Origin of the sequence: Nocardiopsis sediminis (genome assembly GCF_042650565.1) — a bacterium.
In the GTDB taxonomy this organism is placed as follows: Bacteria; Actinomycetota; Actinomycetes; order Streptosporangiales; family Streptosporangiaceae; genus Nocardiopsis_B; species Nocardiopsis_B sediminis.
The window spans coordinates 1,023,979-1,078,602 of the sequence record NZ_JBHSBH010000015.1; the positions used below are offsets into that span (position 1 = coordinate 1,023,979).

The 54,624-nt window shown below is 72.6% G+C and carries 56 protein-coding genes and 1 riboswitch (1 of these 57 only partly in view); of the genes, 29 read left to right on the plus strand and 27 right to left on the minus strand.

All coding sequences use genetic code 11. The features are described from left to right. Positions 1 to 19: 19 nt before the first annotated feature. Entirely contained in the window at positions 20 to 466 is a 447-nt protein-coding gene (locus tag ACFOVU_RS27035) for an ATP-binding protein (RefSeq protein WP_378538234.1), read from the minus strand. A 317-nt stretch (positions 467 to 783) separates the two neighbouring features. On the opposite strand from ACFOVU_RS27035, the gene ACFOVU_RS27040 reads away from it, so the two are divergent. Together ACFOVU_RS27040 and ACFOVU_RS27045 are read left to right on the plus strand one after the other, a co-directional pair. Next, complete coding sequence (locus ACFOVU_RS27040) at positions 784 to 1,626, plus strand: helix-turn-helix domain-containing protein (RefSeq protein ID WP_378538088.1); 843 nt, start codon at positions 784 to 786, stop codon at positions 1,624 to 1,626. Between the two features lie 10 nt (positions 1,627 to 1,636). Next, a complete protein-coding gene (locus tag ACFOVU_RS27045) occupies positions 1,637 to 1,828 on the plus strand; it encodes a DUF397 domain-containing protein (RefSeq protein WP_378538090.1) in 192 nt (63 codons plus the stop codon). A 94-nt stretch (positions 1,829 to 1,922) separates the two neighbouring features. On the opposite strand, the gene ACFOVU_RS27050 is transcribed toward ACFOVU_RS27045, so the two are convergent. The 5 genes from ACFOVU_RS27050 to ACFOVU_RS27070 form a co-directional block, all read right to left on the minus strand. Next, positions 1,923 to 2,483 (minus strand): peptidoglycan-binding domain-containing protein, encoded by a 561-nt coding sequence (locus tag ACFOVU_RS27050; protein WP_378538091.1) that lies wholly within the window; start codon positions 2,481 to 2,483, stop codon positions 1,923 to 1,925. Between the two features lie 347 nt (positions 2,484 to 2,830). After that, entirely contained in the window at positions 2,831 to 3,766 is a 936-nt protein-coding gene (locus ACFOVU_RS27055; protein ID WP_378538092.1) for a U32 family peptidase, read from the minus strand. Positions 3,767 to 3,836: 70 nt separating this feature from the next. After that, positions 3,837 to 4,274: a MaoC/PaaZ C-terminal domain-containing protein gene (locus ACFOVU_RS27060; RefSeq protein WP_378538093.1), complete on the minus strand. Its 438-nt coding sequence runs from the start codon at positions 4,272 to 4,274 to the stop codon at positions 3,837 to 3,839. Positions 4,275 to 4,313: 39 nt separating this feature from the next. Then, positions 4,314 to 4,763: an FAS1-like dehydratase domain-containing protein gene (locus ACFOVU_RS27065; protein ID WP_378538095.1), complete on the minus strand. Its 450-nt coding sequence runs from the start codon at positions 4,761 to 4,763 to the stop codon at positions 4,314 to 4,316. Then, complete coding sequence (locus ACFOVU_RS27070) at positions 4,760 to 5,548, minus strand: GntR family transcriptional regulator (protein ID WP_378538096.1); 789 nt, start codon at positions 5,546 to 5,548, stop codon at positions 4,760 to 4,762. Before ACFOVU_RS27070 ends, ACFOVU_RS27065 begins: the two co-directional genes overlap by 4 nt. Positions 5,549 to 5,723: 175 nt before the next feature. Between ACFOVU_RS27070 and ACFOVU_RS27075 the strand changes: the two genes are divergently transcribed. The 6 genes from ACFOVU_RS27075 to ACFOVU_RS27100 all read left to right on the plus strand — a co-directional run bounded on the left by ACFOVU_RS27075 (position 5,724) and on the right by ACFOVU_RS27100 (position 11,358). After that, positions 5,724 to 6,980: a CaiB/BaiF CoA transferase family protein gene (locus ACFOVU_RS27075; RefSeq protein WP_378538097.1), complete on the plus strand. Its 1,257-nt coding sequence runs from the start codon at positions 5,724 to 5,726 to the stop codon at positions 6,978 to 6,980. An 86-nt stretch (positions 6,981 to 7,066) separates the two neighbouring features. Continuing rightward, positions 7,067 to 7,462, plus strand: coding sequence for a thioesterase family protein (locus ACFOVU_RS27080; protein ID WP_378538098.1), 396 nt, complete (start codon positions 7,067 to 7,069; stop codon positions 7,460 to 7,462). 28 nt (positions 7,463 to 7,490) lie between these two features. After that, positions 7,491 to 8,459 carry a tripartite tricarboxylate transporter substrate binding protein gene (locus tag ACFOVU_RS27085; protein ID WP_378538100.1) on the plus strand — a complete coding sequence of 323 codons (969 nt, stop codon included), beginning with the start codon at positions 7,491 to 7,493 and terminating at the stop codon, positions 8,457 to 8,459. Further along, positions 8,456 to 9,016, plus strand: a complete 561-nt coding sequence (locus tag ACFOVU_RS27090) for a tripartite tricarboxylate transporter TctB family protein (protein ID WP_378538101.1) — start codon at positions 8,456 to 8,458, stop codon at positions 9,014 to 9,016. Before ACFOVU_RS27085 ends, ACFOVU_RS27090 begins: the two co-directional genes overlap by 4 nt. Then, entirely contained in the window at positions 9,013 to 10,572 is a 1,560-nt protein-coding gene (locus ACFOVU_RS27095) for a tripartite tricarboxylate transporter permease (RefSeq protein ID WP_378538103.1), read from the plus strand. Before ACFOVU_RS27090 ends, ACFOVU_RS27095 begins: the two co-directional genes overlap by 4 nt. Further along, positions 10,573 to 11,358: an enoyl-CoA hydratase/isomerase family protein gene (locus ACFOVU_RS27100; RefSeq protein WP_378538105.1), complete on the plus strand. Its 786-nt coding sequence runs from the start codon at positions 10,573 to 10,575 to the stop codon at positions 11,356 to 11,358. A 79-nt stretch (positions 11,359 to 11,437) separates the two neighbouring features. Here the strand turns inward: ACFOVU_RS27100 and ACFOVU_RS27105 are convergent, their stop codons facing one another. Further along, entirely contained in the window at positions 11,438 to 12,205 is a 768-nt protein-coding gene (locus ACFOVU_RS27105) for a MerR family transcriptional regulator (RefSeq protein ID WP_378538106.1), read from the minus strand. A 269-nt stretch (positions 12,206 to 12,474) separates the two neighbouring features. Between ACFOVU_RS27105 and ACFOVU_RS27110 the strand changes: the two genes are divergently transcribed. After that, positions 12,475 to 12,960 (plus strand): hypothetical protein, encoded by a 486-nt coding sequence (locus ACFOVU_RS27110; RefSeq protein ID WP_378538108.1) that lies wholly within the window; start codon positions 12,475 to 12,477, stop codon positions 12,958 to 12,960. Next, a complete protein-coding gene (locus ACFOVU_RS27115; RefSeq protein WP_378538109.1) occupies positions 12,957 to 14,537 on the plus strand; it encodes a multicopper oxidase family protein in 1,581 nt (526 codons plus the stop codon). The genes ACFOVU_RS27110 and ACFOVU_RS27115 overlap by 4 nt, the downstream gene beginning before the upstream one ends. Before the next feature lie 44 nt (positions 14,538 to 14,581). On the opposite strand, the gene ACFOVU_RS27120 is transcribed toward ACFOVU_RS27115, so the two are convergent. From ACFOVU_RS27120 to lon, 5 genes are all read right to left on the minus strand, one after another. Further along, positions 14,582 to 15,790, minus strand: coding sequence for an adenosine deaminase (locus ACFOVU_RS27120; protein ID WP_378538110.1), 1,209 nt, complete (start codon positions 15,788 to 15,790; stop codon positions 14,582 to 14,584). 92 nt (positions 15,791 to 15,882) lie between these two features. Continuing rightward, positions 15,883 to 17,238: a four-carbon acid sugar kinase family protein gene (locus tag ACFOVU_RS27125; RefSeq protein ID WP_378538111.1), complete on the minus strand. Its 1,356-nt coding sequence runs from the start codon at positions 17,236 to 17,238 to the stop codon at positions 15,883 to 15,885. Positions 17,239 to 17,371: 133 nt separating this feature from the next. Then, on the minus strand, positions 17,372 to 18,601 hold the full coding sequence (locus tag ACFOVU_RS27130) for an MFS transporter (RefSeq protein WP_378538113.1): 1,230 nt from the start codon (positions 18,599 to 18,601) through the stop codon (positions 17,372 to 17,374). Positions 18,602 to 18,753: 152 nt separating this feature from the next. Next, positions 18,754 to 19,824 carry a Gfo/Idh/MocA family oxidoreductase gene (locus ACFOVU_RS27135; protein ID WP_378538114.1) on the minus strand — a complete coding sequence of 357 codons (1,071 nt, stop codon included), beginning with the start codon at positions 19,822 to 19,824 and terminating at the stop codon, positions 18,754 to 18,756. A gap of 184 nt (positions 19,825 to 20,008) precedes the next feature. Beyond that, positions 20,009 to 22,420 carry an endopeptidase La gene (gene lon / locus ACFOVU_RS27140; RefSeq protein WP_378538115.1) on the minus strand — a complete coding sequence of 804 codons (2,412 nt, stop codon included), beginning with the start codon at positions 22,418 to 22,420 and terminating at the stop codon, positions 20,009 to 20,011. A gap of 232 nt (positions 22,421 to 22,652) precedes the next feature. On the opposite strand from lon, the gene ACFOVU_RS27145 reads away from it, so the two are divergent. The 3 genes from ACFOVU_RS27145 to ACFOVU_RS27155 are packed head-to-tail and all read left to right on the plus strand — an operon-like array spanning position 22,653 to position 25,890. Next, a complete protein-coding gene (locus tag ACFOVU_RS27145; RefSeq protein WP_378538116.1) occupies positions 22,653 to 23,996 on the plus strand; it encodes an ABC transporter substrate-binding protein in 1,344 nt (447 codons plus the stop codon). Beyond that, positions 23,996 to 24,973, plus strand: coding sequence for a carbohydrate ABC transporter permease (locus ACFOVU_RS27150; protein ID WP_378538235.1), 978 nt, complete (start codon positions 23,996 to 23,998; stop codon positions 24,971 to 24,973). The genes ACFOVU_RS27145 and ACFOVU_RS27150 overlap by 1 nt, the downstream gene beginning before the upstream one ends. Further along, a complete protein-coding gene (locus ACFOVU_RS27155; protein WP_378538117.1) occupies positions 24,970 to 25,890 on the plus strand; it encodes a carbohydrate ABC transporter permease in 921 nt (306 codons plus the stop codon). The genes ACFOVU_RS27150 and ACFOVU_RS27155 overlap by 4 nt, the downstream gene beginning before the upstream one ends. A 55-nt stretch (positions 25,891 to 25,945) precedes the next feature. On the opposite strand, the gene ACFOVU_RS27160 is transcribed toward ACFOVU_RS27155, so the two are convergent. Beyond that, positions 25,946 to 26,602 carry a response regulator gene (locus ACFOVU_RS27160; RefSeq protein ID WP_378538119.1) on the minus strand — a complete coding sequence of 219 codons (657 nt, stop codon included), beginning with the start codon at positions 26,600 to 26,602 and terminating at the stop codon, positions 25,946 to 25,948. Then, on the minus strand, positions 26,599 to 27,810 hold the full coding sequence (locus tag ACFOVU_RS27165; protein ID WP_378538120.1) for a sensor histidine kinase: 1,212 nt from the start codon (positions 27,808 to 27,810) through the stop codon (positions 26,599 to 26,601). The genes ACFOVU_RS27160 and ACFOVU_RS27165 overlap by 4 nt, the downstream gene beginning before the upstream one ends. Positions 27,811 to 27,944: 134 nt before the next feature. Here ACFOVU_RS27165 and ACFOVU_RS27170 point away from each other — a divergent pair, with 134 nt between their 5' ends. Both ACFOVU_RS27170 and ACFOVU_RS27175 read left to right on the plus strand, forming a co-directional pair. Then, positions 27,945 to 28,280 carry an SHOCT domain-containing protein gene (locus tag ACFOVU_RS27170; protein ID WP_378538121.1) on the plus strand — a complete coding sequence of 112 codons (336 nt, stop codon included), beginning with the start codon at positions 27,945 to 27,947 and terminating at the stop codon, positions 28,278 to 28,280. Next, positions 28,277 to 28,843, plus strand: a complete 567-nt coding sequence (locus tag ACFOVU_RS27175) for a hypothetical protein (protein WP_378538122.1) — start codon at positions 28,277 to 28,279, stop codon at positions 28,841 to 28,843. The genes ACFOVU_RS27170 and ACFOVU_RS27175 overlap by 4 nt, the downstream gene beginning before the upstream one ends. A 21-nt stretch (positions 28,844 to 28,864) precedes the next feature. Here the strand turns inward: ACFOVU_RS27175 and ACFOVU_RS27180 are convergent, their stop codons facing one another. The 5 genes from ACFOVU_RS27180 to ACFOVU_RS27200 form a co-directional block, all read right to left on the minus strand. After that, on the minus strand, positions 28,865 to 29,677 hold the full coding sequence (locus tag ACFOVU_RS27180; protein ID WP_378538237.1) for a fructosamine kinase family protein: 813 nt from the start codon (positions 29,675 to 29,677) through the stop codon (positions 28,865 to 28,867). 84 nt (positions 29,678 to 29,761) lie between these two features. Continuing rightward, positions 29,762 to 30,286 (minus strand): low molecular weight protein-tyrosine-phosphatase, encoded by a 525-nt coding sequence (locus ACFOVU_RS27185; RefSeq protein ID WP_378538123.1) that lies wholly within the window; start codon positions 30,284 to 30,286, stop codon positions 29,762 to 29,764. 190 nt (positions 30,287 to 30,476) lie between these two features. Beyond that, entirely contained in the window at positions 30,477 to 30,890 is a 414-nt protein-coding gene (locus ACFOVU_RS27190) for a response regulator (RefSeq protein ID WP_378538238.1), read from the minus strand. Between the two features lie 41 nt (positions 30,891 to 30,931). Then, on the minus strand, positions 30,932 to 32,542 hold the full coding sequence (locus ACFOVU_RS27195; RefSeq protein ID WP_378538125.1) for a sensor histidine kinase: 1,611 nt from the start codon (positions 32,540 to 32,542) through the stop codon (positions 30,932 to 30,934). Then, complete coding sequence (locus tag ACFOVU_RS27200; RefSeq protein WP_378538126.1) at positions 32,539 to 33,780, minus strand: PP2C family protein-serine/threonine phosphatase; 1,242 nt, start codon at positions 33,778 to 33,780, stop codon at positions 32,539 to 32,541. The genes ACFOVU_RS27195 and ACFOVU_RS27200 overlap by 4 nt, the downstream gene beginning before the upstream one ends. A gap of 368 nt (positions 33,781 to 34,148) precedes the next feature. On the opposite strand from ACFOVU_RS27200, the gene ACFOVU_RS27205 reads away from it, so the two are divergent. The 3 genes from ACFOVU_RS27205 to ACFOVU_RS27215 all read left to right on the plus strand — a co-directional run bounded on the left by ACFOVU_RS27205 (position 34,149) and on the right by ACFOVU_RS27215 (position 35,833). Beyond that, positions 34,149 to 34,829: a biliverdin-producing heme oxygenase gene (locus ACFOVU_RS27205; protein ID WP_378538128.1), complete on the plus strand. Its 681-nt coding sequence runs from the start codon at positions 34,149 to 34,151 to the stop codon at positions 34,827 to 34,829. Positions 34,830 to 34,853: 24 nt separating this feature from the next. Next, positions 34,854 to 35,453 carry a TetR/AcrR family transcriptional regulator gene (locus tag ACFOVU_RS27210; protein ID WP_378538129.1) on the plus strand — a complete coding sequence of 200 codons (600 nt, stop codon included), beginning with the start codon at positions 34,854 to 34,856 and terminating at the stop codon, positions 35,451 to 35,453. Positions 35,454 to 35,629: 176 nt separating this feature from the next. After that, positions 35,630 to 35,833, plus strand: coding sequence for a hypothetical protein (locus ACFOVU_RS27215; RefSeq protein WP_378538130.1), 204 nt, complete (start codon positions 35,630 to 35,632; stop codon positions 35,831 to 35,833). Positions 35,834 to 35,859: 26 nt separating this feature from the next. Here the strand turns inward: ACFOVU_RS27215 and ACFOVU_RS27220 are convergent, their stop codons facing one another. Continuing rightward, complete coding sequence (locus ACFOVU_RS27220) at positions 35,860 to 36,756, minus strand: 3'-5' exonuclease (RefSeq protein WP_378538239.1); 897 nt, start codon at positions 36,754 to 36,756, stop codon at positions 35,860 to 35,862. A 346-nt stretch (positions 36,757 to 37,102) separates the two neighbouring features. Between ACFOVU_RS27220 and ACFOVU_RS27225 the strand changes: the two genes are divergently transcribed. After that, positions 37,103 to 38,083, plus strand: a complete 981-nt coding sequence (locus tag ACFOVU_RS27225; RefSeq protein WP_378538131.1) for an asparaginase — start codon at positions 37,103 to 37,105, stop codon at positions 38,081 to 38,083. A 66-nt stretch (positions 38,084 to 38,149) separates the two neighbouring features. After that, positions 38,150 to 39,364 carry an NAD(P)/FAD-dependent oxidoreductase gene (locus ACFOVU_RS27230; protein WP_378538132.1) on the plus strand — a complete coding sequence of 405 codons (1,215 nt, stop codon included), beginning with the start codon at positions 38,150 to 38,152 and terminating at the stop codon, positions 39,362 to 39,364. On the opposite strand, the gene ACFOVU_RS27235 is transcribed toward ACFOVU_RS27230, so the two are convergent. Both ACFOVU_RS27235 and pip read right to left on the minus strand, forming a co-directional pair. Next, positions 39,348 to 39,539 carry a ferredoxin gene (locus tag ACFOVU_RS27235; RefSeq protein WP_378538133.1) on the minus strand — a complete coding sequence of 64 codons (192 nt, stop codon included), beginning with the start codon at positions 39,537 to 39,539 and terminating at the stop codon, positions 39,348 to 39,350. The genes ACFOVU_RS27230 and ACFOVU_RS27235 overlap by 17 nt on opposite strands. Before the next feature lie 73 nt (positions 39,540 to 39,612). Further along, the gene (gene pip, locus ACFOVU_RS27240; protein WP_378538135.1) at positions 39,613 to 40,572 is read right to left on the minus strand and encodes a prolyl aminopeptidase; all 960 of its coding nucleotides are present in this window, start codon (positions 40,570 to 40,572) and stop codon (positions 39,613 to 39,615) included. Positions 40,573 to 40,825: 253 nt separating this feature from the next. Between pip and ACFOVU_RS27245 the strand changes: the two genes are divergently transcribed. The 6 genes from ACFOVU_RS27245 to ACFOVU_RS27270 all read left to right on the plus strand — a co-directional run bounded on the left by ACFOVU_RS27245 (position 40,826) and on the right by ACFOVU_RS27270 (position 48,499). Further along, positions 40,826 to 42,535 carry an AMP-binding protein gene (locus tag ACFOVU_RS27245; RefSeq protein ID WP_378538137.1) on the plus strand — a complete coding sequence of 570 codons (1,710 nt, stop codon included), beginning with the start codon at positions 40,826 to 40,828 and terminating at the stop codon, positions 42,533 to 42,535. 85 nt (positions 42,536 to 42,620) lie between these two features. Further along, a complete protein-coding gene (locus ACFOVU_RS27250; RefSeq protein ID WP_378538138.1) occupies positions 42,621 to 43,676 on the plus strand; it encodes a 3-deoxy-7-phosphoheptulonate synthase in 1,056 nt (351 codons plus the stop codon). A 169-nt stretch (positions 43,677 to 43,845) separates the two neighbouring features. Continuing rightward, a riboswitch (glycine riboswitch) is annotated at positions 43,846 to 43,952 on the plus strand. 55 nt (positions 43,953 to 44,007) lie between these two features. After that, entirely contained in the window at positions 44,008 to 45,132 is a 1,125-nt protein-coding gene (gcvT, locus tag ACFOVU_RS27255) for a glycine cleavage system aminomethyltransferase GcvT (protein ID WP_378538140.1), read from the plus strand. Between the two features lie 165 nt (positions 45,133 to 45,297). Beyond that, the gene (gcvH, locus tag ACFOVU_RS27260) at positions 45,298 to 45,678 is read left to right on the plus strand and encodes a glycine cleavage system protein GcvH (protein WP_378538142.1); all 381 of its coding nucleotides are present in this window, start codon (positions 45,298 to 45,300) and stop codon (positions 45,676 to 45,678) included. Between the two features lie 4 nt (positions 45,679 to 45,682). Beyond that, positions 45,683 to 46,954: a serine hydroxymethyltransferase gene (glyA, locus tag ACFOVU_RS27265; RefSeq protein ID WP_378538143.1), complete on the plus strand. Its 1,272-nt coding sequence runs from the start codon at positions 45,683 to 45,685 to the stop codon at positions 46,952 to 46,954. 135 nt (positions 46,955 to 47,089) lie between these two features. Then, positions 47,090 to 48,499 carry an L-serine ammonia-lyase gene (locus ACFOVU_RS27270; RefSeq protein ID WP_378538145.1) on the plus strand — a complete coding sequence of 470 codons (1,410 nt, stop codon included), beginning with the start codon at positions 47,090 to 47,092 and terminating at the stop codon, positions 48,497 to 48,499. Here the strand turns inward: ACFOVU_RS27270 and ACFOVU_RS27275 are convergent. Next, complete coding sequence (locus ACFOVU_RS27275) at positions 48,486 to 48,653, minus strand: hypothetical protein (protein WP_378538146.1); 168 nt, start codon at positions 48,651 to 48,653, stop codon at positions 48,486 to 48,488. The genes ACFOVU_RS27270 and ACFOVU_RS27275 overlap by 14 nt on opposite strands. Before the next feature lie 204 nt (positions 48,654 to 48,857). Between ACFOVU_RS27275 and ACFOVU_RS27280 the strand changes: the two genes are divergently transcribed. Then, a complete protein-coding gene (locus ACFOVU_RS27280) occupies positions 48,858 to 49,454 on the plus strand; it encodes a hypothetical protein (protein WP_378538148.1) in 597 nt (198 codons plus the stop codon). Positions 49,455 to 49,504: 50 nt separating this feature from the next. Here the strand turns inward: ACFOVU_RS27280 and ACFOVU_RS27285 are convergent, their stop codons facing one another. Next, entirely contained in the window at positions 49,505 to 49,909 is a 405-nt protein-coding gene (locus ACFOVU_RS27285) for a VOC family protein (protein ID WP_378538149.1), read from the minus strand. 261 nt (positions 49,910 to 50,170) lie between these two features. Between ACFOVU_RS27285 and ACFOVU_RS27290 the strand changes: the two genes are divergently transcribed. Continuing rightward, positions 50,171 to 50,863, plus strand: coding sequence for an HAD family hydrolase (locus ACFOVU_RS27290; protein ID WP_378538150.1), 693 nt, complete (start codon positions 50,171 to 50,173; stop codon positions 50,861 to 50,863). 133 nt (positions 50,864 to 50,996) lie between these two features. Here ACFOVU_RS27290 and ACFOVU_RS27295 read toward each other — a convergent pair whose 3' ends face one another. From ACFOVU_RS27295 to purU, 3 genes are all read right to left on the minus strand, one after another. Continuing rightward, positions 50,997 to 51,722 carry a hypothetical protein gene (locus tag ACFOVU_RS27295; RefSeq protein WP_378538151.1) on the minus strand — a complete coding sequence of 242 codons (726 nt, stop codon included), beginning with the start codon at positions 51,720 to 51,722 and terminating at the stop codon, positions 50,997 to 50,999. After that, the gene (gene amaP, locus ACFOVU_RS27300) at positions 51,709 to 52,338 is read right to left on the minus strand and encodes an alkaline shock response membrane anchor protein AmaP (protein WP_378538152.1); all 630 of its coding nucleotides are present in this window, start codon (positions 52,336 to 52,338) and stop codon (positions 51,709 to 51,711) included. Before amaP ends, ACFOVU_RS27295 begins: the two co-directional genes overlap by 14 nt. A 548-nt stretch (positions 52,339 to 52,886) precedes the next feature. Further along, positions 52,887 to 53,768, minus strand: coding sequence for a formyltetrahydrofolate deformylase (gene purU / locus ACFOVU_RS27305; RefSeq protein ID WP_378538153.1), 882 nt, complete (start codon positions 53,766 to 53,768; stop codon positions 52,887 to 52,889). 138 nt (positions 53,769 to 53,906) lie between these two features. Here purU and ACFOVU_RS27310 point away from each other — a divergent pair, with 138 nt between their 5' ends. Then, on the plus strand, positions 53,907 to 54,624 hold the 5' portion of the coding sequence (locus ACFOVU_RS27310; RefSeq protein ID WP_378538155.1) for an amino acid deaminase/aldolase. Its footprint extends 485 nt past the window's final position; only the first 718 of its 1,203 coding nucleotides appear in the window; its start codon is at positions 53,907 to 53,909; the stop codon falls past the right edge of the window.

Consider the following 54,624-nt stretch of genomic DNA (forward strand, 5'->3'; position numbering starts at 1 on the left):
AGCCGTCCACAGGACCGGATCAGGCCGCTCGCCAGCGGGCCCAGACGGTCGTGTAACCGTTGGGGTTGCGACGGGTCCCCCACGCATCGGCGAACGCCCCGACGAGCGCGAGTCCCCGCCCGCCCTCGCCGCCGTGATCAGGGCGCCTGACGACAGGACGACTCGGCCGGTGCAGGAGCGGCCCGTTATCGATGACCTCGACGCGCGCCGCCCCGCCCTCCATCGCCTCGATGTAGAGCCCGATCTCCCCACCCCACAGCCCACTGCGCGAGTGCCGGGCCGCATTCGTGACCAGCTCCGACGCCACGAGCTGCGCGTTGTACAGATACGGATGCCGCGGCCCAAGCCCGTACACGAGCAGCCGTCGAGCCTCAGCAGCACTCTCCGGCCGTCCGGGAATAACGTGCAGTTGCCCGTGGTGATCGGTCTTCCTCCACGGAGCCATGTCCCTCCGCGCCCGCAGCATCACCAGGCCACCCCCATCGCTGCTGCGATCCGCCTCACCCGGTTGGCAGCCGCCAGGGCACGAGAGGTGGTCATCGCATAGCGCCTGACCGGGGCCGCACGCCACCGCGTGGCCAGGGAGCGACGTGTGAAGTCATGCATGGGAACCCCCGAGGGGTCTAGTCGCCCGGAACAGGGCGACGGGGAACGAGTACAGCTCCATAATGAATCCTAGAAATCTAAGATTCAAGCGCTATTCCTTAGATTGCTATATGTCCGATTTCTCGCTTGGAGGCTACGATCAGCGACGAGAAGCACCAGCGCATGAGGGGGAAGCGAGTGGCCGCGAGCCCGACCATCAGACGGCGTCAGCTCTCAGCGATCCTCCGGCGCATGCGCAAGGAGGCAGGGCTGAGCCTCGATGAGACCGCGAAGCGGCTGGAGTGGTCACGGGCGAAGCTCGGCCATATCGAGACCGGCGAACGCAAGAAGCCCTCGGTGGTCGAGATCAAGGCGCTCCTGCGCGAATACTCTGTGGAGGAGGGACACCCGCACTATGACGCGGTTCTCGCCCTCGTTCGCCAGGCTCAGCAGCGCGGCTGGTGGACGCGCTACGACGACATCCTCACCGGTTCATACGTCGAGCTCGAAGCCGAGGCCACCGGCATCGCGAACTATGAGGCGTTCGGTGTACCCGGCCTGTTGCAGACTCCGGGCTACGCACGGATCATTCAGCGGGCCCGGCTCTGGCGCGACCCCGATGACATACAGCGAGCGGTCGATGCGCGGATGCGCCGCCAGCAGATCCTGACCGCTGAAAATCCGCCGGACGTGTGGGCGGTCATCGAAGAACACGCCTTGCAACGCTTGGCCGACGCACCTGAGGTCATGCGCGAACAGATCGACCACCTCGTGGATCTGGCGGACTCATCCAGCAGCGTCACCATCCAGGTGCTCCCGACGAGCGCGGGAGTCCATGCCGGGGCCATGGGCCCGTTCGTCATCATGGACTTCCCTGACCCCGCGTCACCAGTGGTCTACCTGGAGACGTTCACCGACGGCCTCTACCTTGAGCGGCCAGACGAGATCAGCACGTACCGCAAGCTGTGGGACCACGTGCGCAGCTCCGCGCTCGACGAAGAGCGGACGATCCCGTATCTGAAACAGATGCTGAGCCGATAGAAAGACCGACATGCACCCCTTCCCCCACGACGCCAGATGGCGCACGTCCACCTACACCCAGCAGCAGAACTGCGTCGAAGTCGCCGATACCCCCGGGCAGTCGGCACTACGCGACACGAAGAACCGCGATGCAGCGACGCTCGTCTTCCCCGGGGCGGAGTGGCGATCCTTCATCCGCGCCGTCAAGAACGACGCGCTCTGACCTGAAGACGACCGCCCCAGCCGCCAAAGCGGCTGGGGCGGTCGTTCATGAGCCCGCCTTCAATATTCGAGCCGGTCCAATCAGCTGGTCCGGATCAGGAGGCGTCTTCGGCCCCTTCGGCGTACATCGCGCGGAAGGTGATGGGGCCGATGATCCCGTCGACGCCGATCCCCTGGTCCTCCTGGAACGCCCGGACCGCGGCAGCGAGGTCCCCGTCGTACTCTCCGTCGACGTCGTAGCCCAGGTGGGTCAGGGACTGCTCCAGCAGGTCGGTATAGGCGTTGCGGGGGTCGTCGCCGTCCACGGTCCCGACGTCGTCGGAGAGCGCCTCCCAAGTGGCGTCGCCCACCACACCGTCGACCGAGAGCTCGCTGTCGGACTGGTACTCCTCGACGGCGGCGGTGAGATCGGCGTCGAAGGTGTCAGTCGGCTCCTTGTCGAGGTATTCCCTCACGTTCAGGATCGCGCCCACCGCGAGCACGCGGTAATCCTGGTCGCCCTCCTGAAGCTGGACCCACGGCTGCGCCTCGATGGCGGCGGTGACCTGCGGCGGCGTGTCGGGGCCATCCGCGAGAGCCGCGGGGGCGGCCACCCCGCCCAGCGTGATGGCGATCCCGGCGGCGGCCACGATCGCGGCGATCCGGTTCTTCTTCATACCCATGGCTTCCCTTCAAGTGAGACAGGTATTCACGTGGGGGATATGGGGTGGGATGCGACCTACGGTGCTGCGGTTCGCAGCGGACCGTATATTCCGCCGTTAACTGTTTCGGCGTCGTTCACCACTACTTCACGACGGGCGATGAACGAGGGCGGGTGTTCCGCAAGGCGTGGATCGCCGGGGTCACTGCGTATTGCCCTGGTGAGCCGAAGCCCGGGTATATCGCTCCGTGGGAGGTTGCAGCGGAAGACGGACTCCGACATCTTCGAGCGCATCGAGAAGGACGCTTCACCTGAGCGCCTCGCTGAGGGGCCGACCGTGTCGGCCCCTCCTCAGGTACTCGATCAGACCACCGGGATCCGCAGGTCGGTCGGCGGGGTGTCCGACTTGGGGCGCTCGGCCAGGTCAGGGGCCAGGTCGGCGAGCAGTGTGAGGACCAGTTCGGCGCGGCGGACGCGTTCGCGGCCCAATGCGGTGGCGACGGTGGCGAGGTGGTGGCCGCTCGGGTAGATGTTGGGGGCGTTGCGGACGCCCAGTTTCACGTAGACCGGCGCGGCCGAGCGGATCAGCGCGGCGACGTCGTAGAAGCGGACCGCGCCGCCCTGGTCGTCGGGGACCTCCACGTAGACGTCCACCGCGGCCGAGGTCGCGGCGCGGATCTCGGCGATGTCGCGGACCGGCAGGTCGGTGGAGACGTTGAGGCTGGTCGCCCCCAGCCGCTCGTAGACCGCCCCCGTCGGGGCGTTGGCCAGCGGCATCAGCACCGACGTCTTCAGCGCCAGTTCGGCCGGCAGGACGCCCTCCGCCTTCATCCGGCCCAGGACCTCCAGCACCCCCACGTCGCCGACGAGCAGGCTGCGGATCCCCAGGTCGACCGCTCGCAGCGCCTCGTTCACGCAGGCGGCGAGGGTCGTGTTGCCGCGGGCGGCGCCGCCCGCTGCGGCCGTGGCCTTGGCCTGCCCACCGATGTCCCAGGCGCCGCGCGGGCCGATGAACAGGTTGACCTCGACCCCCGCGTCCGCGCCCATGGCCGCCATACGGCGAATCTCGGCGTCGGTCAGCATCATGACGCCGCTGCCCTGTGACACCCGGTCGATCCGCACGTCGCGCGCCTGGGCCTCCTCCAGGACCGCGGCGAAGACGTCGGGCCCCTCGCAGCTGGGGATCTCGATGCGGAAGCGGGCCCCGTCGGCGAAGGTCGCCGACGACGCGGGCAGCGAGCCGTCGAGAACGGGGTGGCCGAACCGGTCGGCGAGGTCGAGTAGTGCCGAGTGCTCCATGATGGGGTCCGTTCCTGTCCGGGAGATAGGGAGGCGATGGGGAGATCGCGGGCCCATTCGGCCGGGCCCCTCAGCCCTGGGGCTCGGGCGTGAGCGTGACGACGGCGGTGCCGACGGTCGTCGCCTCGCCGTCGGCGTTCTCGGTGCGGATGCTGAGCTCCACGCGTCCGCCCTCCGTGGATTCGACGCGTGCGGCGCAGGTCAGTTCGCGGTCGCGGAAGTCCATCCCGCGGTAGCGCACGCTGAGGGAGGTCAGGCGGCCTTCATCGCCGGCCCATTCGGACACGAGGCGGCCGAGCAGCGCCGCCTTGTACAGGCCGTGCAGGGACAGTTCCGGGTGCCCGAGCCGGCGGGCGAAGTCCAGGTCGTAGTGCATCTCGTAGAAGTCGCCGGCCGCCCCCGCGTAGCGGACGATGTCGCGCAGGGTCGGGGTGAGGCGGAGGGGAGGGGGTTCGGATCCCGCCGATGCACCCCGTGGGGTGACCGCGCTGCTTTCTTCCAGGCTCATCGGGTCCTCTCAAGGGGTTGCGGCGCCCGCCTTGCCGCCTCAGCGGCGCAGGCGGATACCCGTGTGGCGGACCAGGAGCCCGCCGTTCTCGTCGCGGAAGTCGGTGACGAAGGTGAGCAGGGCGAAGGCGCCGGAGCGCCCGTGCTTCTCGGTCACCTCGGTGAGCAGCGGGGCCGAGCGCAGGACCGTGCCGGTGCGAACCGTGCCGTGGCCGTCGAAGGTGTCCTCCCCGTTCAGCCAGCCGGTCCCGTAGGCGAGGGCCGCCGGGCAGTCGGGGGGTTCGTTGAGGAAGCACGCGACGAAGGTCAGCGGTGCTTCGTCGGACCGGGGCGCGCCGATGGCGTCCTGGTAGGCGTGCAGGTGCCGCCGTTCGACGGCGTCGGTCCGGGCCGCGCCCCGCCAGCCGACGGCGGCGCGCAGCGTCGCCAGGCCGCCGCTCGGTGCCACCGCTCCCGCGGTGGTGCCCTCGTTCCCCTTGTCGTCGCTCATTCCCGCTCCGCCCGCTCGTCCGTCCCCTCGTCCGTCCCCTCGGCGCGCAGCCGGTCGAGCCAGGCCCGTGCCTGGGGGCTGCCGTCCTCCAGCGAGTCGGCGACGTCGGCGATGAACGTGCGGTCGCCGTGGCGTTCGAGCTCGGCCAGCACGGGCGCGGGGTCGCCCGCCTCGATCAGCTCCAGGAGCCGGCGGTGGCGCTGCACGTCCTGGGCCGGGGTCTCGGCCCGCTGGGCACGGGCCCGGCGGTTGAGCACCATGCACAGCAGCATCTGGAGGTAGAGGGACCGGTAGGTGTCCTCCAGGCGGTCGTGCCCGGACAGCCCGATCACCGACAGGTGGAACGCGAACGCCGCCTCGGGCAGCGCCGCCGGATCGTCGTCCGTCGCGGCCAGCTCCATCGCCTCCAGCGCCGACCGGCAGCGCGCCAGCCGCGCGCCGTCGGTGACGGGCAGCGCGAGGTCGATGGCCATGCGCTCCAGCACGCGGCGCAGGGTGACGATCTCGTAGACGTCGTGCAGGGTCAGCGGCGTGACGATGGCCCCCTTGTGGGAGACCTGCTTGATGAGCCCTTCGCGCTCCAGGACCCGCAGCGCCTCCCGGAGCGGCGGCCGGCTGATGCCGAGCTCCTTGGTGAGCTGGTTCTCGACGACCCGGTCGCCGGGGAGGAGGTCGCCGCCGATGATCATCCGGCGCAGCGACTGAGCGGCGAGCTGCACCATGCTCGGCGGCCGCTCGATCTGCGCCGCGCCCTTGCGAGCCGTGGTCGACTCGATGGTCGTCATGCCTGTCCCCGTCCCGTTCGCCCGAGCCGGCACCGGTGAACCGGCTCACCCGGCAGTGTGGCGCAGACCTTGCGGTTTGTCTATTGACTGTTGTAGACAATAGTCCACCCGACGAAATGTGGCCCCCATCACCACCCACGGTGGCCGGGGACACGCCCGCGTGGAGAGGACCGCCATGCCACCCCAGCCCGACCCCGATCCGCACGAAACGGCGAGGCCGCCCCTGAGCGGCATCAAGGTCGTGGAGGTCGGCGCCTACATGGCGGCCCCCTTCGCGACCATGCAGCTCGCCGACCTCGGGGCCGACGTCGTGAAGATCGAGAACCCCGACGGCGGCGACGCCGTCCGCGACATCGGGCCGTTCATCGACGGCCGCAGCTCCCCGTTCCTCCGGCTGAACCGCAACAAGCGCTCCGTCGCGATCGACCTCAAGGCGCCCGACGGCGTCGCGGTCCTGCGCCGGCTGCTCGACGACGCCGACGTCCTGGTGCAGAACCTGCGCCCCGGCGCCATGGACCGCCTCGGCCTCGGCTACGGCAACCTCGCCGAGAGCCACCCCGCCCTGATCTACGCGTCGGCGTCCGGGTGGGGCGAGGACGGCCCGCTCGCCCACCTCCCCGGCCTCGACATCATGGCGCAGGCCCGTTCCGGGCTGATGAGCATCACCGGCATGCCCGACGGCGACCCCGTCAAGCTCGGCGTGCCGATGTGCGACCTGACCTGCGGCCTCTACGTCGCCATGGGGGTCCTCGCCGCTCTGGAGGCGCGGCGCACCACCGGGCGCGGCCAGCACGTCGACGTCTCGCTGTTCGAGTCCGGGGTCTCCTTCACCATCTGGGAGGCGTCGAAGTACTGGGCGACCGGCGCCGTCGGCCGCCCCAACGGCTCCGCCCACCAGAGCACCGCCCCCTACCAGGCGCTGCGGACCTCCGACGGCTGGATCACCGCCGGCGCCGTCAGCCCCAAGACCTGGCAGGGCCTGTGCACGGCGCTCGACCTGCCCGACCTCCTCGCCGACCCCCGCTACGCCGACGCCCACGACCGCCACGGGCTGCGCCACGAGCTGATCCCCGCCATCGAATCGGTCACCCTGCGCCGGACGACCGACGACCTCATCGCGGCCCTGGACGCCGCCGGGGTGCCCTGCGCCCCGATCAACACGACCGACCAGACCTACAACGACGCCCATTTGGCGCAGCGCGGCTTCTTCTGGGAGGCCGAGCACCCCGAGGTGGGCCCGATCCGCCAGATCGGGTCGCCGATGCGGCTGTCGGCCACCCCCGTGCGCCGCGGACCCGCCGGCCCGGAACTGGGCACCGACACCGGGCCCCTGCTGGAAGAGGCCGGCTTCACCCCGGCCGAGATCGCCGACCTGACCGCGCGCGGCATCGTCGGCTCCTCCGCCTCCGCCCCGCCGGCCGCCGGGTCCTGACCGCCCGGCCGGCGCCGCGGTCCACCCGTCCCGCGCGCCCCGTCACCTCCCCTCCCGTCCCACCGCACACCATGGCAGGAGTCCCCATGTCCCACTCGGTCACCGCCGGAACCACCCGGACCGCGCACCGCGTCGTCGAGGAGCGGCACTGCACCCGGCGCGGGGAGCACCACATCTTCTCCACCCCCAACCTGGTGCTGTTCCTCGAGGAGACGGCGATCGAAGCGCTCGCCGACCACATCGGGGAGCACCAGAGCAGCGTCGGCAGCCGGGTCGACATCGCCCACACCGCACCCACCCTGCTGGGCCAGAGCGTCGCGATCACCGCGACCGTCACCGAGGTCGACCGCAGGCGCGTCGTCTTCTCGATCACCGCCCACGACGGGGCCGACGAGGTCGCCTCGGGCAGCCACGAGCGCTTCATCGTCGACCTCGACAAGTTCGGTGCCCGCCTCGACGCCAAGAGCGATGCGCTCCGGTGACGGCCCCCGGCCGCCCAGGGGCACGATGATGGGCACCCGACGCACCGCCGCCGTCGCTGCGGCCCTGCTGCTCACCGCCGGCACCGGCGCCTGTTCCGGTGCGGCCGGCTCCGACGAGGCCGGCACGAGCGAGCTCACCGGCGACGCGACCATGGTCGTCCCCTTCGGCGCCGGCGGCGGCAGCGACGTCGCCGGGCGCACGATCGCCGCCGGGCTCGAAGCGGCCACCGGCACGACCGTCACCGTGGAGAACCGCGATGGCGGCGCCGGCGCGATCGGCTACACCTACCTGATGTCCAAGCGCGGGGACCCCAACTACCTGCTGTCGACGGAGACCGCGCTGCTCACCCTGCCCATGACCGCCGACACCGAGTACGACTACACCGACTTCACCCCGATCATGAGCATGGGCGAGGACTTCACCCTGCTGGTCGTGGCTCCGGATTCGCCCATCGAGGGCTGTGCCGACGCCGTCGCGACCGCGAAGGAGCAGCGGGTCGTCGCCGGGGTGGCGGGGGCGGCCAGCCTCGACAACGCGGTCTTCACGATGGTCGAGCAGGACACCGGGGCGCAGTTCGACCGCGTCCCCTTCGAGTCCGGCAGCGAGGTGATGGCCTCCCTTCTCGCCGGGCGCATCGACATCGCATCGCTCAACCCCAGCGAGGTCCTGGGCCAGCTGGAGTCCGGCGACCTGCGCGCCCTCTGCGTCGCCGCCGACGAGCGCTACGACTACGCGGCCCTCGCGGACATCCCCACCGCGAAGGAGGAGGGGATCGACGTCTCCTACGGGCAGTTCCGCGGGCTGCTCGCCCCCGGCGGGATCTCCGGGGAGGCCGCCGCGCACTGGGAGGAGGCGAGCCGGGAGTTCGTCGGCAGTGACGCCTACGACGACTACATCACCGCCAACCTGCTCCAGCCCGGCCCCCTCTACGGCGAGGACTTCCGCGCCTACCTCGACGACAACCGCGCCAGCCTGGAAGAGGTGCTGAACCCGTGAAGACCATCCCCCTCTTCTCCCCCGGCACCGGTTCGGGCGCGCCGGCCCGCCACGGCCAGCTGATCGCGTTCGGCGTGCTGACCGGGCTCGGCGGCGCGGTGGCCGTGGCCGCGTTCGCCTACGGCATCTGGATCGACGAGGGCCGGGTCGGCGCGGGCATGCTGCCCCTGGTCGTCGGCCTGATCCTGCTGGCGACCTGCGGCGGCCTGTTCGTGTCGGCGCTGCGCCGCACCCTGGCCGGCAAGGTGCCCGCCCCCGGCGGCACCGGCCCCGGGACCGACGCCCGCGGGCGCAGCCAGGGCGAGCGGGTGCGCAACCTGCGCATCGTGTTCGCGCTGACCCTGGCGATGGTCGTGGCGCTCCCCCACATCGGGGTGCTGCTCGCGTTCGGCGCCTACATCACCGCCGTGTCCACCCTGGTGGAGAAGCGCCCCTGGTACTCCTCCCTGGCCATCGCGGCGGCCGCGGTCGCCGCCGTCCACATCGTCTTCGGGGTGCTGCTCGGCGTCCCGCTGCCGGGCTGGACGCTGACCCCGGTGATCGGGGGATCGTCATGATCGACAACCTGATGATGGGCTTGGGCACGGCCCTCACGCCCGAGAACCTGCTGTGGTGCTTCGTCGGCGTCCTCGCCGGAACGGTGATCGGGCTGCTGCCCGGCCTCGGCTCCAGCACCGGTGTGGCGGTGCTCCTGCCGCTGACGCTCGGGTTCGAGCCCGTGACCGCGCTCATCATGCTCGCCGGGATCTACTACGGCGCGCAGTACGGCGGCACGATCACGTCGGTGCTGATCTCGACGCCGGGCGAGGCGTCCAGCGTCGCGACCACCTTCGACGGCTACCAGATGGCGCGGCGCGGCCGGGCGGGCGCCGCGCTGTCGATCGCGGCCATCGGCTCGTTCGTCGCAGCGATCGCCTCGCTCATCCTGCTGTCCGCCCTCGCCCCCGCCTTCGCCCGGTTCGCGCTGAACTTCGGCCCGGCCGAGAACCTCGCCGTGATGGTGCTGGGCCTCGCGACGATCGTGGGCTTCTCCGGCGGGTCGCAGCTGCGCGGGGTCGCCATGGCGGGGGTGGGGCTGCTGCTGGCAACGGTCGGCATCGACTCGGCCACGGCGGAGTCCCGGTTCACGTTCGGCAGCACCGACCTGCTCGGCGGCATCCCCTTCGTCGAGGTGATGATCGGCCTGTTCGCGGTGGGCGAGGTCATGTACCAGCTGCGCGTCGGCGAGGCGGTGCCGATCCGGGCGAAGTTCCGCGACCTGATGATCACCCGCGAGGAGCTGAAGCGCTCGGGCGCGCCGATCGTGCGCGGCAGCATCATCGGGTTCCTCCTGGGTTGCCTGCCCGGCGCGGGCTCCACCCTGGCGTCGTTCATGGCCTACGGCGTGGAGAAGCGCGTCTCGCGGCACCGGGACGAGTTCGGCAAGGGCGCGATCGAGGGCGTGGCCGCACCGGAGAGCGCCAACAACTCCGCGGCCAACGCGAACTTCATCCCGACCCTGGCCCTGGGCATCCCCGGCGGCGCCACGACCGCCATCCTGCTGGGCGCGCTGATCGTCTACGGCGTGCAGCCCGGCCCGCTGATGTTCGAGGAGCAGCCGGAGCTGGTGTGGGGGCTGCTGGCGTCCTTCTTCATCGGCAACCTGATGCTGCTGGTGCTGAACCTGCCGCTGGCCCCGCTCTTCGCGCAGATGCTGCGCATCCCCTACGCCTACCTGTACCCGCTGATCATCTGCACGAGCTTCGTGGGCGCCTACTCGATCGACAACAGCCTCTACAGCGTGTGGATCGTGTTCGTGTTCGGCGTCGTGGGCTACCTGATGAAGCTGCTGGACCTGCCGATCGCCCCGCTGGTGCTGGGGCTGGTGCTCGGGCCGCTGTTCGAGAAGGCGCTGGTGCAGACCTCGGCGCTGGGCGACGGGAGCTTCATCCTGGTCGCGCAGAGCCCGATCGCGGTGGCCACCCTGGCCCTCGCTATCGTGCTGGCCGCCGGCCCCTCGCTGCTGACGCGCCTGCGCCGACGCGCGGGGCGGACGGCCGACGAGGGACCGCCCACCGACAACGGCCCCGTCCCCACCGCACCCGGCGGGGCGGCCGACCGAGAGGAACGCTGAATGGACGCACACCCCGAACCCGAGCTCCTCGTCGAGCGCCAGGGCGCGGTGCTGGCCGTGACCTTCAACCGCCCCAAGGCCCGCAACGCCATGACCTGGGGCATGTACGAGGCGCTGTACGAGGCGTGCGAACGCGCCGACGCCGACGACGGTGTGCGGGTGATGCTGCTGCGCGGGGCGGGCACCGACGCCTTCGTCGCGGGAACCGACATCGGGCAGTTCACCGAGTTCCGCGACGGCGCCGACGGGATCGCCTACGAGGAGCGGATCGAGCGCGTGGTGTCCCGCCTGGAGACCGTCACGGTGCCGACCGTGGCCGCGGTCCGCGGATACTGCGTCGGCGGCGGCCTCGCCCTCGCCGCGGTCTGCGACCTGCGGGTGGCCGACGAGACCGCGCGCTTCGGGGTCCCGGTGGCGCGCACGCTCGGCAACTGCCTGTCGATGAACACCTATTCGCTGCTGGTGCACCACTTCGGCCCGGCGCGGACGCTCGACGTCCTGCTGCGGGCGCGCCTGTACACGGCCGAGGAGGCCGGGGCGACCGGGTTCGTCGCCGAGGTGTGCGCGCCCGGCGACCTCGACGGCCGCGTGGCCGAGGTCCTGGACCGGCTCCAGGGGCACGCGCCGCTGTCCATGTGGGCGGCGAAGGAGGCGGTGCGCCGGCTGCGGCGCAGCGGGCTGCCCGACGGGGACGACATCGTCGCCCGCGTGTTCGGCAGCGACGACTTCGCGGCCGGGGTCCGGGGCTTCCTGGCCAAGGAGCGCCCGCAGTGGACCGGCCGGTGACGACCGGCGGCACCAGGCGCGTGCCGCCCCGCCACAGCGCGGGGCGGCACCGCCGCACCGGCAGCGGCCGCCCGCCCGGCTACACCGACTGACGGGCACCGTTCTTCTGCTGGTTGAGGTGGTCGAGGACCTCGGCGAAGCGTTCGCCGAGCATCTCGTGCAGGTGACGGGTCATGGCCTGGGCGAGCATGGAGTCGACCGCCGCCTGGGCCAAGGGCCGCAGCCGGCGGATGAGGTCGGCGGCCTCGCCGATGTCCTCGCCTTGGAGCAGGCCCTCGGGGGCGTGCTCGGCGACGATGTGGCCGGTGATGGCCTGGACGAGGTCGACGGCCGCGGCGTCGACGTGCTCCTTGAGGCGTTCGGCGATGTCGAGGGCGCCGGGCACCGTGAGCCCAGCAGCCACCAGCTCGGCGCCGACGTTGAGCAGCCGCGGGCTGGGGACGCGGAAGCGCGACCCCTCGCGTTCGATGATCCCCAGCCGCAGTGCGCGGGCGACATCGGGCTGGGTGACCGCACCGCCGTAGAGCCCGCTCAGCTCCTCGATGGTGACGTAGCCGAGGATCTCGTCGGACCAGGGCCCGCCGACCGCGGTCTCGAAGCCGAGGATGTCGGTGAGGTTCCCGCCGCGCTCCCACGCGGTGACGAGCTCACTGATGTTGGCGAAGGTGTAGCCGCGCTTGAGGAGCTGGCCGATCAGCCGCAGCCGGGCGAGGTGCGCCTCGGTGTAGATCCCCACCCGGCCCTCGCGGCGCGGCGGGGAGAGCAGCCCGCGGTCCTGGTAGACGCGCACGTTGCGAACGGTGGTCTCCGCAAGCCGCGCCAGCTCGTCGATGCGGTATTCGGCCATGGGGTCCAGCCTAGGGACTTTTTGCCTTCTACTCGACAGTAGCAAGCGATCCTTTGAGCCATGGCACGGTCGGCCGGCCGCCCCGGAACCGCACCGGCGGGGCGCTCGCGGCGTGCTCGCGGGGTGCTCGTGCGGATGGGCGGGTGATCGGAGCCGGCTGGGACTACTCCGCGGGGAGCAGCCGAAGATACTCCCCCCGGTGGCTGCACCGCGCCTCACCCGGCGCCCATGATGGGTCGCGGTCCCCCCGGAACGAGGAGGTCCCCGGCATGACGGCCCAGCCGACTCCCCCCGACGGCGCCGGCGGCAGCGGTGAAAGGCGCGCACCCTACTGGGTGATGCTGCTGCTGCGCGGCACCCTGATCGTCGCGACCCTCCAGATCCTTGCGCAGGCCGTCCTCGCCGGGGCCTTCTCGACCGGCGACGTGCGGATGCTCATCGTCCACGCCAACAACGGCGACTTCCTCACCGTCGTCCAGCTGCTCACCGTCATCGCATCGGTGGGGCTGTGGTGGCGCGGCCGCGGACCGGCCTGGCCGATCCTGCTCAGCGTGGTCCTGCTGGTCGCCACCGAGGTCCAGAAGTACTTCGGCTACGTCAAGAACGTGCTGGTCCACATCCCGCTGGGGGTGCTGCTGTTCGGGGCGACCCTGGTCCTGCTCATCTGGGCGCTGGCTCCGCTGCGGGTCCGGCCCCGGGCTCGCGGGAGGAAGAAGCGGGACCGCGCCGCGGCCGAGCCGGGAGGCCGCAGATGAGGCGGGTCTCGCGGCGCGCCGTGCTCGGCCTCCTGGCGGGCGGGACCGCGGCGGCCGGGCTGGGGATCGGCGGGGCATCGATGGTGCCCACCACCACCGGCCGGCTGCTGCGCAGCGACCTGGAATTGCCGGAGCCGTTCACCGTGCCGCTGCCCGTCCCCCGGCCCATCGCCCCCGAATCGGTCTCGGGGGACGCCGACGTCTACCGGCTGGCCCAGCGCGCTGTCGAGGCCGAGATCCTGCCCGGGGTGCGCACGGGGATCTGGGGGTACAACGGCACCTTCCCCGGCCCGCTGTTCGACGTGCGCGCCGGGCGGACCGTCCGGGTCGAGATCGCCAACGAGCTGCCCGTCCCCACCTCGACGCACCTGCACGGCGGGGTGACCCCGCCGGAGTCCGACGGCTACCCCACCGACGTGACCATCTCACGCGACGGCGGGTTCCGGCCGCACATGCGCGGCCACAACGGGATGGAACTCTCGCCGGAGGACTGGACCTTCCACGACGGCGTGCGGGCCTATGACTACCCGCTCCCCCAGCGCGCGGCCACGCTCTGGTACCACGACCACCGCATGGACTTCAGCGCACCGCAGGTGTGGCGCGGGCTGGCCGGGATGTTCATCGTCCGCGACGACACCGACGACGCCCTGCCGTTGCCGGAAGGCGACAGGGACATCCCCCTGATGGTCTGCGACCGGGCGTTCACCGCCGAGGGCGAGCTGTCCTACCCCGCGCTCGACCCCTCACTGCGCGAGATCCCCGGCGTCCAGGACGCGTTCATGGACGGGGTGACCGGCGACATCAACCTGGTGAACGGGGCACCGTGGCCGGAGCTCGAGGTCTCGGGCACCCGGTACCGCTTCCGCCTCCTCAACGCCGCCAACGCCCGGCGGTACCGGTTCGCGCTGGAGCCCGCCCCGCAGGAGGGGCCGCCCTTCGTCCAGGTGGGCAGCGACCAGGGGCTCCTGGCAGAACCGGTGGAGCTCGCAGCGCTGGCGATGTCGCCCGGAGAGCGGCGCGACGTGGTCGTCGACTTCTCCGGCTACCCCGTCGACACCGAGATCCGGCTGGTGAACCGGCTGGCCGAGGGCGCCCAGCGCAACGTCATGCGGTTCCGGGTGACGCGGCGGGAGAACGACGACGCCGAGGTCCCGCGCCGGCTCGCCGATGTCGAAGTGCTCCGCCCGGACGACGCCGTGCGCACCCGTACCTTCGACTTCCGCCGGGTCCTGGTGGGCGGCAGCGGCGGCAACATGAACTGGACCGTCAACGGCGCGGCCTTCGAGCCGGGCACGCCACTGGCCGACCCGGAGCTGGGAACGGTCGAGCGGTGGCGCCTCGCCAGCGATTTCCACCACCCCGTGCACATCCACCTGGCGCACTTCCAGGTGCTGTCACGCAATGGGCGCGACCCCGGCCCGCAGGACGCCGGCTGGAAGGACACGGTCGACGTGCGGCCCTATGAAGTCGTGGAGGTCCTCGCCCGGTTCGACGGATTCCGCGGCCGCTACATGCTGCACTGCCACAACCTCGAACACGAGGACATGGCCATGATGGCCGACTTCGACGTCGTCTGATCCCGTGTCCCCGTGTCCCCGTGGCCGGCACCCCCGGTGCGGCGTCACCACGGGTCCTCCCGGCGGAAGAATGCGGCGCCGGCGTGGTCGGCGCGCACCGCCGCGTACCCCGGCTTGATGACGTGGTCGATGAGCGCGAGCCGCTCGTCGTGGCCGATGAAGGCCGACTTCATCGCGTTGACCGTGAACCAGCTCAAGGTGTCGACCCCGTAGCCGAAGGTGTCGGCGAGCCGGGCGAACTCCCCCGTCATGGACGTCCGGTTGAGCAGCCGGTTGTCGGTGTTGACCGTCACCCGGAACCGGAGGCGGCGCAGCACGTCGACCGGGTGATCGGCGAGCCGGGCGACCGCGCCGGTCGTGAGGTTGGAGGTGGGGCACAGCTCCAGCGGGATCCGCTTGTCGCGGATGTAGGCCGCGAGCTGGCCGAGCTTCGCGGTGCGCACCGCCGCCCCCGCCGGGTCTCCCTCCGCGGGCTCCTCGTCGGAGAGCGCGATGTCGTCGATGATGCGCACGCCCTGGCCGAGGCGGTCGGCGCCGCACCACTGGATGGCCTCCCAGATGGAGGACAGCCCGAAGCCCTCGCCCGCGTGCAGGGTGAGGTTGAAGTTCTCCCGCTTGATGTACTCGCAGGCCGAGATGTGGCGGGTGGGCGGGTAGCCGGCCTCGGGCCCGGCGATGTCGAAGCCGACGACGCCGCGGTGCCGGTAGCGGACGGCGAGGTCGGCGATCTCCAGCGAGTCCGCCGCCTGGCGCAGGGCGGTGAGCAGCAGCCGCACATCGGTGGAGCGGCCGAACAGCCGGGCGCGCGCGGTGCCCACCCGCAGCCCCTCCAGCACCGCGTCGACGACCTGTTCGCGGGTGAGCCCCTGGCGGGTGTGCTGTTCGGGGGCGATCTTGACCTCGGCGTAGACGACCCCGTCGGCGGCGAGGTCCTGGGCGCATTCGGCGGCGACGCGGGTCAGCGCCGCGCGGTCCTGGAGCAGCTCCAGGATGGGCTCGAACCGCCGCAGATGCTCCTCGGTGGAGGCCGCGGGGGCGGCGAACCAGTCCTGGAGCGCGCCGGGATCGGTGGCGGCCAAGCCGCTGTAGCCCGATGCGGCGGCGAGGTCGAGCAGGGTCGCCGGGCGCACCCCGCCGTCGAGGTGGTCGTGCAGCAGCACCTTGGGCAGGCGCCGGATGGTGTCGCGGTCCAGTCGTCCGGCACCATCCCGGCCCCGACGGGCCGGGCTCGCGCTGGGAAGGTATCGGGTCATCGTCCCCCTCTGTCCTGGTGGATAAATTCCCCGGATTCTAGACGATCCACCGGGTGACCTGCACCGGAGATCCCCGCGCCCGGACCGCGGGCTCAGTGGGGCGGGTCGTGGCGGTGGTAGGGCAGCACGTGCTCCGAGACCTCGGAGTGGACCTGGAGCAGCCGGGCCCGGGCGGCGCGGCGCAGGCGGCTGAGGCACTCGACGGCCGCCATGTCGTCGCCCACCAGCCCGCCCTTGGAGATGACGGGCGCCCCGTCGAGCGGGCCCCCGCCGAGGGTGCCGTGCACGGCCAGGGGCACGACCTCGCCGCCGACCTCGAAGGCGTGCACGCCCAGCTCCTCCAGGACGCTGGAGGCGACGTCGCCGCCGGTGAGGAACAGCCCGCTGGGCAGGGCGTGGATCCCGGCCCGCGCCTCCACCCCGTGCACGGCGTCGGCCACCAGCCCGGCCAGCCGCGCGGGCAGGGCCCGGCCCGCCTCCGCGGGCACCGTGTCGCCGGGCACCGCCACGCGCAGGACCACCACCTCGGGGAAGTTCACGGTGGTGAGGCGGTCGATGAGGGCCTGGGTGACCTCGTCGGCGTGGTCGTCCCCGGGGTCGGCGAGGCGCACGGCGTCGGCGTCGACGAACCAGGCCGGCCCGGTGCGCGCCAGGGTCGCGAACTGACGGCGGGTCAGGGCGGTAGGGCTCCCCGCGACCGCCAGCAGCGGGCCCGGCTCGCCGGACCGGCCGCGCAGCCGCAGGGCGTAGGCGAGGAGGGCGCCGGTGGGGCCGGGGTCGGCCGCGACCCACACGGTGCCGTCGGCGCGGTGGACGTCGGCGGCGGCGACCGCGAGGTCTTCGAGGCGCCGGTCGTCGCTGGCATCGCAGAGCACCACGGGCTCGTCGCCCGCGCCGAGGTCGGCGGCGAGCAGGGCCGGCGTGACCTGCCGGTCGGGCACGTGGCGCACGGCCAGCGAGGTCTGGCGGGCGAGGATGTCGGCGACGCGGCCGGTGGTCACCGGGAAGAACGGGTCCCCGGCGAGCTCGGTGCGCTCCAGGGGGACGCCGCCGAGGAGCTGGACGCCGTCGACGGTGGTGCGCCCGGAGGCGGGGAAGGCCGGGACCATGAGGGCGCGCACCGGGACCCGTTCGGGGACGCGATCGCGGACCGCCGCGAGCGCGGCCTCCAGCTCCGCGCCGACGTTGCCGCGCAGGGTGGTGTCGGTGCGCTTGACCACCAGGTCCACCGGCCAGACGGCCTCGATGACGTCGGTGACCAGGTCGGCGGCCTGCTCGGCCGAGGCGTGCCTGCTGTCGAGGTTGGCCACGACGACGTCGTACTCGCCGGCCGCCGCGGTGACGCGCTCGGGGGTCACCGTCGCCACCCGCATCCCGGCGCGCGCGAACCGCGCACCCGTGGCGTTGGCGCCGGTGAGGTCATCGGCGACGACGAGTACCTGGGCCACGGGAACGGCTCCTCTGCGCAGATCGGGCCGCACCGAACGGGCGGCCACCCGGCGCGGGTCGGATCACACCGCGCACGTCGACTCTCTCATCCTTGAGACCCGGGTCACGCCGGTGACTGAGCGGGAAGCACGGTCACGCCGCGCTCCGGGCACCCCTCCGCAGCAGGAGCAGCCCGATGAGGGCCGCGGTGGCGCACAGCCCCGTGGCGTAGGCGACCACCGCGGTCCAGCCGAGGTGGTCGTAGAACAGCCCGCCCAGCCAGCCGAACGCGCTGGAGCCCAGGTAGTAGGCGAGGGTGTACATCGCGGCGGCCTGCGCGCGGGAGGTGGTGGCCCGGTGGCCGACCCAGGCGGCGGCGGTGGTGTGGGCGGCGAAGAAGAAGAGCGTGAAGACGACCAGTCCGGCGACCACGGCGGCCAGTGAGGGGACGAGCAGCAGGGCGGCGCCGATGATCATCGCGGCGACGCAGGCCGGCAGGACCCGACCGCGCCCGCAGCGCTCGATGACCCGGCCGACCATGGCGGAGCTGACCGTGCCCGCCAGGTAGGCGACGAAGAGGAACGCCACCACGGCCTGGGACAGGCCGAACGGCGAGTCCATCATCCGGAAGCCCAGGTAGTTGTAGACGGTGACGAAGGCGCCCATGAGGAAGAGCGCCTGGCAGTACAACGCGATGAGGCCGGGGTCGGCGACCGCTCCTCCGACCCGGCGCAGCAGCCCCGGGCCGCCGGATCGGCGGGGCCGGGCGACGAACCCGCGCGGCCGCGGGATCGCGACCAGGTAGACGACGAGCGCGAGCAGTCCCAGGAGGGAGTCGGCGCCGATCCCCCAGCGCCACCCGCCGATGTCGGCCACGGCGCCCGCGATCAGCCGCCCGCTCATGCCGCCGAACGTGTTGCCCGCGATGTAGACGCCGGCGACCCGGCCGAGGTGGCGCGGGTCGACCTCTTCGGCGAGGTAGGCCATGGCCACAGCGGGCACCCCGCCCAGCGCCGCGCCCTGGAGGCCGCGCAGGACCAGGAGCATCCACATCTCGGGGGCGAACGGGGCCGCGAGCCCGAGGAGGGTGGAGGCGACGAGGGCCACCGTCATCACCCGGACCCGGCCGAACCGGTCGGCGGCCCCGCTCCACAGCAGAACGGACGCCGCCAGGCCGGCGGTGGCGAAGGAGACGTTGAGGGCCACCTGCGATGCGGAGGCGTCGAACGCCTCCGCCAGGCCGGGCAGGATCGACTGCACGGCGTAGAGCTGGGCGAAGTTGGCGATGCCCGCGGCCGTCATCGCGACCACGATCCGCCGGTACCCCGGGCTTCCGGCACGGTGCCCCTGCTCGGCCCGGAGTTCGGTGGTCGTGTCATCCATACATCCGACGTTAGACACCCCGACCGGACACGGCACCACCCGGGGGGTGCGGTCTGGCCCACACCGGCGGATGAGGGCGGACGGGGCCCGCGGGCCGGCCCGCCGCCGGGACCAGGGGATGACCACCTCCCGAGAGCCGGCCCGCCCCCGGATCAGAGGGTGACCACCTGACCCGTACGGGCACTGCGGCGCGCGGCCTCGATGACCTCCAGCCCGTGGACGACCTCGTGGAGCTCGACCGGAACCGGCTCCGCCTCGCCGACGGCGTCGCGCACCCCGGCGTAGAAGGCGGGGTAGTCGCCGCGCTCGCTGGGGACGGCCCGCAGCTCGCCGTCCGCGCCGAGGCGGCCCCACGCCGATTCCGGCTCGACGCCCCAATCGGGCGAGCCGGGCCGCTCCCCGCGGCCGAGCCGTTCCTCCTGGCCGTCGAGCCCGTCAATGGTGAACGCGGCGGCGTCGCCCAGCACCCGGAAGCGCGGCCCGAGCTGGGCGGCGACGGCGCTCATCCACAGGTGGGAGCGCACGCCCGAGGCATGGGTGAGGGCGAGGAAGGCGTCGTCGTCGGCCCCCGCTCCGGCCCGGCGGGCGTCGAGTTCGGCGTGGACGGAGTCGACGGGGCCGAAGAGGTTGATCGCCTGGTCGATCAGGTGCGAGCCGAGGTCGTAGAGGAGGCCCGCCCCTTCGTCAGCGGTACCGCGTTCCCGCCAGGTGTCCTTGGGAACGGGCCGCCATCGCTCGAAGCGGGACTCGAACCGGTGCACCCGGCCCAGCGCGCCGTCGTCGATCAGCTTCCAGAGGGTGAGGAAGTCGGAGTCCCAGCGCCGGTTCTGGTAGACGGTCAGCACCCGCCCGAGCCGGTCGGCTTCGGCGGCGAGCCCGCGGGCGTCGGCGGCACTGAGCGCGAACGGCTTGTCGACCACAACGGACAGCCCCGCCTCCAGCGCCCGCCGCGCGAGCGGCGCATGGGTGTCGTTGGGGGTGGTGATGACGGCGATCTCGAACTCCCCGGCACGCCGCCACACCTCATCGACCGACCCGAGGACGGCCGTGTCGGGATACCGCTTCCGCACCGCCGCCTGCCGCCCGGGATCCCCGGTCACCACAGCAGAGAGCCGCAGCCCGGGAGTGGCATCGATCAAGGGGGCATGGAACACCTCGCCGCCCTTGCCGTACCCCACAACGACGACATGCAGTTCCGGCCCGGTCTCATCCCCTGTGGTCATGGGGCAACTCTATTCAGCCCCCGCCCTCAGCTCGTCGGCCGAATGCCCCTTGTCCGCGATGAGACCCGAGAATCATGGATTCTCTGATCGATCGGTATGACCTGGGCACACCCGCCTGACTAGAGACGGCGGGGCCGCCGACCCTTGTGGGTCGGCGGCCCCGCTTTCCTCTCGCTGCCCGGTGTCAGGCCGCGGCCGCGGTCTCCGCTGTGTGGGCCGGTTCCAGGGCCAGCTCCAGGACCTCCCGGACATCACTCACCGGGTGGACGGTCAGCTGTTCCAGGACGTCCTCGGGGACGTCGTCGAGGTCGGGCTCGTTGCGGGACGGGATGAGGACCGTGGTGATCCCCGCCCTGTGCGCCGCGAGGAGCTTCTGCTTCACTCCACCAATTGGCAGGACGCGGCCGGTGAGGGAGACCTCGCCGGTCATCGCCACGTCGGCGCGGGCTGTGCGGCCCGACAGCAGGGACGCCAGGGCCGTCGTCATGGTGACGCCGGCGCTGGGGCCGTCCTTGGGGGTCGCACCCGCGGGGACGTGGATGTGCACGCCGCGGTCCTTGAGGTCGGCGACCGGCAGCTCCAGCTCCGCCCCGCGTGAGCGCAGGTAGGAGAGGGCGATCTGCGCGGACTCCTTCATCACGTCGCCGAGCTGGCCGGTGAGGGTCAGCCCGCCCGCCCCGGACTCCGGGTCGGCCAGGGACGCCTCGACGAACAACACGTCGCCGCCCGCCCCCGTGACCGCGAGCCCGGTGGCCACACCCGGCACCGCCGTGCGGTCGGCGGACTCCGGCGTGTGCTTGGGCCGGCCGATGTAGTCGGCCAGGTCGCCCGCGCCCACGGTCACCGGCAGCTCCCGCTCGCCGAGGGCCACGCTCGCCGCGATCTTGCGCAGCACCCGGGCGATGGTCCGCTCCAGCCCGCGCACGCCCGCCTCGCGGGTGTACTCGGCGGCGATGGTGCGCAGCGCGTCGTCACCGAACCCGGCCTCACCGGAGTCGAGCCCGGCCCGCTCCAGCTGGCGCGGGAGCAGGTGGTCGCGGGCGATGACGACCTTCTCGTCCTCGGTGTAGCCGTCCAGGAGCACCAGCTCCATCCGGTCCAGCAGCGGGCCGGGGATGGACTCCAGCGCGTTGGCGGTGGCCAGGAAGACGACGTCGGACAGGTCGAGGTCGACCTCCAGGTAGTGGTCGCGGAACGTGTGGTTCTGCGCCGGGTCGAGCACCTCCAGCAGCGCCGCTGTGGGGTCGCCGCGGAAGTCGCTGCCGACCTTGTCGACCTCGTCGAGGAGCACGACCGGGTTCATCGACCCGGACTCCTTGACCGCGCGGACGATGCGGCCGGGCAGCGCACCCACGTAGGTGCGCCGGTGGCCGCGGATCTCGGCCTCGTCGCGGACGCCGCCCAGGGCGACCCGGGTGAACTTGCGGCCCATGGCGCGCGCGACGGATTCGCCCAGCGAGGTCTTGCCGACACCGGGCGGGCCGACCAGGGCCAGCACCGCCCCGCTGCGCCGGCCGCCGACGACGCCGAGGCCGCGCGCCTCGCGGCGCTTGCGCACCGCCAGGTATTCGACGATGCGCTCCTTGACGTCGTCGAGCCCGGCGTGGTCGGCGTCGAGCACGCCCCGCGCCTCGGCGATGTCGTAGGCGTCCTCGGTGCGCTCGTTCCACGGCATGTCCAGCACGGTGTCGAGCCAGGTGCGGATCCAGCCGGACTCCGGCGAGGAGTCGCCGGCGCGCTCCAGCTTGTCGACCTCGGCCAGGGCGGCCTTGCGGACGTGGTCGGGCAGGTCGGCCAGCTCCACGCGCTCGCGGTAGTCGTCCTCCTCGCTGCCCGGCTTGCCGTCGAGCTCGTTGAGCTCCTTGCGGATCGCCTCCATCTGGCGGCGGAGCAGGAACTCCCGCTGCTGCTTCTCGACGCCCTCCTGAACGTCCTGGTCGATGGTCTCGGCGACGTCGAGTTCGGCGAGGTAGTCGCGGGTCCACTCGGTCAGCAGCCGCAGCCGTTCGGTGACGTCGTAGGTCTCCAGGAGCTGGAGCTTCTGGGCGGTCTTGAGGAACGGCGAGTAGCCGCCGCGGTCGGCCAGGCGGCCGGGGTCGTCGAGCTGCTGCACGCCGTCGAGGACCTGCCAGGCGTTGCGCTTCTGTAGGTAGGTGGTGAGCAGGCCCTTGTACTCGCGGGCCTGTTCGAGGACCTTGCCCGGGTACCCGCCCTCGGGGGCCTCGTCGGTGTGGGTCTCGGCCGAGACCCACAGGGCCGCGCCGGGCCCGGTGGTCCCGCTGCCCACGCGGGCGCGGGCGGTGCCGCGGACCACCGCTGCGGGCTCGCCCTCGGGGGTGCGGCCGACCTGCTCGATGACGGCGACGGTGCCGAAGGGGGCGTAGGTCCCGTCGATGCGCGGGACGATCAGCACGCGGGGCTTGGTGGTGGAGCGGACACCGGGGACCCGGGCGCCGGGCCCGCTCGCCTGCGCCGCGTCGATGGCGGCGCGGACCTCGGAATCGGAGATGTCCACCGGCACGACCATGCCGGGGAGCACGACGTCGTCGTCGAGGGGCAGCACGGGCAGCGTCACGGTGGACTGCGCTTCGGTCATCGGACCCTCCTTGTTGAGTCACTAACACTCAATAAAGAAGAGTCGCCGTTTGTTCCTCGATCCTCGTTCGCCGTGAGCGATCGCCGGAGTTCCCATTCCGGCCATCACGGAGGGGAGTGTGATGTAACCGTTACGCGAGGAATCGGGGTGAACCGTGGACAGAGAGCGACCCAGGAACTTCCATCAGTGAAAGCTAAGGTCTATACCAGTACTCTCGGTTCGAGGTGCGCGTATGCCCCTGTCCTTGCCATCGCCCCGACACTGCTCCCCCCTCGCCGCCTGCCTGTCCCTGGCCCTCCTCACCTCCGGCTGCGCCTACCTGCAAGGCGGCGGAGGCCAGGTGGCCGACCCCGATTCCCCCGCCTGCGCGCCGTTCCGCGAATGGCAGGACACCGGGGGCGGCCGGGTCGAGGTCTACGCCTCCATCCGCGACACAGAGGGCGAGGCCATGCAGGCCGCCTGGGACGACTTCGCGCGATGTACCGGCATCCACATCTCCTACGAGGGCACCGGGGAGTTCGAGGCGCAGATCCAGGTCAAGATCGCGGGCGGCAACGCCCCCGACGTCGCCTTCTTCCCCCAGCCCGGCCTGCTGGCCCGCTTCATCGAGTCCGGCGACGCCCTCCCCCTTCCCGCGGGGGCCGCCCAGCGGGCCGAAGAGGGCTGGACCGCGGACTGGCTCGACTACGTGCGGCGCGACGGCGAACTGTACGCCACCCCGCTCGGCGCCAACGTGAAGTCGATCGTCTGGTACTCGCCGGGGTTCTTCGCCGACAACGGCTATGAGATCCCCGAGACCTGGGACGACATGATCGCCCTCAGCGACCGGATGGCCGGCGACGGCGTCACCCCCTGGTGCGCCGGCATCGAATCCGGCGAGGCCACCGGCTGGCCGGTGACCGACTGGCTGGAGGCCGTGGTGCTCCGCGAGTACGGCCCCGACGTCTACGACCAGTGGGTGGCGCACGAGATCCCGTTCGACGACCCGCGGATCGCCGCGTCCCTCGACCGGGTGGGCGACATCCTGCGCAACCCCGACTACGTGGGCGAGGTGCAGTCCATCCTCACCACCGCGCAGCAGGACGCCGGGCTGCCCATCCTCGACGGCGAGTGCGGCATGTACCTGATCGGCTCGTTCTACGCCTCGAACTGGCCCGAGGGCACCGACATCTCCCCCGACGGCGACGTCTTCACCTTCGACCTGCCCGAGATGAACCCCGACGTGGGCCGCCCCGTGCTCGGCGGCGGAGAGTTCGCCGCGGGCTTCTCCGACCGGCCCGAGGTGGTCGCCTTCCAGGAGTACCTGGCCACGGTCGACTACGCCGACCGCCGCGCCCAGGCCGGCGCCTGGTTCTCCGCACACCAGGACAGCGACCTGGACGCCCTGCTCAACGCCAACGACCGCTTCGCCGCCGAACTGCTGCGCGACCCCGGCACCGTCTTCCGGTGGGACGGCGGCGACAACATGCCGGCCACCGTGGGCTCGGGCACGTTCTGGCGCGGCATGACCGACTGGGTCAACGGCGACGACACCGACGACGTCCTCGCCTACATCGAGAACTCGTGGCCGGCCTGATGGGCATCGACGTGCAGGCCGCGCTGCCCAAGCTGCTCTACCTGGTCATCGCCGTCGCGGCCTTCCTCGCGGTGATCGCTCTGCTGCTGCTCATCGTCGACCGCGGCCCGCGGACCCGGCACGACTGGTGGCAGGCCGCCTGCTTCGGCGGCCCCGCCCTGGTCCTGCTGGCGGGCGGGCTGATCTACCCGGCCGTGCGCACCACGCTGCTGTCCTTCCGCGACCAGGCCGGGGAGGCGTGGGTGGGGCTGGACAACTACGCCTGGATGTTCACCCAGCCCGAGACCCTGCTCGTGCTGCGCAACACCCTGTTATGGGTGCTGTTCGCCCCCGCTCTGGCCACGGCCATCGGGCTGGTCTACGCCGTGCTGGTGGACCGGTCGCGCTACGAGTCGGTCGCCAAGTCGCTGCTGTTCATGCCCATGGCGATCTCCTTCGTCGGCGCCGGCATCATCTGGCGCTTCGTCTACGCCTACCGCCCCGCCGACAGCGACCAGATCGGCCTGCTCAACCAGCTCGTGGTCTGGGCCGGGGGCGAGCCGCGGCAATGGCTGCTCGACGAACCGTTCAACACCCTGCTGCTCATCGTGGTCCTGGTGTGGATCCAGGCGGGCTTCGCGATGGTCGTGCAGTCGGCGGCGATCAAGGCCGTCCCGGCGGAGGTCGTGGAGGCCGCCCGCATCGACGGGGTCAACGCCTGGCAGATGTTCTGGCGGGTCACGCTGCCGGTCATCCGGCCCACCGTGGCGGTCGTGCTGATCACGATCTCGGTGGCGACGCTGAAGGTCTTCGACATCGTGCGCACCATGACCGGCGGCCAGTTCGGCACATCGGTGATCGCCAACGAGATGTACGCCCAGGCGTTCCGGTACAGCGAGCTGGGCCAAGGCTCGGCGCTGGCGGTGTTCCTGTTCGCCCTGGTCACCCCGTTGGTCTTCATCCAGATCCGCAACCGCCGCACCCGGGAGGCGCGATGACACCGACCGAGACCTCCGCGGGCCGCGTCCGGCGCCGCCTGTCGGGGCGCGGCGGCAGCATCGCGGCGCTGGTGATCGCTGTGGTGTGGACCGTGCCCACCGCCGGCATGCTGGTTTCGTCGCTGCGGCCCGAGGAGCAGATCCGCACCACCGGCTGGTGGACGTTCTTCTCCGCGCCCGAGCTGACCCTGGACAACTACACCGGGGTGCTGTTCGGCGGCCCGGCCTCGGGCCGGCTGGCCGGCTACTTCGTCAACTCGTTCGTGATCACGCTGCCCACGGTGGTGTTCGATGTCGTCCTGGCGGCGCTCGCCGCCTACTGCCTGTCGTGGATGCGGTTCCCCGGCCGCGACTGGCTCTTCATCGGGATCTTCTCGCTCCAGATCGTGCCGTTGCAGATGTCGCTGGTCCCGCTGCTGCGGCTGTTCTCCGACGGCCTGGCCGTCGGCGGGTTCCAGGTCCTGCCCGCCTGGGACCTCTTGGGGGCGTTCCAGTTCACCACCGTGTGGGTGGCGCACACCGTCTTCGGCCTGCCCCTGGGCATCTTCCTGCTGCACAACTTCATCTCACGGCTGCCCCACGGGCTGATCGAGGCCGCCCGGGTCGACGGGGCCGGGCACGGGGTGATCTTCCGCCGGATCGTGCTGCCGCTGTCGGTCCCGGCGCTGGTGTCGCTGGCGATCTTCCAGTTCCTGTGGGTGTGGAACGACCTGCTGGTGGCGCTGATCTTCGCCGGGGGCAGCATCGAGGTGGCCCCGCTCACCGTCCGGCTCGCCGAGATGGCGGGACCGTCCGGCGAGGACTGGCACCGGCTCACCGCGGGGGCGTTCGTGTCGATCGTCGTCCCGCTGATCGTGTTCTTCTGCCTCCAGCGCTACTTCGTGCGCGGCCTGCTGGCCGGCGGCATGAAGGGCTGATGCGGGGTGCGCCCGCCTTCAGGCGAGGGCGGGCGCACCGCCGCCACCACCGCCCTCAGCGCACCAGCCCGGCGCGGTAGGCGATCACCACGAGCTGCGCCCGGTCGCGCGCCTGCAACTTCACCATCGCCCGGCTGACGTGCGTGCGCGCCGTGGCCGGGCTGACGAACAGCCGCTCGGCGATCTCGGCGTTGGACAGCCCCTCGCCGACCAGGGCGAGCACCTCGCGCTCGCGCTCGGTCAGCTCCGTCAGCGCCGGGCGCGCCCCCTCGCCGCCGGGCGCGCGGCTCACGAAGCTGGAGATGACCCGGCGCGTCACCGACGGCGACAGCAGGGACTCCCCCGAGGCGGCGAGCCGGATCGCGCGCAGCAGCTCGGCGGGCTCACTGTCCTTGATCAGGAACCCCGACGCGCCCGCCCGCAGCGCGTCAAACACGTACTCGTCCAGCTCGAAGGTCGTCAGCACCACCACGCGGGTCGACGCCAGCCGGTCGTCGGCGGCGATCTCGCGCAGCGCGGCGATCCCGTCCATGACCGGCATGCGCACGTCCATCAGCACCACATCGGGGTGCTCGCGGCGGACGAGCTCCACCGCTTCGCGGCCGTCTGCGGCCTCCCCCGCCGACTCCAGGTCGTCCTCGGCCTCCACCAGCACGCGCAGCCCCATGCGCACCAGCGCCTGGTCGTCGGCGATCGCCACCCGGATGGTCACCGCTCCCCCCGCGGCAGCTCGGCGCGGACCGCGAACCCGCCCTCGGGGCGCGGGCCGGCGGTCAGGGTCCCGCCCACGGCGCGGGCGCGCTCGCGCATCCCCGCGATCCCGTTTCCCTCGGCCGGTGCCTGCCCCGGCCGGGCCGGCCCGTCGTCCGTTATCTCCACCACGACCTCCGCGGGCCGGTAGGTGATGAGTACGGCCGCCCCGGCGCCTCCGGCGTGCCGCACCACATTGGTCAGGGCCTCCTGCACGATCCGGTAGGCCGCGTGGTCCACCGCCGCGGGCAGCGGGCCGGGCTCGCCCTCGGTGCGCGCCTCGGCGGCCCGGCCCGCCGAGGCGACCCCGGCGACGAGCTCGTCGAGGCGCTCCAGGCCCGGAAGGGGCTCGCGGCGGCGGTCGGCCCCTTCGGGGTCGCGGAACACCGCGAGCGTGCCGCGCAGCTCCTCCAGCGCATCCTTGCTCGTCTGCCGGATCGCCTCAAGGGACGGCTCGACGTGGTCGGGGCGCTTGTGCAGCACGTGCAGCGCCACCCCGGCATGCATGTTGATCACCGACAGGCTGTGCCCCACGACGTCGTGCACCTCGCGGGCGATGCGCAGCCGCTCCTCGTAGGCGAACCGGCGCAGCTCCTGGTCGCGTTCGCGGCGCGCGGTCTCGCGGCGCGAGCGCACGATCACCCCGAGCGCCGCCGGGACGCTGAACAGCGCCGCGCCGACCGCCACCCCCACGTAGAGGTCGATGTCGTAGAGCCCGAAGTAGGGCCGGTCCAGGTAGCCCACCAGGAACATGGGCAGCGCCACCGCCGTCCACGGCGCCCACGCGCGCGGCGGGTAGAGCGACGCCATGGTGTAGGTGAGCACGATGGGGCCGAGCAGGACGGGCCCGAAGTACCCGCCGACGAGCACGATGACGGTCACGGCGGCCACCGCCGCGACGAAGGCCGCCCGCGGGCGGATCCGGCGCACCATCACCGCCGCGGCCACCACCGCGATGGACGCGTACATCCCGATGGGCAGCGGCTCGAAGTGGGGCTCGAACTTCGGCGGCCGGTCGGGGGAGCCCGGCCCGTGCCAGGACTGGGGGAAGGGCCCGGATTCGCCGGTCTGGAACTGCGCCTGGGCCACGGCGAGCGCGAGGAGCGCGATGGCCAGCCCCAGGGGCACGTCCAGCGCGAGCTTGCGGATCAGGCGGCGGTCCCGGCTCACGCTCCCGACACTAGCCGTCCGGCCGTGACCCGGGCGTCGGCTCGCGGGCGTATCCGGTCTGGTGCCGCGCGCGTAGCGGCGAAGCCGCCGCCGGGGCGACGACGCGCGCAGGGGCAAGGGGCGACGCTGATGGCATGGATACCGCACTGATCAACGCGGCCGGAACGATCACCGCAGCGGCGGGCCACGGGCCGCCCTGGGGTGCCGGACCGCCCCCGTTCGCCCATCCACTGATCGGAGTCGCCATGTTCCTCGTACTGCTGTTGCTGATCGCCCTCGGCTTCCTGATCGCCACCCGGTTCGGCAAGCGCCGGCCGCCGTGGGCGACGCCGCCCGAGGCCCCCGAGGACGGGGCCAAGCGGGTACTGGCCGAGCGGTTCGCCCGAGGTGACATCGGGGTCGACGAGTTCCTGGAGCGCGCCAGCGTCCTGAACTGGTCCCCCGGCAGCTCCCCGGGCGCACGGAAGTGACCGCCCAGGCCGTCGGCTCCGCCGCCCCGGCGCGGCCGGGCCCGCCACGTCCGGCCGCCCGGACGTGGCGGCTGCGGCCGGCCTGGCGGGCGGCGTGGGTGAGCGCCCACGTGGTGGCGTCGGTCGGCTGGCTCGGGGTGCACGGGGGCGTGCTCGCGCTGGTGGTGACCGGCCTGGCGGCGGAATCGCCGGGCGCGGCCGCCGGCGCCTACGCCGGAGCGGCGCAACTGGTGCGGCTGCTGGTGCTCCCCCTCAGCCTCACGGCCCTCGTCACCGGGCTGGTGCTGTCACTGGGCACCCCGTGGGGATTGTTCCGCCACTACTGGGTCGCCCTCAAGCTCGTCTTCACCGCACTGCTCGTGGCCGGGAGCAACCTGAGCCTTGGCCCTATGGTGCTGGACCTCGCGGCGGCCACGGCCGACGGCTCGGTCCTGCCGTCCGACCTGGACCGCGCGCGGCCGGCCATCGCCCTGTCGGTGGCGCTGACACTGCTGCTGGCGTCGACACTGCTGTCCACGGTCAAGCCGTTCGGCCGTATCCGCACGCCCGCCCGGGCGGGGTGACCGGGGGCGGGCCGGGCACGGTCAGCCGGGCCCGCGCAGGGCCGCGCGCGCGACGTCCACTGTGGTGGTGCGGTAGGCGGCGCCGTAGATGCACACGTGCACGAGCAGCGGGTGCAGCTGGTGCAGGGGCACCCTGCCCCGCCAGCCCGGGGCCAGCGGCGCGGCCTCGTTGTAGGCGTCGCGGACCCGGTCCAGGTAGGGCAGGCCGAACAGGGCGAGCATGGCGAGGTCGGCCTCGCGGTGGCCGCCGTGGGCCGCGGGGTCGACCACCACCGCCCCGTCGTCCTGCCACAGCACGTTGCCGCTCCACAGGTCGCCGTGGATGCGCGAGGGGGGCTCGGGCTCGCCCGCGAGGTCGGCCACCGCCTCGATGACCTTCTCGACGATGCGTACATCGGGCGGTGTCAGCGCCCCCCGGTCCGCGGCGCGGCGCAGGAACGGGGCCAGCCGCCGTTCAGCGTAGAACTCGGGCCAGTCGTCGGACGGCGTGTTGTCGAGCGGCAGCGGGCCGATGAAGCCGTCGCGGCTCGCACCGAAGGAGTCCGCCCCCGCCAGGTGCATGCCGGCGAGCCGGTGGCCGAAGCGCTCCGCTGCTTCGGGGGTGGGCGGCCGCTCCTCGACCCAGGACAGCACCAGCGTGCGGGGGTCCCACCCCCACACATCGGGCACGGGCGAGCCGAAGGAGCGCCCGAGCCACGACAGCCCCAGCGCCTCGGCCCGGAACATCCCGGCGAAGGGGGCGTCGTCGGTGCCCGCGCCGAGGGCCTTGACGAACAGCGGGGTGCCGTCGGCCAGCTCGGCGCGGTACAGCTCCCACGCGTGGCTGGCCCCCATGGACGCCGCTCCGGCGACGTCGCGACCGGTGAGGTCGGCGACCCGCGCCGCGACCTCCTGCTCGACCGCGTGCTTCACCGCCGCCTACCGCGCGGCGCCCGCGCCGGGCACGGCGGCGAGCTCGGCGACCAGGCCCTTCGACGCGGCCTCGATCATGTTCAGCACGGTGCCGAACCCGTCGTCGCCGCCGTAGTAGGGGTCGGGGACCTCGGGGTTGGGCCCGCTGCCCGGCGCGAACGAGCGGAACAGCCGCAGCCGGCCGGGGTCGCCCCGATCGGGGGCGAGGCGGCGCAGCTCGTCGAGGTTGTCCAGGTCCATGGCGAGGACGAGGTCGCGCTCGGCGAACCACGCGGGGTCGAACCGCCGGGCGGTGTGGCCCGTGGGATAGCCGTGCACCCGCAGGGTCGTGGCGGCGCGCTCGTCCATGGGCGAGCCGATGTGCCAGCTCCCGGTGCCGGAGCTGTCGACGGCGACGGCCGCGCCGAGCCCGGCGCGTTCGAGGTCGGCGGAGAGGATCTTCTCGGCCATCGGGGACCGGCAGATGTTGCCGAGGCAGACGAGGCTGATGCGGTACGGCCCGTCGGGATCACGCGGTTCGGGCAGGCTCATAGTGCCTACCGTAATGGGTGGCCGGGGCGGGGACGGTGAACCGGCGCGACCCGGGCCGGGCGGCCCGCCGAGGGTGCCCGCGTGCTCAGCCCTCTGGTCACGCTCCCCTCCTCGCTCCGCTCCAACGGCCCCGCGAGTCGGGCCTACGGCCGGGGGCAGCGCCGCCTCCGCTCGCTCGTCGGCTCGCCGTTCAGCCCTTCGGCAGTCGCACGACGGTCACGAAGAAATCATCGATCTGCCGGACCACCTGGATGAACTGGTCGAAGTCGACCGGCTTGGCCACGTAGGCGTTGGCGTGCAGCCGGTAGCTGCGCAGGATGTCCTCTTCGGCCTCGGAGGTGGTCAGCACGACGATGGGGATGTGCGAGAGGGACTCGTCCTTCTTGACCTCTTCGAGGACCTCGCGGCCGTCCTTGCGGGGCAGGTTGAGGTCGAGCAGGATCAGGTGCGGCTGCGGGGCGGTGGCGTACTCGCCCTCGCGGCGCAGGAAGCGCATGGCCTCGACGCCGTCGGAGACCACGTGCAGCCGGTTGCCGACCTTGTGCTCCTGGAACGCCTCCTTGGTCATCAGGACGTCACCGGGGTCGTCCTCGACCAGCAGCACCTCGATCGGTTGCACCAAGTTGCCCTCGCTCAATCTCGTCCTCAGACCTTCTCGTCGTCCCGCTGCGGGGGCGGGGTGTCGTCGGCGTCGGCCGTGACGGTCGCCGCAGTGTCGTCACCGTGGTCGGTGTCGGCGTCGGCGGGCAGGGACCAGCATATTCGGGTTCCCGGTTCGTCGCCCTCGGTGTCCAGCCAGATGCGGCCGCCGTGGAACTCCACGATCTTCTTGCACATGGCCAGGCCGATCCCGGTCCCCCCGTACTTGTCGCGGGTGTGCAGCCGCTGGAAGATGACGAAGACGCGCTCGGCGTACTGGGGCTCGATGCCGATGCCGTTGTCGGCGCAGCAGAACACCCACTCCTCGCCGCGGCGCTCGGCGCTGAGGTGCACCTCCGCCGGGCGGTCGCCGCGGAATTTGACCGCGTTGCCGACCAGGTTGAAGAAGACCTGGGTGAGCAGGGTGCGGTCGCCGACGACGACCGGCATCTCGTCGCCGGTGACCACGGCGCCGGCCTCCTCCAGCCGCGCCTCCAGGCTGCTGAGGGCGTCGCCGAGCGCGTCGTTGAGGTCGACGGCGGTGAAGCTCTTGGTGCGGCCGACCCGCGAGAACGCCAGCAGGTCGTTGATGAGGGTCTGCATGCGCTTGGCGCCCTCGACCGCGAAGTCGATGTAGGAGTCCGCGCGGTCGTCGAGCTGCCCGCGGTAGCGGCGCTGGAGGAGCTGGCAGAAGCTGGCGACCTTGCGCAGCGGCTCCTGGAGGTCGTGCGAGGCGACGTAGGCGAACTGCTCCAGCTCCAGGTTGGAGCGCCGCAGCTCGTCGGTCTGGCGCTCCAGCAGCTCCGACTGCTCTTGCAGCTTGCGCCGGGCGGCGCCCACCTCGTGCAGGTCCTTGACGATGCGCTCGCGCATCGCGTCGACGTCGCGCCCCACCCGTTCGAATTCGGGTGGGCCGTGTAACTGGATGCGGTGGGCGTAATAGCCCTCGGAGACCTGCATGAGGTGGCTGCCGAGCTCGTCGAGCGGGCGCAGCACCCAGTTCTGGAGCATCACCCACAGGAACCCGGAGAGCACCACCACGACCACGCCGACCAGGATGAGCAGCGCCACTACCTGCTGGGTGGCGAGGGTGAGGCCGTCGCGGGCCTGCACCAGCTCCTGGGCGATGCGGGACTCGGCCGCCACCCCGGCCGAGCGCAGGTCGTCGAAGCGCTCGCGGCCCAGGCGGAAGTCGCCGTCGCTGACCTCCTCGCCGTCGCGCACCTTCTCCAGGGTGGGGTCGGCGAAGTCCTCGGTCCACGCCTCGCCGGCTTCGAGCAGCCGGTTGATGTCGGAGTCGACGTCGCCGTTGTCGCCTGCGATCGCGCGCAGCGCCGGGAGGCTCTCGGCGAGCGACTGGCTGCCCTGCTCGTAGGGGGAGAGGAACTCGAAGTCGGAGGTGAGGGCGTAGCCCCGGATGCCGTTGTCCTGGTTGAGGTAGGCGGCGAGGGTCTGCTGCACGGCGTTCTGCGCCGGGGTGAGCTGGTCGACCTGGCGGGCCAGCGAGTCGCGGGCGTTGAACGCGGCGAAGGTGATCGTGGACACCGAGGTGACCAGGATGACCGCGACAGAGGTCAGCAGGACGGTCACGCGGCGCCGGAGGGACCAGCGCTTCACCCCCGGCCCCCGTGGGTGAGCAGCAGCATGGCGACGTCGTCCTGGAGGGGGCCGCCGTTGCGGCGCTCGGCCTCGTCGACCAGGTGCTCGGGCAGGTCGACGATCGAGGTGCCCCGGCCCAGGGTCGCGGTGAGGATGGCCCGCAGGCCGCCGACCCCCAGGCGCTCGGGCGGGCCGCCGTCGTAGGCGTCGACCAGGCCGTCGGTGTAGAGCATGAGGGTGGCGCCGCGCGGGAACGCGAACTCCTCGACCTCGGTCTCGGCGACGTCGGGGAACACTCCCAGCGGCGGGCGCGGCGAGCAGGCGATCTCCTCGACCGCGCCGTCGTAGAGCGCCAGGGGCGGCGGGTGGCCCAGCAGCCGGATCCGGGCGCGCTCGCTTCCGGTGTCCAGGCTGGCCTGGCACAGGGTGGCGTACATCTCCTCCTGCGCGCGCTCGCTCATGAGGATCTGCTCCAGAGCGGGCAGCACGTCGTCTTCGCCGACACCGCCCATGACCAGGGCGCGCCAGGCGATGCGCAGGCTCACGCCGAGTGCGGCCTCGTCGGGGCCGTGGCCGCTGACGTCGCCGACGATGACGTGGGTGGTGCCGTCCTTCTGCACGGCGTCGAAGAAGTCGCCGCCGACCAGGGCGCGCTTGCGGCCGGGGCGGTAGAAGGAGCGGTGGGTCAGCGGGGAGTCGTCGAGCAGCACCTGCGGGAGCAGGCCCCGTTCCAGGCGCATGTTCTCGCGGGCGTAGAGCTCGGCTTCGCGCAGCTGGCGGGTGTTCTCGTCGGCGCGCTGGCGTTCGACGGAGTAGCGCAGGCTGCGGGCCAGCAGGGAACCGTCGACCTGGCCCTTGACCAGGTAGTCCTGGGCGCCGGCGGCCACGGCGGCGACGCCTTCGTGCTCGTCGTTGAGGCCGGTCAGGACGACGACCGCGGCGGACTGGGCCACGGTCAGCACCTCGCGGAGCAGGCTCATGCCCTCGGCGTCGGGGAGGTTGAGGTCGAGCAGGACGCAGCCGCGGAAGGTGGCCAGGTGCTCGCGTGCCTCGGCGAGGGTGGGCACCCAGGTGATGCGCGTGGTCAGCGCGCTGTCGGCGAGCAGCTCCTCGACGAGGAACGCGTCCTGGGTGTCGTCCTCGATGAGCAGGATGTCGACGGCCTCAAGGGGCGTGTCCGCGCTCCGGTCGGCGACAGCACCGTCGGCGCGGCCGGCCTGGGCCGGCCCCGCTGATTCGGGATCCGTCATCGTCACGGGATCGTGTCCTGGTTTCCTGGTATCCACACATCGCCTCTACGTCGACCGGCCGCCCGGCGCCGGGCCGGGCCGAGGAGTGCCCCGGGGCGGTGTCCTCGCGGTCTCATTCGGCAGTCAAACGATAATGTCGCGGCCACTTTTGCCGCCAGCGGGAATGCACGAGAGACATCCAACGTCGCCCACGGGAACCCCGGCCCGGATGTCCCGTCACACAGGCGCGCTCATCAGCGTACCCGTATACCTTCGCACGGCATTTCCTGACACCGTGTCGCCTCCCACCTTGACAGCCGCGGAACCCTTGATGACAAGATGTCAGAAACATGCGGCCCACCGGCCCCGAACCCCAGAAGACGGGGAGTGCGAGAGTGAGCACCGGCAGCGCATCGTCCGACGACACACCCGCCACCTTCTCCGCCCGGCTCAAGGCCGCCACCTGGGACGCCCACGGCGAGGCCGAGCAGCAGGGCTTCACCCGCGCGCTGCTCGACGGCCGGCTGCCCCGCGACGCCTACGCGGCGATGGTCGCCCAGCACTACTTCGCCTACGCCGCCCTCGAAGAGGTCGGCCGCGCGCTCGCCGGCCACCCCGTGGCCGCCGCCGTCGTCGACCCCGCCCTCTTCCGCCTCCCGGCGCTCGAACGCGACCTCGACACCCTGTCCGGCCCCGGCTGGCGCGACCGCATCTCCCCCTCGCGCCCCACCCGCACCTACGCCGCCCGCATCGAGCAGATGGCCGACGACCCCGCCGGCTACGTCGCCCACCACTACACCCGCTACATCGGCGACCTCTCCGGCGGGCAGTTCATCCGCCGGGTCGCGGCGCGCGCCTACGGGCTCACCGACACCGCGGGCCTGGAGTTCTACGTCTTCGACCAGGTGGGCAGCCTCCCCCGGTTCAAGGAGGGCTACCGCGCACGGATCGACTCCCTCGGCCTCGACGAAGCCGCACAGCGCCGCGTGGTGCGCGAGACCCGGCTCGCCTACCAGCTCAACACCGAGGTCCTGGCCGACCTCGAACGCACTCACGAAGCCGGTCTCGCCGCGTGATAAGGGCGTGCCACCATAGGGGCCATGCCGAAGATCTCCGCTCCGACCATCGCCGCGCACCGCGCCCAGACCCGTGAGCGCATCCTCGACGCCGTGGCGGCCCTGACCCGGAGCCAGGGCATCGACGAGATCTCGATGACCGACGTCGCGGCCGAGGCGGGGATCACGCGCACGGCCCTGTACAACTACTTCCCCGACAAGCCCGCCCTGCTGCTCGCCTTCACCGAGCAGGTCACCAGCGGGTTCGTCGAGCGCTACCGCCAGGAGCTGCCCACCGACGCCACCGCGTCGGAGCGGCTGTCGGCGTTCATCCGGTTCCAGCTCGAAGGCATCGCCGAGCACCCCCACCCCGACGCCGCCGAACTCGGCGCCAGCCTGGGCCCCGACGCCTACCAGGCGCTGGCCGACCACGTCGCGCCCATGCAGGCGCTGCTCGTGGGGGTCCTCCGCGAGGGGGCCGGCACCGGGGAGTTCGCGCCGCTGGCCGAGGAGCCCACCGCCCGGCTCATCCTGGCGCTCATCGGCTCCCAGCGGGTGCCGCTGCTGCGCGAGGAGACCACCCCCGAGAGCGCACACGAGCTCGTGACCGCGTTCACCCTCGCGGCGCTGGCCCCGCGGGCCTGACCGAGGCACACGGCCCCGTCGAGCTCCGTCACGGTGCGTGATATCGGTGCGCACCCAACCCGCCGGGCCCGTGTCGCCGAGCCCCTCCGGCCGCCCTGCCTGCGGCAGAATCGGGCTCCACCGCCGCCCGTTCGCCCCGGACACGAGCGGCCGGGCTGAAAGGAGCCAGCAGAACCGTGTCGCTCACGCTGATCCTGGCCGGCGCCGCCCTGGTCGCCATCGCCCTGTTCAACCGGGTCCCGGCACTGCGCTCAAGACCCGGAGGGCGCGGCCCCGGGTTCGCCCCGGCCCGCCTCACCGAGGCCGGCCGCGCCACCCTGACCACGGTGGGCGGCAGCCTGCTGATCATCGCGTTCTTCCTGGCCCTGTCCGGGCACTGAGCGCCCCCGCGGCCCGCCTGCGCGCGTCAGCGCCCCCCGCGCAGCAGCCTGCGCACGGCCGCCGCCGCGGCCAGCGCCCCGGTGGCCGCCACGGCCGCGGCCATCGCCTCCCGGCGCCTGCGGCGCCGCAGCGCGGCATCGGCCGCCGCGCGCCGCTGCTCGGCGCCGAACGACCCGCCGCACAGCTCGGGGTCCAGCTCCAGGGGGCGCCAGCACGGGGGCCAGGCGGCCAGCGGGCGCGCCGGGGCCGACCGGTCCGCCGAGAAGTGGAGCGTCCCGCCCACCGATACCCGGGGTTTGAGGCGGACCGTTTCCGTGGACTCCGCGTGCACGGACACGGACACGGACACGGGGGCAGGGCCGGTGTAGCGCAGCTCCCCGGGAGAGTTCTGCAACAGCTCGGCGAGGAGCTGCGCGCAGGCGCGGGCATCGCCGAGCGCGGTGTGCTGGGCCGCGGGCCAGTGGCCGTTCAACGCGTGGCTGGCCCGGGGCAGCGAGTACCGCGCCAGGCCGACCTGGGAGCGCAGGGCGCGCAGCGTGCACAGCCCGGGCAGCGCCGCGGGCAGGCCGGCGGGGACGAGCTCCGCCTCCAGGAACCGGCCTTCGAAGTCCAGCTTGTGGCCCACCAGCACGGCGCCTGAGATCAGTTCGGCGACCTCCCCCACCAGGTCGCCCGCCTTGGGCGCGCCCACGACGTCACCCTGGCCGATGCCGTGGAAGATCTGCCCGTCCACGGGCGCTCCCGGGTCGACCAGGGTGGTGAACTCCCGCAGGACGGTGCCGTCGCCGCGCATCCGGATCACCGCGATCTCGCACATGCGCGCGCCCTCGGCGGGGTGGAGGCCCGTGGTCTCCACATCGATCACCGCGTAGTCGAGCTCGCGGGCGGGCCGGCCGATCCGGCCGCGGGTCAGCGTTCCCATGCGCAGCGCCGGCTCGCGGGCGGGCCTGCCGGGCGCGCTCCGGTCGGCGGGGCGGGGGTCCAGCACGTCGTCCATCTCCCCTGTCGGTCGGCGCAGCGTCACCCGGCCCCCGGCGGTCCGCGCGACCGGACCGGAGGGGCCGGGCCCGACCCTATGCCACCCGCGGGAAGAGCGTCGCCGTTCGGGGCGTTTATGCTCTCGCTGGCGCAGCCGAGCGCCGCAGGGGCCCGTGCAACGGCGGTCCCCGCGCCCCATACGCTCCGCCTGATGGCGACAAGAGGCACCCCTGGGCCGACCGGTCTTACGAATGACCGGCTCAGACCCAGAAAGAAAGGTAGGGCCCTTCATGCCCGACACCGCGGTTCCCGGCTACGTCCCCCTCGCCGAGGTGGTCCGCTCGGGGTTCCGGGAGGGCGTGCACTACGGGGCCGTCATCGGGCTGGCCGCGGACGGGACCGCTGCCTACGAGCGCGGGCCGGCCGACGCGCCCATGTTCCCCCGCTCTGCGGCCAAGCCGTTCCAGGCGCTGGCGGCGCTGCGCGCCGGGGCACCGTTGTCCGGCCCCGCGCTGGCGATCGCCGCGGGCAGCCACAGCGGGCAGGACATCCACATCGAGGTGGTGAACGCCACCCTGGCCGCGGCCGGGCTCACCGCCGACGACCTGCGCTGCCCGCCCGACCGGCCCATGGGCGGCCGGTTCCGCGACGCGCTGCTGCGCGCGGGGGGCGAGCCCACCCGCACCCTGATGAACTGCTCGGGCAAGCACGCCGCGATGCTGGCCGCGTGCGTCGCCCGGGGCTGGAGCACCGGCGACTACCTGGACCCCGGCCACCCCCTCCAGCTCCTGGTCCGCGAGACCATCGAGGAGCTGTGCGGCGAGCCCGTCGCCCACACCGCGGTCGACGGGTGCGGCGCGCCGCAGATGGCGGTCTCGCTCACCGGGCTGGCCCGGGGGCTGCGCGCGATGGCGCTGGCGCCCGCGGGCACGCCCGAGGCCGCGGTCATGGCGGCCATGCGCGAGCACCCCGAGTACGTCGCGGGCGAGGGCCGCGCCGACACCCGGCTCATGGGCGCCCTGCCCGGCCTGGTCTCCAAGATCGGCGCCGAGGGGGTCATCGCCATGGCCACGCCGGCGGGCGAGGCGGTCGCGGTCAAGATCAGCGACGGCGACCCCCAGACCCGGGCGCGCACCTCGGTGGCGCTGACCGCGCTGGAGGCGCTGGGTGTCGACATCGGGCCGGCGCGCGACATGCTCGCCGTGGACGTGCTGGGCGGCGGCGCCCCCGTGGGCGCCGTCCGGCCGCTGTCCCCCCCTGCCGGGGCGTAGGTCCCCCGGAAGTCGTAGGGCCCAGGAAAACGCGCACGAGGCACGAGGGTACGAGAAAGGACCAGCATGCGTCGGATCGTCATCGCGGGCGCCGGGATGGCCGGGCTGCACACAGCGGAGTCGCTGCGCGCCGAGGGCTTCGACGGCACGATCACCATGATCGGCGACGAGCCGCACCGCCCCTACTCCCGGCCGCCGCTGTCGAAGGAGATCCTCACCGGCAAGGGCACCGACAAGAGCCTGGTGCTGCGCGAGGACGCCGAGGTCGAGGCGCTCGACCTGGACCTGCGGCTGGGCCGGCGGGCCGAGCGGCTGCGCCCCCGCGACCGCGCGGTGGACCTGGACGACGGCTCCTCGATCGCCTGCGACGGCGTGGTCGTCGCCACCGGGGCGCGGGCGCGGCGGCCCGCCACCGGCCTGGCCGGGGTGCACGTCCTGCGCACCATCGACGACGCCCGGGCGGTGCGCGCCGCCTTCGGGGCCGCCGAGCGCGTGGTGGTGGTCGGCGCGGGGTTCATCGGCGCCGAGGTGGCCGCCGGCGCCCGCGCGGCGGGGCTGGAGGTCACGCTCGTCGAGGCCGCCCCCACCCCGCTGACCCGGGTGATCGACCCGCGCGTGGGCGGGGTGCTCACCGAGCTGCACCGCGACAACGGTGTGGACGTGCGGCTGGGGACCGGCGTCGCGGGGTTCGAGGGTGCGGGCCGGGTGGAGCGGGTGCGGCTGGCCGACGGCTCCGCCATCGAGTCCTCGCTCGTTGTGGCGGGGCTGGGCGTGGAGCTGAACACGGGCTGGCTCGCGGGGTCGGGGGTGCGCCTCTCCGACGGCGCGGGGGCCGTGCTCTGCGACCCGTTCTGCGCGACCTCGGTGCCCGAGGTGGTCGCGGCCGGCGACCTGGCCGACTGGCCCCACCCCCGCTACGGCGGCCGGATGCGGCTGGAGCACTGGACCAACGCCGGCGAGCAGGCCGCCGCCGCGGCGCACAACCTCCTGGCGGGGGAGGGCGCGCGGCGCCCCTACACCCCGGTCCCCTACTTCTGGTCCGACCAGTACGGGATGAAGATCCAGCTGCTGGGCCAGGCCGCGCCGGCCGACACCGTGGAGTTCGTGCACGGCAGCGCCGAGGAACGCAAGTTCGTGGCGTTCCTCGGCCGGGCCGGGCGGCTGGTGGGGGTGCTGGGCCTGCGCTCGACCCCCAAGGTGATGCGCTACCGCGCGCTGCTGGCCGAGGACACCGCGTGGGACGACGCGCTGGCCGCGGCCGGGGTCAGCCTTCGACCTTGATGGCCTGCTTGGGGCACATCCGCGCGGCCTCTTCGACCTTGTCGCGCCACTGCTCGCCGGGCTCCTCCTGGAGCACGTAGAGGAAGTCGTCGTCGCGGACCTCGAACACCTCGGGCACGATGCCCATGCAGACCGCGTTGCTCTCGCACAGGTCGAAATCGACGTTCACCCGCATGTGGCACTCCTCACTCGTCGCGGCAGGTTTCCGAGCCTAGCGCCACATGCGGGGGCCCGAACGGGCCGGGGCGTCAGGATCCCGCGAAGGCGTCGGTGGCCGCGATGAGCCGGTCGAGGATGCCGGGCTCTCTGAACGCGTGCCCGGCGTCGTCGACGAGGTGGAACTCCGCTTCGGGCCACGCCGCTCTCAGGTCGAAGGCGGTCTTGGCGGGGGTGCACATGTCGTAGCGCCCCTGCACGATGACCCCGGGGATCCCGCGCAGCCGGTCCACCCCGGCGAGGAGCTGGCCCGGGGTGAAGAACCCGCCGTGGACGAAGTAGTGGTTCTCGATGCGGGCGAACGCCAGCGCGTAGTCGTCCTCGGCGTGGTGGGCGATGATGGCGGGGTCGGGCCGCAGCGCGATGGCCGACCCCTCCCAGACGCTCCAGGCGCGCGCGGCCCTCAGCCGGACCTCGGGGTCGTCGGAGTTGAGCTGCACGGCGTAGGCGCCGATCAGGTCGTCGCGCTCCTCCTCGGGGATGGGCGCCAGGTAGGTCTCCCACACCTCCGGGAACACGAACGACGCCCCGCTCTGGTAGAACCAGCGCAGCTCCTCGTTGCGCAGCGTGAAGATCCCCCGCAGGATCAGTTCGCTCACCCGCCCCGGGTGCTGCTGGGCGTAGGCCAGGGCCAGCGCGCTCCCCCAGGACCCGCCGAACACCTGCCACCGCTGCACCCCGATCATCGTGCGCAGCAGCTCGATGTCGTCGACCAGGTGCCAGGTGGTGTTCTCCTTGAGGTCGGTGTCGTGGTCGGAAGCGTGCGGCGTGCTGCGGCCGCAGTTGCGCTGGTCGAACAGCAGGATCCGGTAGCGCTCCGGATCGAACAGCCTCCGGTGCTCGGGGGAGCACCCGCCCCCGGGCCCGCCATGGAGGAACACGACCGGCTTGCCACTGGGGTTGCCGCAGAGTTCCCAGTAGATCCGGTTCCCGTCTCCGACGTCGAGCATTCCGGAGTCGTAGGGCTCGATCGGCGGGTACAGCGTGCGCATGGCAATGGCGCCCTTCTAGGGGGGTGGCAGCGGGTACGGCGGGTAAAAGGACGGGGCAAGACTTGAATATCAGAGGTGACCGGTGAGTTCGGCCTTCTTCGCCCCGAATTCCCCACTGGTGACGAGACCTTCACCGTCCGGCGCGCCCCGCCCCCGGCCCGGCCCTCTCCAGCCGCCCCGGCCGACCTTCCCGGGCACGCGGCACCCCAGCGGTTAGAGTGACCGGAGTCACAGATCGTAGGCGGAGGTTGAGATGTCGAGCACGGCCATGGGTGGGTTCCGCTCCGCACGGGACTTCCTGCTGGAACACCGCGATGACCAGGACCGCGCCGTCAGAGGGTTCCACTGGCCGCGGCCCGACCGGTTCAACTGGGTGCTCGACGTCTTCGACCCCGCCGCCGCCGAGCACCCCGGCCGCACCGCCCTGTGGATCGTGTCCGACGACGGTTCCGAGGCCCGGGCGACCTACGGCGAACTCGCCGCCCGCTCCCATCAGGTCGCCAACTGGCTGCACGCCCAGGGCGTGCACCGCGGCGACCGGATCCTCATGATGCTCGGCAACCAGATGGAGCTGTGGGAGATCATGCTCGCCGCGATGCGGCTGGGCGCGGTCATCATCCCCGCGACCCCGCAGCTCACCGAGGACGACCTCGCCGACCGCCTCCAGCGGGGCGGGGTCGCCCACGTCGTCGTCGACGCCCCCGACACCGCGAAGTTCGAGGGGCTGCCGGGGCACTGGAGCCGGATCTCGGTGGGGCTGGTCGAGGGGTGGCTGTCCTACGCCGACTCCGAGCACGCCGGGCTCGAATTCACGCCCGAGCACGAGACCCGCGCCGACGACACGCTGCTGCTCTACTTCACCTCCGGCACCACCGCCCGCCCCAAGCTCGTGCGGCACACGCACGCGTCCTACCCGATCGGGCACCTCACCACGATGTACTGGATCGGGATCCGCCCCGGCGACGTGCACCTCAACGTCGCCTCCCCCGGCTGGGCCAAGCACGCCTACAGCAGCGTGTTCGCGCCGTGGAGCGCCGGCGCCACCGTCCTGGTGGTCGACCAGGACCGGTTCGACGCCCCGCGCCTGCTCGACCTGATCGTGGGCTGCGGCGTCGACACCTTCTGCGCCCCGCCGACGGTGTGGCGGATGCTCATCCAGGCCGACCTGGGACGCTGGCACGTCCCCATCCGCGAGGCCGTCGCCGCCGGCGAACCGCTCAACCCCGAGGTCGTCGACCGCGTGCGCGACGCCTGGGGGCTGACCGTGCGCGACGGCTTCGGGCAGACCGAGACCACCGTCCAGGTCGGCAACGGACCCGGGCAGGAGGTCCGGCCCGGGTCGATGGGCCGCCCGATGCCGGGCTTCGCCGTGGTCCTGGAGGACCCGGTCACCGGCGAGCTCTCCGACCAGGGCGAGATCTGCCTCGACCTCGCCGACCCGCCGGTGGGCCTGATGACCGGCTACCTCGACGACGACGCCCGCACCGCCGAGGTGATGCGCAACGGGCGCTACCACACCGGCGACGTCGCCTCCCGCGACGCCGACGGCTACATCACCTACATCGGGCGCAGCGACGACGTCTTCAAGGCGTCGGACTACCGGATCTCCCCCTTCGAGCTGGAGAGCGTGCTGATCGGGCACGAGGCGGTCGCCGAGGCGGCCGTCGTGCCCGCACCCGACCCGGTGCGGCTGGCGGTGCCCAAGGCCTACGTCACGCTGGTGGAGGGGGTGGCGCCCGGCCCCGACGTCGCCCGGTCGATCCTCGGCTACTGCCGCACGCACCTGGCCTCCTACAAGCGCGTCCGCCGGGTGGAGTTCGCCGAGCTGCCCAAGACCGTCTCCGGCAAGATCCGCCGCGTCCAGCTGCGCGACGCCGAGGAGGCCCGCCGCGACGCGACGCGCAGCGAGCAGGAATACCGGGAGGAGGACTTCCCCGGTCTCAAGGAGGAGGGGGAGGCCTGAACCCCAAGGGCGTCCGCCCAGTTCCGGGGGCGTTAGGGTGCTCATTGGGCCGTCGCACTGGGCCGTCGCACAAGGATGGGAACGCATGCCGAGCACCAATGACACACGGGTCGTCGACTACCAGCCGCTGGTCGCGCCACGGGACATCCTCGCCGAACTGCCGATGGGGCCGGAGCGCACCGGCCTGGTCGAGGACGCGCGCACCGAGGTCAAGCGGGTCCTCGACGGCACCGACGACCGGCTGCTGGTCATCGTGGGGCCGTGCTCCGTGCACGACCCCGATGCGGCGCTCGACTACGCCCACCGGCTCAAGGCGCTGATCCCCTCGCTCAACGATGACCTGTGCATCGTGATGCGCGTCTACTTCGAGAAGCCGCGCACCACCCTGGGCTGGAAGGGGCTGATCAACGACCCCGGCCTCGACGAGAGCCACGACGTCCACCGGGGGCTGCGCACCGCCCGCAAGCTGCTGCTGGACATCGGGTCGCTGGGGGTGCCCTCGGGCACCGAGTTCCTGGACCCGATCACCCCGCAGTACATCGCCGACGCGGTCACCTGGGGCGCCATCGGGGCGCGCACGACCGAGAGCCAGGTGCACCGCCAGCTCGGCAGCGGGCTGAGCATGCCGGTGGGCTTCAAGAACGGCACCGACGGCGACGTCCAGGTCGCGGTCGACGCCTGCGGCGCCTCCGCCGCCTCGCACACGTTCTTCGGGGTCGACCTGGCGGGCGCGGGGTCGGTCGTGGTGACCTCCGGCAACCCCGACTGCCACGTGATCCTGCGCGGCGGGCGCTCGGGCCCCAACTTCGACGCCGACAGCGTGGCGGGAGCACTGGGCACCATCGAGCGCGCCGGGCTGCCCCGGCGGGTGATGATCGACGCCAGCCACGCCAACAGCGGCAAGGACCACACCCGCCAGCCGGGCGTCGCCGACGCGATCGCCGCGCAGATCGCCGCCGGGCAGCGCGGCATCACCGGCGTCATGCTGGAGAGCTTCATCGAGGAGGGCGCCCAGAAGCTCGGCGACCCCGCCGACCTCGCCTACGGCACCTCCATCACCGACGCCTGCATGGGCTGGGACACCACCGCCGATGTCCTGGCCCGCCTGGCCGAGGCCGTGCGCAAGCGCCGCACGTCCTGATCCCGCGCCGGCCCCGCGCGCCCGGCCCGCACTGGGCCGGGCGCGTCCGCGCTGCTAGGCTGGTCGCGGTCGCCGAACCCGTACGGGAGAGTGCCCGCACAGCCGGTGCGGGCCGCCGAAGGAGCAAACCCTCCCCAGAGAACCTCTCAGGCGCGCCGGACCGTGCGGGCGAGACCACTCTGGAAAGCAGGGGCCCATGCCCCTCGCCGAAGGTGCAAGCCGATCACGCCCCCGGGCGCGGCGAAGCTCTCAGGCACCCATGACAGAGGGGGAGGATGACAGTGCATTTCGCGCTTGTGCCGAAACGACGCCCATCCTCTCGGGAGTGCCGATGACAGCGCCTGGCCACGACCCCGCAGACCTCCGCAGGACACCGCTCCACGATGTCCACGCGGCGCTCGGCGCGACCCTCGTCGACTTCGCCGGCTGGCTCATGCCGCTGCGCTACACCGGCGAGCGCGCCGAGCACACGGCCGTGCGCGAGCGCGCCGGGCTGTTCGACCTCTCCCACATGGGCGAGATCCACATCACCGGGCCCCAGGCCGCCGACCTGCTCGACCACGCGCTCGTCGGGCACCTGTCCAAGGTCGCCATGGGCCGCGCCCGCTACACCATGATCACCGCCGACGACGGCGGGGTGCTCGACGACCTCATCGTCTACCGGCTGGCCGACGACGACTTCCTGGTGGTCGCCAACGCCGCCAACGCCGGCACCGTGTCCGCCGCGCTGTCCGAGCGCGCCGCCGGGTTCGACGCCCGGGTCGAGGACCGCTCCGCCGAGTACGCGCTCATCGCGATCCAGGGGCCCGAAGCCGCGGCCATCCTCGCGCCGCTCACCGACGCCGACCTGTCGCAGATCCGCTACTACGCCGGCTACGCGCACACCGTCGCCGGGCACCCGGTGCTGCTCGCCCGCACCGGCTACACCGGCGAGGACGGCTTCGAGATCTTCATCCGGCCGGGCGGCGACGCCCCCGAGATCTGGGCGGCCCTGCTCGCCGCCGGCGAGCCGCGCGGCCTGGTGCCGGCCGGGCTGTCGGCGCGCGACACCCTGCGGCTCGAGGCGGGCATGCCGCTGTACGGCAACGAGCTGACCGCCGACACCACCCCGTTCGACGCCGGGCTGGGGCGGGTCGTGAAGTTCGACAAGCCCGGCGACTTCGTCGGACGCGCCGCGCTGGCCAAGGCCGCCGAGTCCGGACCGGAGAACCGGCTCATCGGGCTGGTCGCCCGCGGCCGCCGCCCCCTGCGCAAGGGCAACGACGTCCTGCTCGACGGCCGGCGTGTGGGGGCCACCACCAGCGGGGCTCCGTCGCCCACCCTGGGGCGGCCCATCGCCATGGCCTACATCGACCCCGGCGTGGACACCTCCGCCGACGGGTTCGTGGTCGACGTCCGGGGCCGCAGCGAGGCGGTCGACGTCGTCGAGCTGCCCTTCTACACACGGAAGTCGTGACTTTCCGCGGGCCCGTCACGTTGACGCGGCCCGGCGGATGCGGGCGCCCCGCCCATCCGGGAGAATCCGGCGGGTGGGCGGCCGCGGCCCCCACACATCGGCAGGTCAGGGCGGCGCCCCAGGTCGCGCCGTGCCGGATACAGGAACACCTCCAGGAGAGTTGAATTGAGCGTCCCCGCGGAGCTGGAGTACACGAAGGAACACGAGTGGGTGTCCATCAGCGATGGCATCGCCACCGTGGGCATCACCTCGTTCGCCGCCGAATCCCTGGGCGACATCGTCTTCGTCGAGCCGCCGGAGTCCGGCACCACCGTCACGGCGGGTGAGCCCTGCGGCGAGGTGGAGTCGACCAAGTCGGTCAGCGACCTCTACGCCCCGGTCAACGGGGAGGTCGTCGAGGTCAACGCCGACGCGGTCGCCGACCCCGAGGTCATCGGGGCCGACCCCTTCGGGCGCGGCTGGCTCTTCAAGGTCGAGATCGCCGGGGAACCGTCCGACCTGCTCACCCCGGAGCAGTACACCCAGCTGACCGAAGGCGAAGGTTAAGCACATGGCGTCTGAGAACCACCTCCTCGACCAGTCCCTCGCCGAACTCGACCCCGAGGTCGCGACCGCGGTCGGCCAGGAGCTGAGCCGGCAGCGCGACACCCTGGAGATGATCGCCTCCGAGAACTTCGCCCCCCGGGCGGTACTGGAGGCGCAGGGCACCGTCCTGACCAACAAGTACGCCGAGGGCTACCCGGGCCGCCGGTACTACGGCGGCTGCGAGTACGTCGACGTCGTCGAGCAGCTCGCGATCGACCGCGCCAAGGAGCTGTTCGGCGCCGAGCACGCCAACGTGCAGCCGCACTCCGGCGCCCAGGCCAACACCGCCGTCTACTTCGCGCTGCTCAAGCCCGGCGACACCATCCTCGGGCTCGACCTCGCCCACGGCGGCCACCTCACCCACGGCATGCGGATCAACTACTCCGGCAAGATCCTCAACGCCGTCGCCTACCACGTGCGCGACGAGGACGGCACCGTCGACTACGACGAAGTCGAGGCGCTGGCCCAGGAGCACCGGCCCAAGATGGTCGTGGCCGGCTGGTCGGCCTACCCGCGCCAGCTCGACTTCGCGCGGTTCCGCAAGATCGCCGACAGCGTCGACGCGCTGCTCATGGTCGACATGGCGCACTTCGCGGGGCTCGTCGCGGCCGGGCTGCACCCCAACCCGGTGCCCTTCGCCGACATCACCACCACCACCACGCACAAGACCCTCGGCGGTCCCCGCGGCGGGCTCATCCTCGCCAAGGCGGAGCTCGGGAAGAAGATCAACTCCGCGGTCTTCCCCGGGATGCAGGGCGGGCCGCTGGAGCACGTGATCGCCGCCAAGGCGGTCGCGCTCAAGGTGGCCGCGGGCGAGGAGTTCGCCGACCGGCAGCGCCGCACCCTCGCGGGCGCCCGGATCCTCGCCGAACGCCTGACCCGGCCCGACGCCGCTGAGGCGGGCGTGAACGTCCTCAGCGGCGGCACCGACGTCCACCTCGTCCTGGTCGACCTCGTGCACTCCGAGCTGAACGGCCAGCAGGCCGAGGACCGGCTGCACGAGATCGGGATCACGGTCAACCGCAACGCGGTGCCCAACGACCCCCGCCCGCCGATGGTCACCTCCGGGCTGCGCATCGGCACGCCCGCGCTGGCCACCCGCGGCTTCGACGACGCCGACTTCACCGAGGTCGCCGACATCATCGCCGAAGCCCTCAAGCCGGGCTACGACTCCGCGGCCCTGCGGGCCCGCGTCGACGCCCTGGTGGCCAAGCGCCCGCTGTACCCGGGCCTGTAGGACCGGGTTCACCCGGCCGGGCGGTCCGGATCGATCCGACCCGCCCGGCCGGGGCAGCGGGCCCAACGGCCGCCCCTTGCAAGGCCGTAACCATCACCCAGCTCGCGAGCCGTCCACGAGGAGGAGGGCCGGGCCATGGCCATCAGCGTCTTCGACCTGTTCACGATCGGCATCGGGCCGTCGAGTTCGCACACCGTGGGGCCGATGAAGGCCGCGCACACCTTCGTCGCGGGGCTGGCCGCCGACGGCCTGCTCCCCCTCGTGGCGTCGGTGCGTGCCGAGCTGTACGGGTCGCTCGCCCTCACGGGCAAGGGGCACGGCAGCGATCGCGCCGTCGTCCTAGGGCTGATCGGCGCGACCCCCGAGGGGATCGACGTCGACGCGGTCCCCGGCCTGCTGGAGGATGTGCGGTCCCGGGGGCGGCTGCGGCTGCCCGGCGGGCACGAGATCGCATTCGACCCGGCCGCCGACGTCGACATGCGGCGCCGCGAGAGCCTGCCCGGCCACCCCAACGGGATGCGGTTCCTGGCGTTCGGCGGCGACGGCACCGAACTGCGCTCGCGCGTCTACTACTCGGTGGGCGGCGGGTTCGTGGTCGACGAGGCCGCGGCCGGCGCCGACCGGATCGTGCCCGACGACACCCCGCGCCCCTACCCCTTCACCACGGCGGCCGAACTGCTGGACCTGTGCCGCGAGACCGGCATGTCCATCAGCGCGCTGATGCTCGCCAACGAGCAGGCGTTCGGGCGCTCACCCACGGAGATCCGCGCCGGCCTGCTGGAGATCTGGCGGGCGATGCGGCAGTGCGTGCGGCGCGGCGTCAGCACTGAGGGCACCCTGCCCGGCGGGCTGAAGGTGCCCCGACGCGCACACCGCCTCTACCGCCAGCTGGGCGGGGCTTGCGACGACCACGGTCTGCTGGCACCCGAGTCCGTCGACTCCGGCGACCCGATGCACGGCAGCGACTGGATCACCCTGTACGCGCTGGCGGTCAACGAGGAGAACGCGGCGGGCGGCCGGGTCGTGACCGCGCCGACCAACGGCGCGGCGGGCATCGTCCCGGCGGTGCTGCACTACTACACCCACTTCACCCGCGGCGCGGGCGACGACGGGGTGGTCCGGTTCCTGCTCACGGCGGGGGCGATCGGCATCCTCTTCAAGGAGAACGCGTCGATCTCCGGAGCCGAGGTCGGCTGCCAGGGCGAGGTCGGCTCGGCATCCTCGATGGCCGCCGCCGGCTTCGCAGAGGCACTCGGCGCCACACCCGCCCAGGTCGAGAACGCAGCCGAGATCGCGATGGAACACAACCTCGGCCTCACCTGCGACCCGATCGGCGGCCTCGTCCAGGTCCCCTGCATCGAACGCAACGCGCTGGCATCGGTCAAGGCGATCAGCGCCACCCGCATCGCCCTGCGCGGCGACGGCAGCCACTTCGTCTCCCTCGACAAAGCCATCAAAACCATGCGCGACACCGGCCGCGACATGCACGACAAATACAAGGAAACCAGCCGCGGCGGCCTGGCGGTCAACGTCATCGAGTGCTGAACTCGCCACGCGCCAGGGTTTCGGCCAGCACGTCGGACATCGGAACCGACGGAGAGTCCCGGCGCTCGGCGATGAGCAGCCGCAGTTCTTCGACGTCGGTGACGATCTCCGGCACGTCCGCGTGGGATTCGCGCGAGGGGTCGGTGTGCATCATGGTCTCCGTGTGGCCGAAGGGAGCTTGCGCACCAGATCTGTAGCGCCTCACCGTGGGGTGAGTCAAAGCGTGGCACGACACGGAACCGTTCCGACGACGGGATGCCCGTGTCCGGTCGTGGCCACTCCGTGCGGGGGAATGTGGGGGTTCGGGATGATGGGCGGGGGTGACGCGGCGGGGGTGGCTTGGGGATGAGGAGGGCTCGTGGACCTGAAGGACCACTACCAGCGGCTGCTCGACGGGATCGGGCTGGCGATCCAGGCGGCCGACGACGCGTTCCCGCTGCACCCGCCGTTCCGGCGGCTGCTGCACCGGTGGGCACAAGAGGAGCTGGCGGCCCGTAAGGGCGACATCGACTGGTGCGACTCCACCCAGGACCTCGCCGATGTGACCAGCGGCCTGCTGTCATTCGCACGTGACTACACCGAGCTCCGCCGGGCCCTGTTCTCCGACCACCTGCACCTCGGCCCCGAACCGCCCTGGCGGATCGTGGGGTCGCCGCATGCCCGGCGCCTCGCGGTGCGGGTCCCGCTGTCGTTCTACCGCGAGACCGCCGACCACTTCGTGCTGCGCGTGGTCGGCGCCGCACAGGTCGACGTGCGTGCGTGGGAGTTCACCGTGCTCACCCGCGCCTCGGGCAGCGACAGCGACGACCGGTTCACCCTCACGGCCGGCACGGACGTGGTCGTGCACATCCCACCCGAACTCAGCGCCCGCCCCGACTGGACCGAGCAGGCGTTCTACGGCCTCCGCTGCCTCACCGGCGATGCCTTCAACCTGAGACCGTTCCCCGACACGTGACCGGGCGCGTCCTCAACGCGTGACCGGGCGTCTCCCCCGGAGCGCCGCCTTCAGCCCTGGATCGCGGCGGGGTCCATCCAGACGGATTCCCAGATGTGGCCGTCGGGGTCCTGGAAGCTGCGGGCGTACATGAAGCCGTGGTCTTGGGGGTCCCGGGCGAAGGAACCGCCTGACGCGAGGGCCTTGTCGGCCAGAGCGTCGACGTCGGCGCGGCTGTCGGCGGACAGGGCGATGATGACTCCGGTGTGGGTCCCGGGGTCGGCGACGGGTTTGGGGGTGAAGGTCGAGAAGTAATCCCGGACGAGGAGCATCACGAATCCCTCATCGCCGATGATCATGCAGGTCGCGTTCTCGTCGGTGAATTGCGGGTTGAACGAGAAACCGAGCGCGGTGAAGAAGTCGACCGACGTCTTCAGGTCCTTCACGGGCAGATTCACAAAGATCTTCGTCGCCATGCCCGGAATGTAACAGCGCCCTATGACGAACCCCCGCGCACGACATGCGGGCCGGGGTGTTCCTCCCGGTCACGAGGGGTTCGCGGGGATTTTCCCGGCCGCCCCGCCGGGACCGGCCCGCAGGTCGGCTACCGTGGCGTGACGGAGCCGGCCGCACGGCGCCACGGTGCCGCCGCTACGACGCTACAGCGCCACGGCGCCGATGCCGCGGGCTCCGCAGTGGTCCAGTGAGGATGGGCAACACCGACGATAGGGGTGTGCGTGGGCAAGCGCCTGGTGCTGTGGGACATCGACAAGACCCTGGTGGACATGGACGACCTCGGGTTCGAGATCTTCTCGGCCGCGTTCGCCGCGTATTCCGGCCTGACCGGCCACACCGACACCCGCGGCCCCGGCCGGACCGAATGGCAGTGGTTCCACGACACCCAGCTCGCCAACGGCATCGAGCCCACCGACGGCGCTTTCGCGGAGTTCCTGCGGATCCAGGACCCCATGTTCGAGGCGCGCACGCGCGAGTTCGCCGAGCGCGGCCGGGTGCTGCCCGGAGCCCTCGATGCCCTGAGCGCCTGCTCCGAGGACCCCGATATCGTGTCGGCGGTCCTGACCGGCAACACCCGGCGCAACGCCGAGCGCAAACTCGCCGCCTTCGGCCTCGACCACCTGGTGGACGTGGAGCTGGGCGGCTACGGCGATGACCACATGGACCGCCCCGAACTGGTGCGCATCGCGCGCCGGCGGGTGTCCGAGCGCACCGGGGTGGAGTTCACCGCCGACACCACCGTGCTCGTCGGCGACAGCCCCAATGACGTCCTCGCGGCGCTGCACGGCGGCGCCCGTGTCGTGGCGGTGGCGACCGGGATCACCGACGCCGCGGCGCTGCGCGCCGTGGGTGCGCACACCGTGCTCGACGACCTGTCCGACACGGCCGCGCTCCTGGGTTTTCTGCGCGGCTGATCAGCCGCCCGGCCGCCCGGCCGAAGCAGGGGGTGAAGAGTTCGGAGCGGTACCGGTGGCTCCCCCCAGATACCTCCGGTACCGCCCCTCCAGGGTGGTCTGTGTGGCCGGCGGCGATGCGCCGGCCGGGGGGTCAGGCGGGCTCGTGTCCGGGGAGCCTCGCGGGTGCGGTGGTCGACAGCCGCACCACTACCGGCAGCCGCTCCAGCTCCAGCGCGCGGCGCAGGTTCTCCAGCGCCTCTCCGCGGACCCGCCGCCATACGGCGGTGATGTCGGCGTCGGCGTCGAGGGTGACGTCCAGTCGGACGTGCGGGTCGCGCCGGGATTGGGGCATCCGGGCCCGTGCCCGGCGGACCCCGGGGTACTCGCCGACCTCGTCCTCGAAGAGCCCGCGTGCGGCTCCCGGCGAGACCTCGGCCGCCGTGGCCCGCGCTCGTGGTGCGGCGGCGACGGCCCGTTTCCGGATCCCGTCGCAGGTACCGGCGCCGGTCCGTGATCTCCAGCGTACCCGGCGTTCGGCGGCCGCGCCGGGCTCCGCCTGTGTTGTCCTCCGGAGGAGCGGTGCGGATGCCGCTCCCAGCCGGGCCGCGGGGGCGGAGCGGCCATGGGAGCGCGCCCGGACCACGGCCGGCAGGCCGGCCGCCGCCACCGTTGCGGCCACGGCGTAGGCCGGCCAGTCGGCGAGGAAGGTGTCGGCGCCCCCGCCGAGAGCGAGCGTCGCCCGGGCGGCCGGGGCGCCGAAGAGCCCCAGCCCTGCTGAGAGCGCCGCCGTTCCGCCGGAGGCGAGCAGTGTGCCGAGGAGGGCGAGCCCCCACCGGTCCGCGTGCCCCGTTTCCCACGCTTTTTCAGTCAACGTCATTCGTCACCTTCGCATTCCGCACGCGCGTGGAAACGGTGAGTGCGTACAGGGGGGACAGATCGGACAGCCGCCGCTGCACGGCCTCGGCCACCTCGGCGCGGAGTTCCGCGCAGTCGCGCAGGTCGGCGTGGACCCGCACCCGTACGCGCACCCGCCGGCGCCGGACGGACACCCGCGCCGACCGGACCCCGCCGACCCGGCGCGCCGCCGAGGCCAGCGTGCACCGCAGCGCCGTTTTCGACACGCCCACGACCAGCGCCGGATCGTCGGTGCGCAGCACCGTCCAGCGGCCGGAACGTCCGGGCAGCAGCGCCACGACGATCAGGACCAGGCCGATGAGCGCCAGGACCCCCGACGCGATCTGGACGGAGGGGTCGCTCCACCGGGCCGTCGCCGCGTAGTCGGCCGCCGGGGCGGCGACCGCGGTCCGCATCGGCGGTCCCGCGAGGGCGGAGATCACCTCGGCCGCCGCGACACCGGCAACGGACAGCAGCACCAGCCCGGCGATGGTCGCGGGCCAGGAGAGCCGCGGCCGGAACGTGTGGACGGCCATGCGGCGCGCGCGTTGCACGGTGCCCGGGGCCCGCCGGCCCACCGTGTCCTCCACAGTCGTCATCCTGTGTCCCCTCCCGTCCCGGACCGCCGCGCCCCGGCTCCGCGATCCCGTTGCCGGTGCGCCGCACCGGCGTTCCCGCCATATGTTCGACCTGCTCCTCTGCCCGCTCTCCCACGCTCTCCGCGGTGCCGCCGACCGTGCCCGCGCCGCCCGGCCCGTCGGGACACCGGCCGGGCCCTCGGCGTTCCCCGTGCCGCACACAGCGGGCCGCCCGGGCCGCCCGCCCCGCGGTCTCGGAGCGGGCGTCGCAGCGGACGGCCGTGACTGTGCGTTCATGGCCCGCCCCCTCGGTCGGTCGGCCGATGTCCTCCGCGGGGCACCGCCGTGGTCTCCGTTCGGCGATCGCCGCGGCATCCGGAGGTCACGGGAGCCCCGCGTACCGCCCCACGCCGCACGGGACACGCTGCGCGTCACACGGCGGGAGCTGAAACTCGTTCACTCTATCGCTACCGAGTGTAATCAATAATGCCCGCAAAGTAACGCGGCACGAGATGCGGAGACGCCGGCGTTCGAGGCGGCCCCAAGGTCCGTCCGCCGCGCCGGCGGCTCTAGCGGAAGACCACCGTCTTGGCGCCGTTGAGCAGCACGCGGTGCTGGGCGTGCCAGTTGACGGCGCGGGCGAGGGCGACCGATTCGAGGTCGCGCCCGATCGCGGTCAGCCGCTCGGGCCCCTGCGTGTGGTCGACCCGCGAGACCTCCTGCTCGATGATGGGGCCTTCATCGAGGTCGGCGGTGACGTAGTGCGCGGTCGCCCCGATGAGCTTGACGCCGCGCGCGTGCGCCTGGTGGTAGGGGCGGGCGCCCTTGAAGCTCGGCAGGAACGAGTGGTGGATGTTGATGATCCGTCCCGGCATCTTGGCGCACAGGTCCGCGGAGAGCACCTGCATGTAGCGGGCGAGCACCACGAAGTCGATGTCGTAGGAGCCGGCCAGTTCGAGCAGGCGCGCCTCCTGCTCCCCCTTGGTCTCCGGGCGCACCGGCAGGTGGTGGAAGTCCAGGCCGTAGGAGCGGGCGAGGAACTCGAGGTCGGGGTGGTTGGAGACGACCGCCGCGATCTCGGCGTCGAGCAGCCCGCTGCGCTGCCGGTACAGCAGGTCGTTGAGGCAGTGCCCGAACTTGGAGACCATCACCAGCATCCGCGGCCGGGAATCGCGCCGCCACAGCTGCCATTCCAGGCCGAACTCCCCGGCCAGCGCCGCGAACGCGCCCCGCAGCGTGTCCTCGCCGGCCGCCGCGCCGCCGGGAACGGGCTCGGCGGTGAACTCCATGCGCAGGAAGAAGCGGCCTGTGTAGTGGTCGCCGTACTGCTGGCTCTCGGTGATGTTGCAGCCGTGTCCGGCGAGCAGGTTCGCCACACCGGCGACGATCCCCCTGCCGTCGGGGCACGACAGGGTCAGCACGAACTCGCGGTCCTGCTCTGGGTCGCTCATGGGTCGGCGCACTCCCGGATGACGGTCCTGGTCAGGGGTTCATCCCAGGGTATCGGGCGCCCGCCCCGCCCGTGCCCGGCCGCCGAGAAGGAAGGACGAACATGAATCAATTTCACGAAATATGCCATGATTCGCCCCATGACAAGCGCACGCGAACGCTACGACCGGGCGACCCGGAACATCGAACCCCCCTTCGCGATCATCGACATGGCCGCCTTCCGCGCGAACGCGGCCGACCTCGTCCGACGCGCGGGCGGCATGCCCATCCGCGTCGCCAGCAAGTCCGTCCGCAGCCGCCACCTCCTCAAAGAGGTGCTGGCCCTGCCCGGCTACGCCGGCATCATGGCCTTCACCCTCCCCGAAGCCATCTGGCTGGCCGAGAGCGGCCCCCTCAGCGACGACATCCTCGTCGGCTACCCCACCGCCGACCGCGCCGCCATCGCCCGGCTGGGCGCCGACCCCGAGCTCGCACGGCGCATCACCCTGATGGTCGACGACCCCGCCCACTTCGACCTCATCGGCGCCGCCGCCCCCGACCCCGCGCTCCCCATCAAGGTCTGCATCGACATCGACACCAGCTGGCAGCCCTTCGGCCCGCGCCTGCGGGTCGGCGCGCACCGCTCTCCCCTGCGCACCCCCGCCCAGGCCGCCGCGCTGGCCCGCGCGATCGTGCGCCGCCCGGACCTGCGGCTCGACGGCATCATGGCCTACGAGGCCCACATCGCCGGGGTCGGCGACGCCCCTCCCGGCCGCCCGCTGTACGGCCGCACCCTGCGGTGGGTCCAGAGCCGGTCCCGCACCGAACTGGCGCGCCGCCGCGCGGCCATCGTCCGCGCCGTCCGCGACGTCGCCGACC

Excerpts from the sequence above, each read along its gene's own strand:
- ACFOVU_RS27250 (WP_378538138.1), top strand. The coding sequence starts at position 42,621 with ATGCCGAGCACCAATGACACACGGGTCGTCGACTACCAGCCGCTGGTC.
- ACFOVU_RS27220 (WP_378538239.1), bottom strand. The coding sequence starts at position 36,756 with ATGGGAACGCTGACCCGCGGCCGGATCGGCCGGCCCGCCCGCGAGCTC.
- ACFOVU_RS27275 (WP_378538146.1), bottom strand. The coding sequence starts at position 48,653 with ATGATGCACACCGACCCCTCGCGCGAATCCCACGCGGACGTGCCGGAG.
- ACFOVU_RS27105 (WP_378538106.1), bottom strand. The coding sequence starts at position 12,205 with ATGGCCGAATACCGCATCGACGAGCTGGCGCGGCTTGCGGAGACCACC.
- ACFOVU_RS27085 (WP_378538100.1), top strand. The coding sequence starts at position 7,491 with ATGGGCACCCGACGCACCGCCGCCGTCGCTGCGGCCCTGCTGCTCACC.
- ACFOVU_RS27055 (WP_378538092.1), bottom strand. The coding sequence starts at position 3,766 with ATGGAGCACTCGGCACTACTCGACCTCGCCGACCGGTTCGGCCACCCC.
- ACFOVU_RS27155 (WP_378538117.1), top strand. The coding sequence starts at position 24,970 with ATGACACCGACCGAGACCTCCGCGGGCCGCGTCCGGCGCCGCCTGTCG.
- ACFOVU_RS27045 (WP_378538090.1), top strand. The coding sequence starts at position 1,637 with ATGCACCCCTTCCCCCACGACGCCAGATGGCGCACGTCCACCTACACC.
- gcvT (WP_378538140.1), top strand. The coding sequence starts at position 44,008 with ATGACAGCGCCTGGCCACGACCCCGCAGACCTCCGCAGGACACCGCTC.
- glyA (WP_378538143.1), top strand. The coding sequence starts at position 45,683 with ATGGCGTCTGAGAACCACCTCCTCGACCAGTCCCTCGCCGAACTCGAC.
- ACFOVU_RS27115 (WP_378538109.1), top strand. The coding sequence starts at position 12,957 with ATGAGGCGGGTCTCGCGGCGCGCCGTGCTCGGCCTCCTGGCGGGCGGG.
- ACFOVU_RS27230 (WP_378538132.1), top strand. The coding sequence starts at position 38,150 with ATGCGTCGGATCGTCATCGCGGGCGCCGGGATGGCCGGGCTGCACACA.
- ACFOVU_RS27120 (WP_378538110.1), bottom strand. The coding sequence starts at position 15,790 with ATGACCCGATACCTTCCCAGCGCGAGCCCGGCCCGTCGGGGCCGGGAT.
- ACFOVU_RS27295 (WP_378538151.1), bottom strand. The coding sequence starts at position 51,722 with ATGACGTTGACTGAAAAAGCGTGGGAAACGGGGCACGCGGACCGGTGG.
- amaP (WP_378538152.1), bottom strand. The coding sequence starts at position 52,338 with ATGACGACTGTGGAGGACACGGTGGGCCGGCGGGCCCCGGGCACCGTG.
- ACFOVU_RS27285 (WP_378538149.1), bottom strand. The coding sequence starts at position 49,909 with ATGGCGACGAAGATCTTTGTGAATCTGCCCGTGAAGGACCTGAAGACG.
- ACFOVU_RS27095 (WP_378538103.1), top strand. The coding sequence starts at position 9,013 with ATGATCGACAACCTGATGATGGGCTTGGGCACGGCCCTCACGCCCGAG.
- ACFOVU_RS27050 (WP_378538091.1), bottom strand. The coding sequence starts at position 2,483 with ATGAAGAAGAACCGGATCGCCGCGATCGTGGCCGCCGCCGGGATCGCC.
- ACFOVU_RS27135 (WP_378538114.1), bottom strand. The coding sequence starts at position 19,824 with ATGACCACAGGGGATGAGACCGGGCCGGAACTGCATGTCGTCGTTGTG.
- purU (WP_378538153.1), bottom strand. The coding sequence starts at position 53,768 with ATGAGCGACCCAGAGCAGGACCGCGAGTTCGTGCTGACCCTGTCGTGC.
- ACFOVU_RS27065 (WP_378538095.1), bottom strand. The coding sequence starts at position 4,763 with ATGAGCGACGACAAGGGGAACGAGGGCACCACCGCGGGAGCGGTGGCA.
- ACFOVU_RS27270 (WP_378538145.1), top strand. The coding sequence starts at position 47,090 with ATGGCCATCAGCGTCTTCGACCTGTTCACGATCGGCATCGGGCCGTCG.
- ACFOVU_RS27225 (WP_378538131.1), top strand. The coding sequence starts at position 37,103 with ATGCCCGACACCGCGGTTCCCGGCTACGTCCCCCTCGCCGAGGTGGTC.
- ACFOVU_RS27145 (WP_378538116.1), top strand. The coding sequence starts at position 22,653 with ATGCCCCTGTCCTTGCCATCGCCCCGACACTGCTCCCCCCTCGCCGCC.
- ACFOVU_RS27185 (WP_378538123.1), bottom strand. The coding sequence starts at position 30,286 with ATGAGCCTGCCCGAACCGCGTGATCCCGACGGGCCGTACCGCATCAGC.
- ACFOVU_RS27150 (WP_378538235.1), top strand. The coding sequence starts at position 23,996 with ATGGGCATCGACGTGCAGGCCGCGCTGCCCAAGCTGCTCTACCTGGTC.
- ACFOVU_RS27170 (WP_378538121.1), top strand. The coding sequence starts at position 27,945 with ATGGATACCGCACTGATCAACGCGGCCGGAACGATCACCGCAGCGGCG.
- ACFOVU_RS27060 (WP_378538093.1), bottom strand. The coding sequence starts at position 4,274 with ATGAGCCTGGAAGAAAGCAGCGCGGTCACCCCACGGGGTGCATCGGCG.
- ACFOVU_RS27080 (WP_378538098.1), top strand. The coding sequence starts at position 7,067 with ATGTCCCACTCGGTCACCGCCGGAACCACCCGGACCGCGCACCGCGTC.
- ACFOVU_RS27130 (WP_378538113.1), bottom strand. The coding sequence starts at position 18,601 with ATGGATGACACGACCACCGAACTCCGGGCCGAGCAGGGGCACCGTGCC.
- ACFOVU_RS27075 (WP_378538097.1), top strand. The coding sequence starts at position 5,724 with ATGCCACCCCAGCCCGACCCCGATCCGCACGAAACGGCGAGGCCGCCC.
- ACFOVU_RS27035 (WP_378538234.1), bottom strand. The coding sequence starts at position 466 with ATGCTGCGGGCGCGGAGGGACATGGCTCCGTGGAGGAAGACCGATCAC.
- pip (WP_378538135.1), bottom strand. The coding sequence starts at position 40,572 with ATGCGCACGCTGTACCCGCCGATCGAGCCCTACGACTCCGGAATGCTC.
- ACFOVU_RS27070 (WP_378538096.1), bottom strand. The coding sequence starts at position 5,548 with ATGACGACCATCGAGTCGACCACGGCTCGCAAGGGCGCGGCGCAGATC.
- ACFOVU_RS27110 (WP_378538108.1), top strand. The coding sequence starts at position 12,475 with ATGACGGCCCAGCCGACTCCCCCCGACGGCGCCGGCGGCAGCGGTGAA.
- ACFOVU_RS27235 (WP_378538133.1), bottom strand. The coding sequence starts at position 39,539 with ATGCGGGTGAACGTCGATTTCGACCTGTGCGAGAGCAACGCGGTCTGC.
- ACFOVU_RS27180 (WP_378538237.1), bottom strand. The coding sequence starts at position 29,677 with ATGGGGGCCAGCCACGCGTGGGAGCTGTACCGCGCCGAGCTGGCCGAC.
- lon (WP_378538115.1), bottom strand. The coding sequence starts at position 22,420 with ATGACCGAAGCGCAGTCCACCGTGACGCTGCCCGTGCTGCCCCTCGAC.
- ACFOVU_RS27100 (WP_378538105.1), top strand. The coding sequence starts at position 10,573 with ATGGACGCACACCCCGAACCCGAGCTCCTCGTCGAGCGCCAGGGCGCG.
- ACFOVU_RS27245 (WP_378538137.1), top strand. The coding sequence starts at position 40,826 with ATGTCGAGCACGGCCATGGGTGGGTTCCGCTCCGCACGGGACTTCCTG.
- ACFOVU_RS27210 (WP_378538129.1), top strand. The coding sequence starts at position 34,854 with ATGCCGAAGATCTCCGCTCCGACCATCGCCGCGCACCGCGCCCAGACC.